Source organism: Curtobacterium sp. MCLR17_039, assembly GCF_003234745.1.
Taxonomy (GTDB): domain Bacteria; phylum Actinomycetota; class Actinomycetes; order Actinomycetales; family Microbacteriaceae; genus Curtobacterium; species Curtobacterium flaccumfaciens.
Map to the genome: position 1 here is coordinate 1 of NZ_QKTF01000001.1, position 57,060 is coordinate 57,060.

Below are 57,060 nucleotides of genomic sequence, written 5' to 3' on the forward strand. Positions count from 1 at the left end.
CAAAAGGAATTGCTTCATGACCCAGTCAGCAAGCCGACCAGGCACGAGGTCAATCAATAAATTGGCATTGACAATGTGCACGCTGTTGAGTTCTCAAGGACCAGACGCACTCCCCGCTCGACCCATCACAGGTTCCGCCAGAGAGGCATTCGTCTTGTACAACATCCTGGGCGCACAACCAGAGGTCGTGGTTCCGAGGAGTTGGTTGCCTGAGCGGGGGCCCCGTCCGGACTGCATCTCCAGGTGTTCAACCCGGTGATCGTCTCGGCCGTTCCGTTCTCCGCCTCAGCGGCAACGAGTGATTACTTTACGCAGAGGTGAACGGCAGCGCCAAGCCGGGCCACATCCCGGGCGTGTCGCCATCTACGCCGCGGCTGGGCACTGCCCCGAGAACGACGAACGGCCCGCTCCCCACCTGGGGGAACGGGCCGTTCGGCAGCGCTGTCAGTGCCGGGCGATGACGGGGTTCTTGAGCGAACCGATGCCGGAGATGGTGACCTCGACGATCTCGCCGTCGCGGATCTGTCCGACACCCGCCGGGGTCCCGGTCAGGATGACGTCACCGGGCAGCAGGGTCCAGATCGAGGACACGAACTCGACGAGCGACGGGATGTCGTGCACCATCTCGTTCGTCGAGGCAGCCTGCCGGAGGTCACCGTCGACGCGGGTCTCGATGCGGATGTCCGACGGGTCGATCTCGGTCTCGATCACGGGGCCGAGCGGGCAGAAGGTGTCGAACCCCTTCGCCCGGGTCCACTGACCGTCGCGCGCCTGCAGGTCACGGGCGGTCACGTCGTTGGCGATCGTGTAGCCGAGGATGACGCTCGCGAAGTCCTCACGCCGGACGTTCTTCGCGAGTGAACCGATCACGATGGCGAGTTCGCCCTCGTGGTCGACGCGTCCGATGTCGGCGGGGAGGCGGATGGGTTCGTCCGGACCGATCACCGAGGTGTTCGGCTTGAGGAACACCACCGGGTCGTCGCCGGCGCGCTCGTCCATCTCCGAGGCGTGCTCCGAGTAGTTGAGCCCGACGCCGATGACCTTCGAGCGCGGGATGACGGGGGCGAGGAGCTTGGCGTCGGCGAGTGCCACGCGCTCCCCCGTGGTCTCGAACCCCTGGTACATCGGGTCTCCCGCGAGCACCACCAGAGCGCGCTCGTCGAGGATGCCGTACCGGGGGTCTTCACCCTTGCTGCTGAACCGTGCGATCTTCACCGTTCGACCCTACCCACGCCCGCCGGTCGATCAGGACGCGTCGGTCAGCTTGGTCATCCACCCGTGCGGGTCGGGACGACGGCCGTACTGGATGTCGGTGAGCTCGTCGCGCAGGGACATCGTGAGCTCCCCCGCCCCGACGGTCGGCGAACCGATCGTGAAGCCGTCGCCCCGGAGCTCGGCGATCGGGGTCACCACGGCGGCGGTGCCGCACGCGAAGGCCTCGGTGATCGAGCCGTCGGAGACGCCGTCACGCCACTCGTCGAGGGTCACCCGGCGCTTCTCGACGGTCAGGCCGCGGTCCTCGGCCAGCTGCAGGATCGAGTCACGCGTGATCCCTTCGAGGATCGAGTCGGAGTCGGGCGTGACGAGGGTGCCGTCGGACTTGACCAGGACGACGTTCATGCCGCCGAGCTCTTCGAGGTACTTGCCCTCCACCGAGTCGAGGAACATCACCTGCTGGCAGCCGTGCTCGTAGGCCTCTTGCTGGGGCAGCAGCGACGAGGCGTAGTTGCCGCCGGTCTTCGCCGCACCGGTCCCGCCCTTGCCGGCACGGGCGTACTGCGTCGACAGCCAGATCGACACCGGCTTCGGGCCCGAGGTGAAGTACGCACCGGCCGGGCTCGCGATGCAGTGGTACGCGACGGCCTGTGCCGCCCGGACACCGAGGAACGACTCCGTCGCGATCATGAACGGCCGCAGGTACAGGCTGGTCTCGGGCGCCGAGGGCACCCAGTCGACGTCGGTCTGCACCAACTGCCGGATCGACTCGACGAACGCCTCGACCGGGAGCTCCGGCAGAGCGAGCCGTCGCGCGGACCGCTGGAATCGCCGGGCGTTGGCGTCCGGTCGGAACGACCACACCGAACCGTCCGCGTGCCGGTAGGCCTTGAGCCCCTCGAAGATCTCCTGGGCGTAGTGCAGGACACTCGCGCTCGGGTCGAGGGACAGCGGCCCGTAGGGGTGGATCGACGCGCTGTGCCAGCCGTCGTCGAGCGTCCACTCGACCGTCGCCATGTGGTCGGTGAAGTGCTTGCCGAAGCCCGGGTCGGCGAGGATCTGCTCGCGCTCGGCGGCCGCGCGACGATCGGCGGACGGGGTGCTGGCGAACTCGAGTCCGAAGGCGGTGTCGGTGCTCATGGGGAGGACTCCTTCTCAGGCGGTGGTGGTGCGTGCCGTGGCCGCGGCGGCGATCGCGTCGCCGATCTCGGCCGTGCGACGCGGCGCGGTGCCCCGGTCGGCGAGGTCGGACTCCACCGCAGCCGTCACCGCGGCCGCCAGGTCACCGCGACCGATGTGGTCGAGCAACAGGGCGACGGAACGGATCGCGGCGGTGGGGTCGGCCAGCTGCTGACCTGCGATGTCCGGCGCGGAACCGTGGACCGGCTCGAACATGCTGGGGAAGGTGCCGTCCGGGTTGATGTTGCCCGAGGCCGCCAGACCGATGCCGCCGCTGATCGCGCCGGCCAGGTCGGTGATGATGTCGCCGAACAGGTTGTCGGTGACGATGACGTCGAACCGTGCGGGGTCGCGCACCATGTGGATGGTGACCGCGTCCACGTGCTGGTAGTCGACCGTGACGTCCGGGTACTCGGCGCCGACGGCCGCGACGGTGCGCTGCCAGAGGGCTCCAGCGTGCACCAGGACGTTGCTCTTGTGCACGAGGGTCAGGTGGCGACGCGGGCGTCGGTCCGCCAGCGCGAAGGCGTACCGCACGACCCGCTCGACACCGAAGGCGGTGTTCAACGAGACCTCGGTCGCGATCTCGTGCGGGGTACCGGTCCGGATGGCACCGCCGTTGCCGACGTAGGGCCCTTCGGTACCTTCGCGCACGACCACGAAGTCGACCTCGCCGGGGTCGGCGAGCGGTGTCGGGACGGCCGGGTGCACCGTCGTCGGCCGGAGGTTCACGTAGTGGTCGAACGCGAAGCGGAGCTTGAGGAGCAGCCCGCGCTCGATGATGCCCCCCGCGAGCCGCGGGTCACGCGGGTCACCGCCGACCGCTCCGAGCAGGATCGCGTCGTGCTGCGCGATCGCTGCCATGTCGTCGTCGGTCAGGATGTCGCCGGTCTCCAGGTACCGTGCGGCGCCGAGGGAGAACGGGGTCTCATGCACCACGAGGTCGTCTGGCAGGACCGCGTGCAGGACCTTCAGGGCCTCGTCGACGACCTCGGGGCCGATGCCGTCACCACGGATGACCGCGAGTCGGATCGTCTGCGCGCTGCTCATGTCCGCCACTCTCCTAGAGCGTGATGTCGATCTCGCGGAGCGAGGACGCGTCGATCGCCGAGCGGACGTGCTCGAGGATCTCGGCCGGCACGGGCGAGTCGACCGTCAGGACGCTCAGCGCCTGGCCACCGGCGGCTTCGCGCGAGATCTGCATCGCGGCGATGTTGATGCCGGCCTGGCCGAACTCCTTGCCGTAGACCGCGACGATGCCCGGTCGGTCGGTGTACTCCATGACGACGTGGTGCCGGTCGAGCGGCACCTCGACGTCGTGCCCGTTGATCTCGACGAGCTTCTCGACCTGCTTCGGGCCGGTGAGCGTGCCGGACACGCTGATCGCCGGGCCGTCGGACTGGGCACCGCGGATCGTCAGCACGTTGCGGTACTCGGGGCTGTCGGTCTCGGTGATGAGGCGGACGGTGACCCCGCGCTGCTCGGCGATGAGCGGGGCGTTGACGTACGAGACCTGGTCGCTCACGACGTCGGTGAAGACGCCCTTGAGCGCCGCGAGCTTCAGCACGCTGACGTCGTACTCGGCGAGCTCGCCGTGCACCTCGACGTCGATGCTCGTGACCGGCGAGGTCGCCAGGGCGGTGAAGACCTGGCCGAGCTTCTCGACGAGCGGGATGCCGGGGCGCACGTACGGGTCGATGACCCCGCCGGCCACGTTCACCGCGTCGGGCACGAGCTCGCCGCCGAGGGCGAGACGGACCGACTTGGCGACCGAGACGCCTGCTTTCTCCTGCGCTTCGTCGGTGGAGGCACCGAGGTGCGGCGTCACGACGACGTTCGGGAGTGCCAGGAGCGGTGAGTCCTTCGGGGGCTCGGCGACGAAGACATCGAGGCCGGCGCCGGCGATGGTGTTCGCCGTGAGTGCACGGTGCAGGGCGTCCTCGTCGATCAGGCCGCCGCGGGCCACGTTCACGACGAACGCGGTCGGCTTCATCAGGGCGAACTGGGCGTCCGAGATCATGCCGAGGGTCTCCGGCGTCCTCGGCATGTGGATCGTGGTGAAGTCCGCTCGGCGCAGCAGGTCGTCGAGGGAGACGAGCTCGACCCCGAGCTGCTGCGCACGTGCCGTGGTGACGTACGGGTCGTACGCGATGACCGTCACGCCGAAGGCTTGCAGCCGCTGGGTGATGAGCGCGCCGATGCGGCCGAGGCCGATGATGCCGACGGTCTTCTCGTAGAGCTCCACACCGGTGTACGACGAGCGCTTCCACGCACCGGCGGCCAGCGAGGCGTGGGCGGCCGGGATGTGCCGCGCGAGCGACAGGATGTGCCCGACCGTGAGCTCCGCCGCCGAGATGATGTTCGAGGTCGGGGCGTTCACCACCATCACGCCGGCGGTCGTCGCGGCCTTGATGTCGACGTTGTCGAGGCCGACGCCGGCACGGGCGACGACCTTCAGGCTCGGTGCCGCGGCGATCGCCTCGGCGTCGATCTTGGTGGCGGACCGCACGAGGACGGCGTGCGCGTCGGACAGCGCCGCCAGGAGCGCCGGACGGTCGGTGCCGTCCACGTTCCGGATCTCGAAGTCGGGCCCGAGGGCGTCGACCGTTGCGGGCGAGAGTTCTTCGGCGATCAGGACGACCGGCTTCGACACAGCAGCTGTTTCCTCACTCGAGACGGTTGGTATCCCACCATGCTATCGACGCGGGCCGGTGGTTACGACCGCGGGAGCGGTCCTGTGGAGAACCACACGACGGCCGGGAGGCGCGGGGCGGGGCCGCACCGTGCCTCCTGGCCGTGGGCGGGTCACGTCAGAAGTCCAGCAGCGTCGGGACGAACAGCTGGAGGTCGAGCCAGAGGGCGCCGGCACCCGCGAACGCGACCACGAACACCGCGATCGTGACGGGCAGGCTCGCGCGCCGGGTGATGACGATCGCCGCGACGAACGCGACCGGCGCGATGAGGATGTCGAGCACGAGCCACAGCCACGGGGTGCTGGTCTGCAGCGAGTCGCCACCCGAGGTCGTCTGGAGGAACGCGTTGAAGGCGTCCACCCGCTGGTTGATCTGCGTCAGGTTGCCGACGGCCTGCACCGTCATGTAGGCGAACAGCGCCGCGAACACGACCCAGACCACGATCTTCGCGACCACGGGGGCACTGTTCCGGCGGGTCGTCGCCGGCACTGCCCCGGTCACCCGAAGCTCCGCGTCAGGAGGAACGGCCAGGGGAAGAGCACGACGGCGCCGAGGAGCATCCAGAGCAGGCGGGTCCGGGTGCGGCTGCTGCGCGCTGCCCAGAGCACCACCGTGAACCAGAGTGCCGGCGCGAGGATCGCGAGGAAGCGGAGCACCTCGACGAAGAGCGTGAGGACGGTGTCGACGCCGGAGACGTACGCGGTCGACGCGGTCAGGAGCCAGGCCACCGTGTAGAGCAGGTAGAGGCCACCGAAGACGCCGAACCCGACGAGCGCGCCGGAGGTCTCGGGTGCTTCGGGGTCACGGGCTCCGCGGTCGCGCACCGCCACCGGGTTGTGCGCCGCGTCGACGTGGGTGGCGTCGTCCGCGTCACCCCAGCTGAGGGCGGCGTCGTCGGTGTCGACGGCGTTCGGCACGTCCGGGTCGATCGACCCGTCTGGTGGGGATGCTGCCGTGGTCATGCCCCGATTCTACGAGGGACACGACCCCGGGGAGACCAGCGACGGCCGGGAGGTCGACGTCAGACGTCGGCCGGCTGCGTCGCGAGGACCTCGGCGACGACGTCGCGGACGGCAGGGAAGAGCGGGTGGCTCTCCATCAGGCCCGTGAGGATCTCGGTGAGCGCGTGCGCGGTCGCCCCGGAGCGCAGGAGCGCGTGCAGCTCGATCGACTCCGGGTCGTTCTCGTCATCGAACGCGAGCGCCGCGCGGACCGCACCGAGCAGGTGTTCGACGGGCAGGCCGCGCTCGGCGAGCTGTGACGCCGGGCCGACGAAGCGTTCACGACGGCCGAGTTTGCGGAGCGGGTTGCGGCCGACGCGTGCCGTGGAGTCCGGCAGGTGCGGGTTCGCGATGCGGGAGAGGTTCGCGGCGACGTAGCGCGCGTGGTCCTCGGGGTCGAAGCCGTGCTTCGCGATCAGCAGTGCGGTGGTCTCGGCGAGCACCCCGTCGACCTCGGCGCGAACGGCGTCGTCCTCGAGTGCTTCGCGGATGAGCCGGATGCCCCGCACGTAGCCGTGGTAGGCGGCGGTGGCGTGCGCCGTGTTGACCGTGTAGAGCTTCCGCTCGACGAAGGGCTGCAGGTCGTCGACCCAGGTGACGCCCTCGATCGTCGGCGGTTCGGCGTCGGAGCCGAGGAACGGGGTGCGCTCGATGACCCACTCGTAGAACGGTTCGAGCACGACGTCGAGGCCGCCGGACTGCCCGAGCACACCGGACTGGTCCGGGACGATGCGGTCGATCGCGCAGTTCGCGAAGACGGCGGCGATGTCGCGGTCTTCGAGGATGGGGGCGCGGCGGATGCTGGCGTGCAGGGAGTCGGTCGCGTTGAACGCGTTCTCGCAGGCCACGATCGTGACGTCACCGCGCTCGAGCGGACGTGCCGCGAGCCCTTCGGCGATGAGCGGCGCGACGAGCGGGAGCGTGCGTGCGCCCACGGCGGTGGTCACCACGTCGGCCTCGGCGATGGCCTGCACCACACGCTCGCGGTCGGTCTTGCTGCTGAGCGCACGGAACCCGTAGACGAGGTGCTCGACCGGCATCTCGCCGACCTCGTGCACCACGAACCGGCCGGCTTCGTTCAGCGCCGAGACCACGCGTTCGTCGACGTCGACGAAGGTGAGCTCGTAGCCGCTCGCCACGAGGAACTGGCCCACGAACCCACGCCCGATCTTGCCGGCGCCGATGTGGACCGCTCGCTTCGTCACCGCCATCGAACGATCATCCCATGCTGGTCGGGGCGGTCCTGACCGCGGGTGCGCAGCACGGCCGACGGGTGTCGGGAATCGTCCGCGCGCACGGCGGAGGGACGCCGGTCCGCGGCGTCGGGGCTGGAGAAGAGCTGCTGCATAACGTTCGGGTCACATCGCGAGGCGGCGGTGCAGGTGCACCGCCGCCTCGTCATCGAGTGGTTCTCGGAAGACTACCGCGCGGCCGAGCCGTCCACGTAGTCGCCGTCGTTCTGCTTCCACGCGAAGAGAGCGCGAAGCTCACGGCCGGTGGCCTCGATCGGGTGGCCCTCACCCTTGGCACGGAGCGCCTTGAACTCCGGAGCGCCGGCGTCCTGGTCCTCGATGAAGCGCTTCGCGAAGGCACCGTTCTGGATGTCCGCGAGCACCGCCTTCATGTTCTCCTTGACGTCCGGCGAGATCACGCGCGGGCCGGAGACGTAGTCACCGAACTCGGCGGTGTCGGAGATCGACCAGCGCTGCTTGGTGAGGCCGCCCTCCCAGATGAGGTCGACGATGAGCTTGAGCTCGTGCAGGACCTCGAAGTAGGCGATCTGCGGCTGGTAGCCCGCCTCGACCAGGGTCTCGAAGCCGTACTGGATGAGCTGCGAGGTGCCACCGCAGAGGACGGCCTGCTCGCCGAACAGGTCGGTCTCGGTCTCCTCGGTGAAGGTCGTCTTGATGCCGCCGGAGCGGAGGCCACCGATGGCCTTGGAGTACGACCACGCGAGGTCCCAGGCGGAACCGGACGCGTCGACCTCGACGGCGACGATCACGGGGACGCCACGGCCGGCCTCGTACTCGCGGCGGACGGTGTGCCCCGGGCCCTTCGGCGCGACGAGCGACACGTCGACGCCCTCGGGCGCCTCGATGTAGCCGAAGCGGATGTTGAAGCCGTGGCCGAAGACGAGCGTCGCGCCCGGCTTGAGGTTCGGGCGGATGTCCTCGGCGTAGACGATGCGCTGGACCTGGTCCGGCGCGAGGATGACGACGACGTCGGCCCAGGCGGTGGCGTCGCCCGGGGTGTGGACCTCGAAGCCCGCCTCTTCGGCCTTCTGCCGGCTCTTCGAGCCCTCCTGCAGGCCGATCTTCACCTCGACACCCGAGTCACGGAGGTTGAGGGCGTGGGCGTGGCCCTGCGAGCCGTAGCCGATGACGGCGACCTTCTTGCCCTGGATGAGCGTCAGGTCGGCGTCGGCGTCGTACACGATGTCAGTCACGAGGGTGTGTCTCCTTGGTTCTGTGGTCTGTGCCGGGCACCATCGGCGCCCGGGAAGGGTGTGACGGGCGCTCAGCGCACCCGGTCGGTGATGCTCTTCGGTCCGCGGCCCATGCCGAGGAGGCCCGCGCGGGCGAGCTCCTTGACGCCGTAGGGCTCGAGCACGCGGAGGATCGCCTGGATCTTGCCGGGGTCGCCGGTCACCTCGACGATCAGGGAGTCGGTCGCCACGTCGACGACCTGGGCACGGAACAGGTTCACTGCTTCGAGCACCGCCGAGCGCGTCTGGTTGTCGACGCGCACCTTCACGAGCATGTGCTCGCGCTGGACCGACTGCGAGAAGTCCAGTTCGACGATCTTGATGACGTTCACCAGCTTGTTGAGCTGCTTCGTCACCTGTTCCAGCGGGAGGTCCTCGACGTCGACGACGACCGTGATCCGGCTGAGGCCGTCCACCTCGGTGTTGCCGACGGCGAGCGACTCGATGTTGAACCCGCGCCGGGCGAAGAGTCCGGCGACACGGGTCAGCAGACCGGGCTTGTCCTCCACGAGGAGGGAGAGGACGTGGCTCATGCGGTTTCTCCCGTCATGTCGGCGTCCTCGTCGTCCCAGGTGGGCGCGAGTGCCTGGGCGTACTCGATGGAGGAGTTGCTGACGCCCTGCGGGACCATCGGCCAGACCATCGAGTCACGGCTCACGACGAAGTCGATCACCACCGGGCGGTCGTTGGTCGCCAGGGCGAGCTCGATCGCGGCGTCGACCTCGTCGGCCTTCTCGACGCGGATGCCGAGCGCACCGTAGGCGTCGGCCAGCTTCACGAAGTCCGGGACGCGGCGCGAGGCGTGCCCCGTCTCGAGGTCGGTGAAGGAGTGCCGGCCGTCGTAGAACAGCGTCTGCCACTGCCGGACCATGCCGAGCGACGAGTTGTTGATGATCGCGACCTTGATCGGGATGTCGTTGATGACGCAGGTCGCGAGCTCCTGGTTCGTCATCTGGAAGCAGCCGTCGCCGTCGATCGCCCAAACCACGCGGTCCGGCTGCGCGACCTTCGCACCCATCGCCGCGGGGACCGAGTAGCCCATGGTGCCGGCTCCACCGGAGTTGAGCCAGGCGTTGGGCCGCTCGTACTTGATGAACTGCGCGGACCACATCTGGTGCTGGCCGACACCGGAGGCGTAGACGGCCTCGGGACCGGAGAGCTCACCGATGCGTTTGATGATGCCCTGCGGCGCGAGGAGTCCGTCGGTCGGCTCGGCGTACCCGAGCGGGAAGTCGGTCTTGAGCTGGTGGAGCTTCGCCCACCACTCGTCGGTCGACGCGCGGTCCTCGACGGCGATGCCGCCCCAGGCGTCGAGCAGGTCGACCAGGACCTCGCGGGCGTCACCGACGATCGGGACGTCGGCGAAGCGGATCTTCGAGATCTCGGCCGGGTCGATGTCGACGTGGACGACCTTGGCGTCCGGCGCGAACTCGTCGGCCTTGCCGGTCACCCGGTCGTCGAAGCGGGCACCGAGGGCGACGATGAGGTCGCTGTCCTGCAGGCCGAGCACCGCGGGCACCGTGCCGTGCATGCCGGGCATGCCGAGGTGCTGCGGGTGCGAGTCCGGGAACGCGCCGCGCGCCATCAGGGTCGTGACGACCGGCGCACCGGTCGCCTCGGCGAAGCGGAGCAGCTCCGCGGTCGCGCGGGAGCGGATGACCCCGCCGCCGACGTAGAGCACCGGGCGCTTCGACTCGGACAGCAGCTGCGCGGCCGCGGTGATCTGCTTGCCGTGCGCCTTGGTCACCGGGCGGTAACCGGGCAGGTCGATCTTGGGCGGCCACACGTACGGCGCCGACTTCTGCTGGGCGTCCTTCGTGATGTCCACCAGCACGGGACCGGGCCGACCGGTCGTCGCGATGAGGTGCGCCGCGGCGAGGGTCGCCGGCACGTCGGCCGGGTCGGTCACCAGGAACGAGTGCTTCGTGATGGGCATCGTGATGCCGACGATGTCGGCTTCCTGGAACGCGTCGGTGCCCATCAGCGTCGAGAACACCTGACCGGTGATCGCGATGAACGGCACCGAGTCCATGTAGGCGTCGGCGATGGCCGTGACGAGGTTCGTCGCACCGGGGCCGGACGTCGCGATGGCGACCCCGACCTTGCCGGACGACGAGGCGTAGCCCTCGGCGGCGTGGCCGGCGCCCTGCTCGTGACGGACGAGGATGTGGCGGATCGTGGTCGACGCCATCAGCTCGTCGTAGAACGGGATGATCGCGCCGCCCGGCAGGCCGAAGACGTCGGTGATCCCGAGGTGCTCGAGCGTCCGGAGGACGGCTCCCGAGCCGGTCAGGATCTCCGGCGACCGGCGTGCACCGGCGGCCGCGGACAACGGAGTTGCTTCCGTGGGCATGAGTGGTCCTTGCCTGAGTGGTGGCGGTGGTGCGGGTGTCGGACGCTAGCCCGTGACCGCGCCCTGGGCGGCGGACTTGACGAGCTTGGCGTACTTCGCGAGGACTCCGCGGGTGTAGCGCGGGGGCAGCGGGGCCCAGCCGTCACGGCGGGCCTCCAGCTCGGCCGGGTCGACCAGTAGGTCGAGCGAGCGAGCCGCGATGTCGACACGGATGCGGTCGCCATCACGAACGAAAGCGACTGGACCTGCGTCCACTGCTTCCGGTGCGATGTGGCCGATGCACAGGCCGGTTGTGCCGCCTGAGAATCGACCGTCGGTCAAGAGTAGTACATCCTTGCCGAGGCCCGCGCCCTTGATGGCCGCGGTGATGGCGAGCATCTCGCGCATGCCCGGGCCGCCCTTGGGGCCCTCGTAGCGGATGACGACGACGTCGCCCTTCTCGATCTTGCCCTCGGTCAGGGCGTCCATCGCCGCACGTTCGCGGTCGAACACGCGGGCGGGGCCCTCGAAGACGGAGGCGTCGAAGCCCGCGGTCTTCACCACGGCGCCCTCGGGGGCGAAGGAGCCCTGCAGGACGGTCAGGCCACCGGTCTCGTGGATCGGGTTGTCGAGCGTGCGGAAGACCTCGCCGTCGAGTGCCGGCGGGTCGATCTCGGCCAGGTTCTCGGCGACGGTCTTGCCCGTCACGGTCATGCAGTCGCCGTGCAGCAGGCCCGCGTCGAGCAGCGCCTTCATGATCACCGGGATGCCGCCGTTGCGGTCGACGTCGACCATGACGTACTTGCCGAAGGGCTTCATGTCGGCCAGGTGCGGGACCTTGGAACCGATGCGGTTGAAGTCGTCCAGCGACAGCTCGACCTCGGCCTCGTAGGCGATCGCGAGCAGGTGCAGGATGACGTTGGTCGACCCTCCGAGCGCCATCGCGACGGCGATCGCGTTCTCGAAGGCTTCCTTGGTGAGGATCTGGCGGGCGGTGATGCCGTGCTCGAGCATGTTCACCACGGCCTCGCCGGAGCGGTGCGCGTAGTAGTCGCGGCGACGGTCGGCGCTCGGCGGGGCGGCGGAGCCCGGCAGCGACATGCCGAGGGCCTCGGCCACACTCGCCATCGTGTTGGCGGTGTACATGCCACCGCAGGCACCTTCACCCGGGACGATGGCGCACTCGATCTTCTTGAGCTCTTCCTCGCTCATGGTGCCGGCCTTGCAGGCACCGACGCCCTCGAAGGAGTCGATGATCGTGACTTCCTTCATCGTGCCGTCGGCCTGCTTCACGTAGCCCGGCATGACCGAACCCGCGTAGAGGAACACGCTCGCCAGGTCGAGTCGCGCGGCGGCCATCAGCATGCCGGGCAGCGACTTGTCACAGCCGGCGAGCAGGACGGTGCCGTCGAGGCGCTCGGCGTTGACGACGGTCTCGACGCTGTCCGCGATGACCTCACGCGAGACGAGGGAGAAGTGCATGCCCTCGTGGCCCATCGAGATGCCGTCCGAGACAGAGATGGTGCCGAACTGGAGCGGGTATCCACCACCGGAGTGCACGCCCTCCTTCGCACCCTGCGCGAGGCGGTCGAGCGAGAGGTTGCACGGCGTGATCTCGTTCCACGAGGACGCGATGCCGATCTGCGGCTTGCTCCAGTCCTCGTCTCCCATACCGACGGCCCGCAGCATGCCACGCGAGGTGGTTGCTTCGATCCCGTCGGTGACGACCCGGCTGCGCGGCTTGACGTCGATATCAGGCATGGGATGAGTCTAGGACGCTTTGGGATACCAGCCGTGCACCCCCGTGCATTCTCATGCTCCGGGCCCGCGATCAGCGGGTGGCGCGGAGCCTCGCCAGCTGCTTCAGGACCCCGGTCAGGGCCGCGGGGTCGGCGATGCGGTACCCGGCCCGGGTCTGGCCCGGCCCGACCTTCACCCCGACGTCGCCGTCGCCGAGCACGCGGAAGGCGTCCTCGTCGGTGACGTCGTCGCCGGCGAAGAACACCGCGTCGGCGCCGTGCAACTCGCGGAGCCGGGCGATCGCGTCGCCCTTCGTGACGTGGCGCACCGCGAACTCGACGATGTCCTTGCCACCGCGCTCGAGCACCTCGGGGTCGGCCTCGTGCGCCGCACGGCTCGCCGCCGCGTTCGCCTCGGCAGCGACCTCGGCGGAGACGCGGCGCGTGTGCACCCCGTGCCCCGCGGGCTTGTGCTCGATGACGACGCCCGGGAACCGTTCGCCGACCGCGTCGAGCGCGGCGCCGATCCGTGCCACTCGACCGACCTCGTCATCGGACAGCGCGGCCTCGTCGTGGCCGTCCACGCGCCACTCGACACCGTGCGAGCCGACGAGCGCCATGTCCTCGGGTGCGTGGGTCACCGCGGCCAGGCTGCCGAGCGGACGCCCGGACACGAGCACCACCTCGGTGTCCTTCGCACGGTGCAGGGTCAGGACCGCGGCCCACGAGCCGGGCAGCGCGCCGACCTGCGAGGGGTCGTCGGCGAAGGGGGCCAGCGTGCCGTCGAAGTCGAGGGCGACGATCAGTCGCGGCGCAGCCGCGAGCGTCTCGAGGGCCGCGTCGATGGCGGTCTGGTCGGTGGTGGTCTCAGTCATCACGTGCCTCCCGGGTGTCCTCGGCAGCCCTGGCGGACTGGGCGTCCTGGTCGAAGATCGACATGTTGTCGGTCTGCGCCTCACGGTGCTGCTCACGCGGGTCGGCGGCGGACGGGTCGATCTGGGCGTTCCGCGGCGCGTGTCGGTCGAGCGCCTCGAGGAACGAGCGCGACCAGCGCGCCACGTCGTTGTCACGGACGCGCTTGCGGAGCGCGCGCATGCGCGTCGACCGCTCGCGACGCGGCATCTGGATGGCGCGCTCGATCGAGTCCTTGAGCGCCCCGATGTCGTGCGGGTTCACGATCACGGCCTGCTTGAGCTCGTCGGCGGCACCGGCGAACTCGGACAGGATGAGCACCCCGTCGTTGTCGAAGCGGGCGGCGACGTACTCCTTCGCGACCAGGTTCATGCCGTCGCGCAGTGCGGTGACGAGCATGATGTCGGCGGCCAGGTACAGCGCCACCATCTCCTCGCGCGGGTAGCCGTGGTGCAGGTACGAGATCGGCTGGTGGCCGATGACGCCGAGGTCGCCGTTGATGCGGCCGACGCTCAGCTCGATCTCGTCGCGGAGCGCCGCGTAGGAGTCGACACGCTCGCGACTCGGGCTCGCGACCTGGATGAGGGTCGCGTCCTCGACCGCGATCCGGCCGTCCTCCACCAGCTCGCCGAAGGCCTTGATGCGGTGGCGGATGCCCTTGGTGTAGTCGAGCCGGTCGACACCGAGCAGCACCGTCTTCGGGTTGCCGAGGCTCTCGCGGATCTCGCGTGCACGCTCCTGCACCTCGGGCTTGCGGGCGATCGCCTCGAAGCTCTCGGCGTCGATGGAGATCGGGAAGTGCCTGGCCTCGACGTGCCGGACCGTGATGCCCTTGCGGCTGCGCGGGGCTGCCGGGTCGTCCACCGGGACGTCGATCGTGGTGCCCTTGGTCGTGTAGCCCTTGATGTGCCGCACCGCACGCAGGAAGTCGCTGGCGTCGTCGTGGCGCTGGAAGCCGATGACGTCGGCGCCGAGCAGCCCGTCGAGGATCTGCGCACGCCACGGCAGCTGCGCGTAGATGCCGACCGGCGGGAACGGGATGTGGTTGAAGAAGCCGATCGTCAGGTCGGGACGCTTCGCACGGAGCAGGGCCGGCACGAGCTGCAGCTGGTAGTCCTGCACCCAGACGATGCCGTCCTGCTCGACGATCTCGGCGATCTGCGTGGCGAAGCGCTCGTTCACCCGCTTGTACGCGTTCCACCAGTCGCGGTGGTAGCTCGGGTGCTCGATGACGTCGTGGTACAGCGGCCAGAGCGTGTCGTTGCTGAAGCCCTCGTAGTACTCCTCGACGTCGTCGTCGGAGAGCGGGACGGGGACGATGTGGATGCCCTCGTTGTCGAACGGTGCGACCTCGACCTCGGCCTGCCCCACCCAGCCGACCCAGGCTCCGTCGTTCGCGCGCATCACGGGTTCGAGGGCGGTGACGAGGCCGCCCGGCGAGTGCCGCCAGCCCTCGTTGCCGTCCTGGTCGACGACGCGGTCCACCGGGAGACGGTTGGAGGCGACAACGAACGAGTAGCGGGTCTGTTCGGTGCGGTCTGCAGGCATGGGGTGGTGTGATCTCCGTTCCGCCCGGCCGGGGCCGGGTGCGTCGGTGCGTCGTGCGTCGGGTGCGACGGGTGCGACGGCCGGCGTGGTGCGCCGGGCGCGCTGCCGAAGTTACCAGCGTGGGGACAGCGCATTCACGGCGGATCGGCGGTTCCGCTACGCTGCAGGCACGTGTCGGGGGGACACGGGTGCTGGAGTGCGGCGCCGGCCTCCCGGTCGGAGAGGACCCCCAGCCGTGAGCGAGAACCCGCCCAACCAGCCCGTCCCGCCGTCGCAGCCTGGTCCCGGCCAGTCCGGTTCCGGCCAGCCCGTCCCGCCGTCGCAGCCAGGCCCCGGCCAGTCCGGTTCCGGCCAGCCCGTCCCGCCGTCGCAGCCAGGCCCCGGCCAGTCCGGTTCCGGCCAGCCCGTCCCGCCGTCGCAACCCGCCTGGCAGCAGCAGCCTGGAGGCCCGCAGCAGTGGTCGGGTCAGCCCGCCCCCGCCGCGCAGCCGTCCGATGCGTTCGGTCGCTTCCTGCGCTCCGTGTCCGGTCGCGACTGGCTGGCGGCCGTGCTCGCCGCCGTCGGCGGCTGGGTCGCGGCGTACGTCGTCGCCGGACTCTCACTGCTCATCACCGTGGGCCTGCTCGCATCCGGCGGCAGCGGTTCGGCCGCTCCGTCCACCGGGTCCGGCACCGACCTCGGCGCGGGCTCGGCCCCCGACGTGGAGTCCCTGCTCTCCGGCGTGAGCGTGCTGCTCGGTGCGCCGGCGCAGCTCGTGGCCCTCGCCGACCTCGGCCGTCTGCACCTGTCCGGGTCCATCGGGTTCCTCGGGTCCGGTTCGGGCTCGCTCGCCGTGGTGCCCGCGCTGGTGCTCACCGCGCAGGTCGTCCTGGCCGTCGTGCTCACCCGCCGGATCCGCACGCGAGGCCTCGGTCGCATGCAGGTGCTCGTCACCGCGGTGGTCTCCGGCCTCGTGACCACCGTGCTCACGAACGTCGCGGCCGCCCTGTTCGCGATCCGGTTCCCGTCGGTGTCCGGCGCGGTCATCGAGCCGGTGCACGCCGTCGGTGTCGGCAGCATCCTCGGCGCGTTCGTCATCGGTGCCCTGGCCGCGCTCCTCGCCCGGCCCTCCGTCCTCGCTGGTGGCAACGTCTTCGCCGCCCGCCTGCTCGGCACACTGCGTGTCGCCGCGTCGCAGCTCACGGTCCTCGTCGTGCTGGTCGCCCTCGTCGTCCTCGTCGTCGCCGTCATCGCCCAGCCCTCCTTCGGCTCCGCGTTGCCGCTGCTGCTCGGCAACGTCGCGGTCGGGCTGACCGCGCTCGGGTTCTTCGGTGGTGTGGGGACCTCCGGCTTCGGGTCCGCCAGCGACACCGCCTCGGTGTTCGGCGGGGCCGGCGGCTGGACCTGGCTGGTCGTGCTGTTCGTCGTCGTCACCTCGGTCGCGGCCGGGCTCGCACTCGCCGTCCGCCGCAACGACCGGATCCGCACCACCCTCGACTGGGTCGTCACGCCGCTGGTGTGGTTCGCACTCGGTCTGCTGTTCTTCGTCCTCGGCACCGGCGTCGCCTCGTACCAGGTGAACAGCACGAGCTCCGTGGACGCATCGGGGTCGATCGGCGTCGCGCCGTGGACGCCGATCGTCTTCGCCCTGTGGGGCGGCGTGATCGAGGTCGTCGCCCGGTACCTCGCTCCGGTGCTCCTGCCCCGCCTCGGTGGTGCCGCGGTGCTCCGGACGTCGCGACTGGTCGGGGCGGACCCCCGCCCCGTCGTGCCGCAGGCGTTCCCGGCCGGGCCCGTCGCCGGTCCGGGTGCCCCCGTGGCACCCACCGCCCCCGTCGACCCGGCCGCTCCCGGTGCTCCCGCCGCGCCCGGCGCGCCTGTCGCCGCCGGCGCTCCGGCCGCCGCCGCGTGGAACACTCCCCCGGCCGCCGGCCAGCAGGCGCCGTACCCGCCGGCCGGGTCCGGCCAGGAGCCCGCGGACGGCCCGCAGTCGAACTCCGGCGCGCAGCCGTCGTACCGGTCGCAGCCGCCCTACGGCACGCAGCCCCCGTACGGCGCACAACCCGCCTACGGGTCGCAGCCGTTCATCGGCGGTGGTGCCCCCGCTCCGGCACCGATGTCCCCGCGGTCCAAGAAGATCCTGGTCCGTTCGCTCATCGCCGGCGGCGCCGTGATCGTCGTCGTCATCGCCGGCGCGGTCACGACGAGCGTCCTCCGCGCCAACGTGTGGGGTCCGGCCCCGACCGTCAAGTCCTACGTGCAGGCCATCGCAAGCGGTGACGCCGACACCGCCGCCGACCTGAGCGAGGTCCCCGACGACGCCGCGATGCTCGACTCGAAGGTACTCCGGAGCGCGAAGGACCGCCCGTCGGACATCCGCGTCGGCCGGGTCGCCCGGACCGGTGACACCGCGATCGCCACCCTGAGCTACACGCAGGACGGCAAGAACCGCTCCGGCCAGGTGTCGTTGCGGCGCACGGGCACCTCGTTCCTGGTGAAGGACGAGTGGCGTGTCACGCAGCCCCTCGCCCAGCAGGTCACCCTGACGGCATCCGACGTGCTCGAGGGTGCACCCGTGACCGTCGGCGGCAAGGAGATCGGGAAGATCAGCGAGGGCAAGTTCACGTCCCTCGCCTACCCCGGCACCTACCAGGTCTCGGTCGGCGGGACGAAGTACTTCACCGGCGGCACCGAGAAGGTCGCCGTGGGCGCGGCCACGTCCGGCTACGTCGACTTCGCACCGAAGGCGACCAAGGCACTCGAGCAGGACGCCGAGCGGTACGTGACCGACCTGATCGACGACTGCGCCGAGAAGACCGAGCTCCGGGCACTGAGCGGTTGCCCCTGGTACGGGCCCTACGACGCCGACGGCGGCGTGCAGTACGACGTCACGTCGAAGCCCGAGCTGCAGGTCGAGGCGTCCCGCGCCGGCACCGTGATGGTGACGAGCACGAAGGACGGGAGCGTCTCGTACAGCTACACCTCGTACCTCGGTGACGAGAAGCGCGGCGAGGATTCCTTCGATGTGAACCAGTACCTGAAGGTGGAGGACGGCAAGCTCGTCTCCGCCTACTGAGCAGGAGCCGACTGAGCAGGAGCCGACTGAGCGGCTCCGCAGCGCCGCGACGGCCGACCCGGGATCTCACGGGTCGGCCGTCTCAGTAGGCTGACGAGCATGGTCAGGACACGGGCGTGGTGCAGGGGCGACACGGTCGAGCGGGACTTCCCCGTCGACCGGATCTCCGACCTCGTCGCCGATCCGGACACGTTCGTCTGGATCGACTACACCGACCCGACGTCGGGCGACCTCGAGCAGATCGAGGAGGAGCTCGGCATCCACGCGCTCGCGGTCGAGGACGCCGTCGAGCACGGACAGCGGCCGAAGCTCGACCGGTACCGGGACAGTCTGTTCCTGGTCGTCTACGACGTGGGCGGCACGGACGACGAGGGCGACCTGATCACGCACGAGGTCAAGGCCTTCGTCACCGAACGGGCGCTCGTCACGATCCACGGGTCCGACGTCGACACCACCCCGATGGAGCACCGGCTCACCGCGAACTCCGACATCGCCGAACACGGCGTGCCCTGGCTCGTCTGGGCGCTGCTCGACGCCGTCGTCGACCGGGCCACCGACACCGTCGAGGACCTGGAGCGGCAGATCGACGCGCTCGAGGACGACCTGTTCGAGCCGGGCGACCCCCGTGAGCAGCAGATCCAGCGGCGGTCGTTCCGGCTCCGCAAGACCCTTGGGGTGCTCCGGCGGCTGGTCGTCCCGACGCGGGACAGCGTCGCCTCGTTGCTGCACGGTGACGCGGAGACGATCTCGAACGGCATCCGGCCGTACTTCCGCGACGTCGAGGACCACCTGGTCTCGATCGCCGACTCCGTCGAACAGCTCCGCGACGCGGTGTCGAGCGTGCTCGACACGACCCTGAACCTGGCGTCGAACCGGCAGAACACCGTCATGAAGAAGGTCACGAGCTGGGCGGCGATCATCGCGATCCCGACGGGGGTGACGAGCTTCTTCGGGCAGAACGTCGAGTTCCCGGGCGAGGGAGCCTGGAGCGGGCTCTGGGCGTCGCTCGCGATCATCACCGCGTCGTCGCTCGTGCTCTACCGCGTCTTCAAGACCCGCGACTGGCTCTGACCGCGCAGGGTTCCGGCACCCGAACGGTCCGAGGCCCCGCCGACGTCAGAGCGCGAGCGCCAGGACCCCGGCGACGACGGTGAGCGGCGCGACGACGCACCCGAGCGCCATGTACCGGCCCCACGACAGGTGGACGCCCTCGGCCGACAGCCGCGCATGCCACAGGAGCGTCGCGAGTGAGGCCCACGGGGTGATGAGACAGCCGGCGTTCACGCCGATGAGCAGGGCCGCGTACCGCACGGCCTCGTGCCCGGCGGCAGGTTCGAGCACCAGGTACGCCGGCAGGTTGTCGATGCCGTTCGCCGCCACCGCGCCCGCACCGCCGAGCAGCAGCAGCGGGCCGGTCCCGGTGCCGCCCTGCAGCGCGTGCACGATCGGGTCGGTGATGCCCGTCGTGTGCAGCGCCTCGACCACCACGAAGAGCCCGGCGGCGAACAACAGGGTCGACCACGGCACGCGGGACACCCGGAGTTCGGACGGGGACCGGAACGCCGCGACCACGACGAGCACCACGGCGGCCAGGACCGCAGCGATCCACACGGTCACCCCGGCCGTCAGGGCGACGACGAGCGCGACGAGCACGGCGGAGGCCGCCCAGAAGAACACGGGGTCGCTCGGCGTGCGGACGGACACCGGCGAGTAGCGGCCGAACAGCTTGCCCCGGAACACCACGAGCAGGACGACGCACGGCACGACCACCCCGGCGACCGCGGGCCAGGCCATCAGCCCGGCGAACGGCAGCGGGCCGCCGAGCCCCATCCGGTCGACGGCGAGCAGGTTCGTCAGGTTCGACACCGGCAGCAGCAGCGAGGCGGTGTTCGCGAGCCAGACCGTGGTCAGGGCGAACGGCATCGGGGGCAGTCCCACACGCCGTGCAAGCGAGATGACGATGGGGGTGAGGAGCACCGCGGTGGTGTCGATCGACAGGAAGACGGTGCAGAGCACGGCGAGCACGACGACCGCACCCCAGAGCCCGATGGTGCGTCCGCCACCGACCCGGGCGGCGACGTCGGCGAGGCGGTCGAACACTCCGGCGTCCGCGGCCAGCTCGGCGACGATGGTCAGTCCGAGCACGAACCCGAGGACCGGCAGGACCCGGTCGGCGAGCACGGCGAGGTCGTCGAGGGGCAGCAGCCCGAACACGACGCAGACCGCGCCGACCACGAGCAGGGCCGCTCCGATGACCGCTTGACGCACGAACACTCCTCCGGCAGACACCGCGGCAGGGTGACCGGCGGCGCTCCAATGTACGGGCCGGTAGCGTTGTCAGCACGACGACAGGAGGCCTCTGTGCGCAAGTTCATGTTCAACGGTGCGGTGTGGAGTTCGCTCATCAGCGGCTACAGCGTGCTGCAGACCACCCGCCAGGGACCGCGCGACTGGCGGCTCGCGCTGACCTGGGTCGCGTGGCTCGCCACGACGATCGTGGCGATCGGCACGGTCGTCGAGGACGACCGCGCGGTCAAGGCGCGCCAGTAGGACCAGACGCGGCAGGCGGTCGCAGACGCGACCGGACTGACGAACGGGAGGCACGGTGCCAGCTGGCACCGTGCCTCCCGTTCGTCGTCCTGGCCGTGCAGGGCACGCCGATCCCGTCACCGGGTCAGCGCTCGGACTCCGGGATGCCGGAGGTCTGGATCGGTCCGGTGAAGAGCGCACCGCGCTCGTCGTCGCCGAACAGCTGCGAGTCCCCCTCTGCCGGGCGTCCGCGTCGGCGCGGCGCCGTCGCGCTCGGCTCGGTGAGCTGCACCCGCTGCACCGGCAGGGCGTCCGGGTGGGTGCGCTGGATCCACTCGACCATCTCCTCGCGGACGTAGCAGCGGAGGTCGAACAGGCCACCGGCGTCGGGTGCCGTCACGAGGATGCGGACCCGGACGAGTCCCCCGACGGCGTCCGTGACCTGGAGCACCTTGACCCGGCGGTCCCAGATCGTCGAGGTGTCGAGGATCCGGTCGAGCTCCGCCCGCATGTCGGCCGGGCTCACCCGCCAGTCGAGGTCGAACTCCACGGCGCCGAGCAGTTCGCTGCCGGTCCGCGTCCAGTTCTCGAACGGCGTGCTCGTGAAGTACGTCGACGGCAGCACGAACCGACGGTCGTCCCACAGGTGCACGACGACGTAGGTCAGGGTGATCTCCTCGATCCGGCCCCACTGCTGCTCGACCACGACGACGTCGTCCACCCGGATCGACCCGGAGAACGCCAGCTGCATGCCGGCGAACACGTTGCCGAGCGTGGACTGCGCGGCGAGGCCCGCGACCACGGAGATGAGGCCGGCGCTGGCGAGCACGCTCGCACCGGCCGCCTCGACCCCGTCGAAGGTCAGCAGGATCGCGCCGACCGCGATGATGACGAGCACGGCGACGGTGAGCCGCCGGATGATGAGCACCTGGGTGCGGATGCGACGCGCCTGCCGGTTGTCGGGCACGTCGATGCGGAAGCGGTGCAGCCCGAGGTCCTCGAGGAAGATCGCGACCTGGCACGCCAGCCAACAACCGGTCGCGATCGTGACGATGAGGAAGGCGTGCGCGACCTCGTCGCGCCACGGGTAGGCGTCGGCGTTCCGCGGGATGCTCGATGTGAACGCGATCCAGAGCAGGACCACCAGCAGCACGGTGCGGAACGGGTGCTTCGTCCGTCGCGAGAGCACGCCGGCCCAGCGTTCCCGGCGCGCGATCGCCCGGAGGACCAGGTGCAGGACGAGGGCGACGACGGCGGTGACGAGCAGGGCGAACCCGATCGCGACGAGGAGTCGGAGGAGGATGTCCATCCCTCCATGCAAGCAACCGACGACGGTCGTCGTTCAGGATCGGGCCACCGTCGGCTGTGCGGACGTTCAGCAGCTGCGGTTCGACCGAACCGGGGTTTGCGTGACGGCCCGGTCCGGTGCGCATGTAGGTTCTCTCGCATGACAGCGCAGAACGACACGGGTGGCAACCGAGCGCCGGCGAACGACTTCTCGCACGAGCAGGAGGGCTACCAGCACGGTCTGAAGCCCCGGCAACTGCAGATGATCGCGATCGGCGGCGCGATCGGCACCGGCCTCTTCCTCGGTGCCGGTGGACGCCTGCACACCGCGGGCCCCGCGCTCGCGCTGACCTACCTGGTCGCCGGGATATTCGCCTTCTTCATCCTGCGGGCCCTGGGCGAGCTGGTGCTGCACCGCCCGTCCTCGGGGTCGTTCATCTCGTACGCCCGCGAGTTCTACGGCGAGAAGTTCGCGTACGCCGCGGGCTGGATGTACTTCCTGAACTGGGCGATGACCTCGATCGTCGACACCACCGCGGTCGCGATCTACCTGCAGTACTGGTCAGCCTTCACCGCCGCACCGCAGTGGCTGCTGGCGCTGATCGCCCTGGTCGTCGTCCTCGCGGCGAACATGGTCGCCGTGAAGGTGTTCGGTGAGCTCGAGTTCTGGTTCGCCCTGATCAAGGTCGCCGCACTGGTGACGTTCCTCGTCGTCGCGATCATCTGGCTCGTCTTCGCGTTCCCGGTCGAGGCCGGTGGCGAGGCCGTCCGGACCGGCTTCTCGATCTGGGGTGACAACGGCGGGCTGTTCCCGAACGGGCTGCTCCCCGCGGTCATCGTGATCCAGGGTGTCGTCTTCGCCTACGCCGCGATCGAACTCGTCGGCACCGCGTCGGGTGAGACGCAGAACGCCGAGAAGGTCATCCCGCGCGCGATCAACTCCGTGGTCTTCCGCATCGCGGTCTTCTACGTCGGGTCGATCGTCCTGCTCTCCCTGCTGCTGCCGTACACGGCCTACAAGGAGGGCGAGAGCCCCTTCGTGACGTTCTTCTCGTCGCTCGGCAACCCGCACGTCGGCGCGATCGTCGGCGGCATCATGAACTTCGTCGTGCTCACCGCGGCCCTGTCGTCCCTGAACGCCGGCCTGTACTCCACCGGACGTGCGCTCCACTCGATGGGGATGAACGGTTCGGCGCCGAAGTGGACCACGAAGATGTCGAAGGGCGGTGTCCCCTACGCCGGCATCCTGCTCACCGCGGCGTTCACCGTCGCGGGCGTCGTGCTGAACTACTTCGTGCCGAGCCAGGCGTTCGAGATCGCCCTGAACATCGCCAGCCTCGGCATCATCACCGCGTGGGGCACGATCATCCTGTGCCAGATGCGGCTGCGCCAGTGGGCCAAGCAGGGGCTCGCGAAGGAACCCTCCTTCAAGCTCCCCGGGGCACCGGTCACCGCCTGGCTGACCCTGGCGTTCCTCGCCTCGGTCATCGTCCTGATGGCGATCGACTACCCCGTCGGCACGTACACGATCGCGTCGCTCGTCATCATCATCCCGCTGCTCATCGTCGGGTGGTTCCTGCAGCGTGACCGCATCCTGCGCATCGCCGCCCTGCGCGAGGGCGTCACGGGCCCCTACCCGATCGGTGTCCGCGACCCCGCCGCCTCGGTACGGCGCGACGGCGACGGGAGCTAGCGCTCCGCTTGTCCCCGGAACGCAAGGCCCCCAGCGCCGAACACGAGCGGTCCGGCACCCGTCGCTACCATCAGCGGGTGCCGGACCGCTCTGTTTCTCCCACCCTCGACCTGCAGCTCAGCTGGCGAGGTGCCTACGGACGCCTCCGGGTGTTCGCGGATCGTCTCGAGGCCGAGACCGACTACCAGCGCGAGACGCGCACGACGGTGCCGATGGACGCGGTGCAGGGGTGGCGCCTCGGACCGTGCGACGAGGACGCCGTCTGCGTCGAGTTCCTCGCCGGGCAGGACACCTACCGGGTGCTGCTCGACACCCCGGACGAGCAGCTCGCTGCGCTGGCGATCCGGAAGGTGCTCGGCCCGCCGCTGGAGTCCTGAGGACGCCGGTGCCGAGCTCCCGGGTGCCGGGTGCCCGGGTCAGTCGTCGGTGTCGACACGGTCGGTGACGACGTCACCGGAGCCGGCGTCGATGCGCACGCTGTGCCTGGTGCCGGACGAGTCGAGCACGTCGCCCTCCCAGACCACCGTGCCGACGTGGTCGTCGAGTCCGAGTTCGGTCACGGTCCCCGCGTGCAGGTCCTGGAAGGCGTCGACGGCCTGCTTGACGCTCAGGTCGGCGGCGGCGACGAAGCGCTCGTGCTCGGCCTTGTCGTCCGCGTCGGCGGCCTCGGTCTGCGGGGTGCCGGCGACCGAGGTGCCGTCGGCGTTCGTGTGCACCTCGTGCTCGGTGCCGTCCTTCGTCACGACCAGGACCTCGTAGGCGGAGGCGCCCTGCTCCTGCTCGACCGAGATGACGGTGCCCGAGCCGACCTCGCCGCGTGCGGTGGCGACCGCTGCGAGCAGGGCCGTGTTCGAGCCGGTGGACGCGACGCCGGACGCACCGGACGACGACGAACCGGAGCCCGACGAGTCCGTCGCCGACGAGCCGACCGAGCCGGAGCCGGCCGAGCCGGTGTCGTCGTCGGAGTCGTCGCTGGCGCAACCGGTGAGTGCGAGCGCCGCGACGATCGGCAGGGTGGCGAACGCGGCGATGCGGCGGGCGGAGGGCTTCTGGTGCTGGGTGCGGAAGTTCATGTGGACGAGCATCGCGTCGGGGTGCTGAAGCAGCCCTGAAGCCACCTGTTCAGCCGCCGAGTGCGATGCGGACGACGAACCGCGCGCCACCGAGCGGGGACGTGACCACGGTCGTGTCGCCGCCGTGCGCCCGCACGGCGTCGCGGACGATGGCGAGGCCGAGCCCCGCGCCACCGGCGTCCCGGCTGCGGGCCTCGTCGAGACGGACGAACCGCTCGAAGACGCGCTCGCGCTCGTCCACGGGGACGCCGGTGCCGTCGTCGTCGACCGTGAGCACCGCGGACCCGTCGTGCTCGGTGAGCGACACGGCGACGCGTGTGCTCGCGTGCCGGACGGCGTTGTCGACGAGGTTCCGGACCACCCCTGCCAGCACGCGCTCGTCGCCGAGGACCCGCGCTGCCGAGATCGCCGAGCCGTCCACCCGGACCGCGGGGGCGTCGCCGTCCCGCGCGGGCGCGTCACCGGGCGTCGACCGTGCTCGCGCGCGGGCCACCGCGTCCAACGCCAGGTCGTCGAGGTCGACGGGGCGCCGCGTGCGGATCCCGCCCTCGTCGAGGCGGGAGAGCTCGAGCAGCCCGGTGACCAGGTCCTGCAGGCGCACCGCCTCGGACCGGACGACGTCGGCGAGGTCGGCCACCTCGGCCCGCTCCGGGTGCGCGACGGCGACCTCGGCGTGCTGCCGGATCGACGCGATCGGCGACCGGAGTTCGTGGGAGGCGTCGGACACGAAGCGCCGCTGGCTCTCGGCGGACCGCTCGAGGCGGTCGAGCATGGCGTTCATGGTGCTCGCGAGCCGGGCGACCTCGTCGCCGGTGTCCGGCACCTCGACCCGGGCGTCGGGACGGGCCGCCCGGATCGTCTCGACCTCGGTGCGCATCCGCTCCACGGGCCGCAGCGAGCGCCCGGTGACGGCCCAGGTGACCGCGACCAGCACGAGCACCAGCACGGGCACCCCGACGGCGAGGAGCACGACGGCGGTGCGGACCGCGGTGTCGGCCTGGTCGAGCGTGGTGCCGTAGACGAGCGTCGCCTCACCGCCGCCGGGCAGGTCCACGTCGTCCGCCACGAGCAGCCAGCGTTCGCCGTCGTGGGTCCACCGGGACTCGTCGGCGGTGGGCAGGGCGGCGCCGTCGGCGTCCTCGCCGTGCGCCAGGACCGCCCCGCCGTCGCCGATCACCTGCACCAGGACGTCCTCGTAGCCGGTCACCGCAGCCGCACCGTCGGTCTCGACCCGCGAAGACACCTGCTCGAGACCGGCCTCGGCCGAGGTCCGCACGCCGTCGAGCAGCACGAGCCGCAGCACGACGACGAACGCGACGGCGCCGATGACCAGGGCCGCGAGGACGACGACCCCGGCGCCGAGGGTGGTGCGGGCACGGACAGACCGGGGGCGCCGTGGCCTGCTTCGTGCCGCTCCGCTCGCACGGGGGGTGTCGAACCGCTCAGCCACCGTCCGCCGCCAAGCGGTACCCGGCGCCACGGACCGTCTCGATCGCGGCACGCCCGAACGGCCGGTCGAGCTTCCGGCGGAGGTGTCCGACGTACACCTCGACGATGTTCGGGTCGCCCTCGAAATCGACGTCCCAGACGTTCTCGATGACGTCGCGCTTCGACCGGACCTGCCCCGGGTGCCGTGCGAGGTACTCGAGCACGGCGAACTCGCGGCTGGTCAGCTCGACGGGGGTCTCGCCCCGGGCCACGGTGCGCGCCGCGGGGTCGACGACCAGGTCGCCGAGGGTCAGCACGGTGGGGCGCTCGCGGGCGCCCCGTCGGACGAGCGCCCGGAGCCGTGCGACGAGCACCGGGTGCGAGAACGGCTTGGTGACGTAGTCGTCGGCCCCCGCGTCGAGCGCCTCGACCTGGTCCCACTCGCCGTCCTTGGCGGTCAGCATGAGCACGGGGGTCCAGTCGCCGTCGGCGCGGAGCTGCGCGCACACGGCCCAGCCGCTCAGGCCGGGCATCATCAGGTCGAGCACGATCGCGTCGTAGCGGAACTCACGCGCGTGCCACAGACCGTCCACGCCGTCGTTCGCGACGTCGACCGCCCATCCCTCGGCCTCGAGGCCGCGGCGCACGCCGTCGGCGAGCCGGACCTCGTCGTCGACCACCAGCACACGCATGGGTTCGATCCTGTCGTGCCCCGCTGAAGCAGGGCTGAAGCGACCGGCTCAGACCAGCAGCAGGATCCCTGCGATGACGGACGCGACGGCGATCGCGAGCGCGATGAGCAGGAGCACGAGGTGCACCGTGTAGAAGGTCGTCGGCTTGCCGGCGGCGTCGCGGGCACGAGAGTCCTTCGCGACGCGCTGGAAGAAGCGCGGCCAGGTGACGACGTTGAAGACGGCGCCGATGAACAGGACGACTGCGGCGAAGACGAGCACGGGACGATCCTACTGAACGCCGGTCTCGACGATGCTGGTGCCGCGATGCCGGGCGGGTGGTGCTCGGCCGCCCCCAACGCGGCCGAGTCCCGACCCGGCAGGCCACAGAGTCTGTAGCACCTGCTACAGACTCTACACGGCCTGTCCGGCAGCGTCGAGGGACTACGCGGTCTCGAGCGCGGCCTCGGCGTCGGCGAGGGCAGCACGCTCGGCGTCGGACAGTGACGCCCGCGCACGCCGGACGCCGTCGTTGATCTCGACGATGCGGCGGCTGAGCCGGGTCGCGGGGTCGTCGGTCGGCGGGTAGGCGTTGTCCACCCCGATCCGTTCGTGCAGCGGCGCCAGGCGGCGCAGCGCATCGTCCACGCGGCGGGCCCGGCGCCGGCGGGAGACCCGGTGTCCGACGACGAGCAGCAGCATGCCGGACGCCACGCACAGCACAGCTCCCGGCGTGGTGACGTCGTAGGGCAGCGAGAGCGCGTGCGTGACGTCGAGGTCACCGGCGACGTGGGCGACGTCCATCACGACGACCACGACCATGCGGACGACCCCGAGCACCCCACCGAGGACCAGGACCCACAGCCCCACCAGGTCGGTGGTCGTCCGGGCTTCGCGGAGCCGGAGCACGCAGATGAACCCCGTCGCGCCGAGGGCGACTCCGAGGTAGACGGTCTGCGCGATCGAGTACACGGTGGCCGCCGGGTGGGAGCCGGCGTCGAGCATGAAGGTCGTCGTGGTCGCGGGTTTGTCGAGCACGGTGAACGCGACGACGACCACCACGACGACCACGGCGAAGGACACCACGACCGCGTTCCGGAGCCAGGGCCGCGCAGCACCGACCGCCTTCGCCACGCCCCACAGCAGCGTGCTCGTGCCGGCCACCATGAGGCAGTCGCTGATGACGGTCACGACGTTGTACCCGCCGAGCAGCGGGTCGAGCCACCGGTACAGCGGGTCGACGTTCGTCACGATGGTGGCGGCGAAGAGCAGGAACGTGAACGCCAGCGTGCGGTCCTGCCCCCGTTGCAGGACCAGCAGCACGATCGTCCCGACGATGAGCAGCACCGCCTGGACGACGGCGATGATCACCCGAAGACCCCTCGGAAGGCGCTCGGGCGGCCGCGGTGCTGGCGGATCACGGTGGCCAGGCGGTCGGCGAAGACCTCGGCCTCGTGCTCGTAGGTGTTCGAGAACATGCCCCGGGCCAGCGCACGCTCGACCTTGTACTCGGGCAGGTCGGGGATGACGTCGCGGATGTACGCGCTCTGCGGGGCGTGCTCCTGGTGCCGATGCAGGACGTGCCCGAGCTCGTGGCCGATGACGAACGACCGGAACGTCGGCGAGGCCGTCGGCGAGATCATCACGAGGTGCGCGTGCTCGAGCGTGGCCACGAAGCCGCACACGGGCTCGGCGGCCAGGAACGACTCCTCGCGCACCACGATCGGCTTGCCGACGACGTCAGCGGCGGCGGCGACGGCCTGGTCGACGTCCGACCACCCCTCGGCGGCACCACGAGCCCAGAACGCCTCGACGAGGGCGTCGGTCATGCGACACTCCCCCGCTGCGATTCCTCCTCGAGCACCTCGGCGATGCGCCGCAGCGCGTCGGGTGAGAGTTCACCGGGGAAGGTCCGGGCCGCGAAGCCGCTCACGCGGGCGGAGCGCAGGGACCGGACGAGGGCGAGCTGGGCACCGATCCGTTCCGGTACCTCGCTGTCCTCGAGCAGGAAGCGCTCGTCGACCTCGAAGTACCCGGCCAGCAGGCGCAGGAGCTCGGTGTCGCGGTTGCGGCGACCGTCGCCGGAGAGCATGTAGGTCCACTTCGCCCGCGACAGCGACCCGCCGTGGGCCGCGACGTACTCCTCGATCGAGGAGAACGGCACCGGGGCGCCACGCTGGGACTCCTCGAAGTCGAGGAGCAGGTTGAGGCGGCGCGCGAGCTCGGCGGCGTCGAGCGCCCCGCCCTTCAGATCACCCGTGTCCATGTCGGACTCCTCCCCAGCCGTGTCCGCGCGAGGTGTGGGTCCGGCGCGTGGACGCCATGCTAGCGCGGGCGCCCGGCACGCGCGCCGCTAGCCTCGTGGGCATGCCCCGCCGCTTCCCCGCCACCGTCGCGGCACCGGTCGAGCACGAGATCGTGATCACGAAGTCGCGCTTCATCACCACCGTCGCGCCGGTCTCCGGCGTCGAGGACGCCGACCGCGTGATCGCCGAGGTCCGCCGGCGGTACTGGGACGCCCGGCACAACTGCACGGCGATGGTCACCGGCGTGCTCGGGGACCAGGCCCGTTCCTCGGACGACGGGGAACCCTCCGGCACCGCGGGCGTCCCGATGCTCGAGGTCCTGCGACGCCGCGAACTGACCGACGTCGTCGCGGTCGTCACGCGGTACTTCGGCGGGGTGAAGCTCGGTGCCGGCGGACTGGTCCGGGCCTACTCGACCTCGGTGTCCGAGGCGCTCGACACGGCGGTCCTCGTCCGCCGCGAGGCCCTGACGCAGGTGCGCTTCGACGTCGACCACGCCGACGCCGGGCGGCTCGACAACGTGCTGCGCGACTGGGTCCGGCACCACCACGCGACGCTCGGCCCGACCGAGTACGGGCAGGCGGCGACCTTCGAGGTGTGGGTCCCCCACGAGTCGCTCGGCGCCCTGACGGCCGACCTCGCCGCCGCGTCGGCCGGTTCGCTCGAACCCGTCATCGGCGAGGAGCGGATCGTCGACGTCCGCGCCGGCTGACGTCCCCGCCGACTGAATCCGCGGTTCCTGCACACCTCGGGCGTGTCTCCGCTTCGGCGTGGAAACCTGCCCGGAACGCACGAACGCCCCGACTCGATGAGCCGGGGCGTTCGTCCTGCGGTGCACCCCCTCGGACTTGAACCGAGAACCCACTGATTAAGAGTCAGTTGCTCTGCCAATTGAGCTAGAGGTGCATGTTCCGGCTTCCGTGCCGCAACGGGAATCAACAATAGCATGGGTTTCGCGCGCCCACGACCACTCGTGGGCGCACGACGCGAACAGGAGCACCATGACCGACCGTCTCGTCCCCGGCGACACCGCCCCCGACTTCACGCTGCCCGACCAGGACGGTGTGGAGCACTCCCTCGCTGCCCTTCGTGGCAAGAAGGTCATCGTGTACTTCTACCCGGCGGCCTCCACCCCGGGCTGCACCACCGAGGCCTGCGACTTCCGCGACAACATGTCCTCGCTGCAGGCCGCCGGCTACGAGGTCCTCGGCGTCTCGAAGGACGAGCAGGCGAAGCTCAAGACGTTCCAGCACGAGCAGGCGCTGACCTTCCCGCTGCTGAGCGACCCCGACCTCGCCGTGCACAAGGCCTACGCGGCCTGGGGCGAGAAGAACAACTACGGCAAGATCGTCACCGGCACGATCCGGTCCACGATCGTGGTCGACGAGGACGGCACCGTGCAGCTGCCGCTCTACAACGTCAAGGCGACCGGTCACGTGGCGAGCCTGCGGAAGAAGCTCGGCCTGGTCTGAGGACCGGCCACGCACCGGAGGCCCGGTGCCGGTTCTCGGAACCGGCACCGGGCCTCCAGTGTGTGGCGGACCAGACCGTCTACTCGGCCGGACGCGCGAGCGCGGCCGTCACCGACCGCGACAGCACCAGCGTGATGCCGAGCAGGGCCGGGACGAGCAGCAGCCAGCCGACCGCGGCGACCCGGAAGACGCCCTGGAACGCCCCGATCGCGATGGCGCCCTGCAGCACCTGCCAGACGATGATGCCGGAGCGCACCCAGGCCCGGCCCTGCCACAGGCCGTTCAGCAGCGCGCCGAGCCAGAGCGCAGCGATGGCGACGAGGACCGTGAGGGCGATGCCGGAGGCGATGCTCGTGGCCGGGGCGACGAGCAGTTCGACCACCAGGACGACCGTCACCACCACCAGCGCGAGGAACTCGAGGCCGACCACGGCGAGCAACCCCAGCATCGCCGGCGACCGGCGCGCGACGGGTGCGGAGGGATCGGTGTCGTTCGGGGTGTCGTCGTGCACAGTGATCCTCCAGCATCGGAACCCTTGATTTGGCCCTACCAGTATGGAACGATATTGGAGGTCGTTTGGACGGCACGATGTGGTGTGCGTCTCCCGTGGTTCATCGCTCCTCCCCCGAGCGTCTCGCGGGCGTCAGACACGCTTCCTGCGGACTCCTCCCCACAGTTGTCCCCTCCATGCCGCATGCATGGTCAGCGTTCCGATCCCCCGAACCACGGCCCCGGCCTGCCGTTCGAGCATCGACATCAAGGAGCACCACACATGGACTGGCGTGACAAGGCTGCCTGCCTCACCGCAGACCCCGAGCTCTTCTTCCCCGTCGGGAACACCGGGCCCGCCGTCGACCAGATCGAGAAGGCCAAGTCGGTCTGTGCGCGTTGCACGGTCACCGAGATGTGCCTGCAGTACGCACTCGAGAACAACCAGGACTCGGGTGTCTGGGGTGGTCTCAGCGAGGACGAGCGTCGTGCCCTGAAGCGCCGCGCCGCCCGCGCTCGCCGCGCGTCCTGACCCCGGTCGTCTGACACCACGACGCCCGTCGTCCCCTCGGGGGCGGCGGGCGTCGTCGTGCGCGCGGGGCGGCTTCTGCAAAACACCGGTGTTCACGCATCGAACACCGGAATGCGGGTGTTCGACCGGCGAACACCGGTGTTTTGCGGACTCGAACCGCCGGGCGGCGTCAGGCGGGGGCGGTCAACCAGCGGAACGGGATGGTGATCGTCACCTCGGTGCCGCTGCCCGTCAGGGTGTGCCAGTCGATGGTGCCGCCGAGCTCGCCCTGGATGAGCGTGCGGACGATCTGCGTGCCGAGGCCCGAACCGACCTTGCCCTCGGGGAGCCCCACGCCGTTGTCGCGGACCTCGATCTCCAGGTGGTCGTCGAAGCGGCGGGCGACGATCTCGACCTCGCCGTCACGGCCGTCCAGCCCGTGCTCGACGGCGTTCGTCACGAGCTCGGTGAGGCCGAGGGCGAGGGGCGTCGCAGCCTCGGACGGCAGCACCCCGAACTCGCCGGTCTTCTTCGGGTGCACGGTCGTGTTGTGCGACGCGGCGACCTCGGTGACGAGCTTGAGCACCGAGTCGAACACCTCGTCGAAGTCCACCGTCTGACTGAGGCCGCTCGACAGGGTGTCGTGCACGACGGCGATGGCGGCGACGCGGCGCATGGCGTTCTGCAGCGAGGTCCGCGCTTCGTCCGAGTGCGTGCGACGCGCCTGGATCCGGAGCAGGGACGCCACCGTCTGCAGGTTGTTCTTCACGCGGTGGTGGATCTCGCGGATCGTGGCGTCCTTGGTGATGAGCTCGCGCTCCTGGTGCCGCAGCTCGGACACGTCGCGGCAGAGCACGATCGCACCGATGCGCTCACCGTGGTCGCGGAGCGGGATCGAGCGGAGCGACACCGTGACGCCCTTCGACTCGATGTCCGCCCGCCACGGTGCGCGGCCGGTGACGACGAGCGGCAGGGACTCGTCGACGTCGAGCTGGGCGCCGATGAGCTCGGTGGTGACCTCGGCGAGGGACTTCCGCTCGAGTTCCCCCTCGAAGCCCATGCGGTTGAACGCGCTCAGGCCGTTCGGGCTCGCGAACGTGACGATGCCGGCGGTGTCGAGGCGCAGGAGGCCGTCGCTGGCACGGGGCGCACCACGACGTGGGCCCGCCGGCGCACCGAGATCGGGGAAGTCACCGGTGGCGATCATGCCGAACAGGTCGTTCGCGCTCGCGGTGAAGTTGAGCTCCTGGCGGCTCGGGGTCCGCATCTCGTCCTGGTTGGAGTGCCGGGTGACGACGGCGATCGGCCGCTCGGTGGTCTCGGCGCTCTTCGCGCTCAGGCGGCGGAGCACCGGGATCGCGCGGACGCGGGTGGGGGTGTCCTCGTACCAGTCCGGTTCGGCGGAGTCGACGACCCGTGACCCGGCGAAGCTCTCGGTCACCTGGCCGCGCCACTCCTCGCGGATCTCCTGGCCGACGATGTCGCGGTAGAACAGCGTCGCCGCAGAGCTCGGCCGGGCGTGTGCGACGGCCACGAACGAGCCGTCCTCGGCCGTCGGCACCCAGAGCACCATGTCGGCGAACGACAGGTCGGCGAGGAGCTGCCAGTCCCCCACGAGCAGGTGGAGCCACTCCACGTCTGCTTCCGAGGAACGGCCTTGCGCGAGGACGAGGTCACTGAGGGTCGACACCCAGCCAGTCTAGGTCCGACGCCTTGTGGAGAACGTCGCCCTCTCCACAGGGTGGAACGGTTTGTATTTTGCATGTTGCACGCCCCATACGCTCGCTCCAACGACGGAAGGGGCAGGGGTGGCAGAGCAGGCACGCCGCATCGATCACGAGACGACGACGACGCACCCACCGCCGTTGCGGATCGTCGAACCGCCGCCGGAGCCCGCCCCGGCGACCGGTCCCCCGGACCCGGCGACGACGGCACGAGCGCTCGGGCTCTGCGTCGCCGAGGTGCTCACCGGCGCGCGGGAGGTCGACAGCATCGCCCGGTGGATCAGCGACGACGTGCAGCGGCACCTGCAGCAGCGGGCCGCGGTGGCAGCGCACGCCCGGGGCTCCGGGCGGCGGGCACGCGGGCGCCCGGTGCTCCGGGTCGGCAGCGTCCTGGTGTGCCGCCCCGCGGCGGGCGTCGCCGAGGCGACGGTGGTCGTGCACACGCGCAGTCACGCGCGAGCGGTCGCCATGCGGCTCGAAGAGCGACACGGACGGTGGCAGGCGACCGCGATCGGGGTCCTGTAGCCGGGTCGCGGACGGACGGGAGGCCCGTGGCGGCGCCGCCACGGGCCTCCCGTCCGTCGGCGGTCACGCTTGGTGAGCACGAATGGTCGGGTCCCGACGTGGGACCCGACCATTCCTGCTCACGATGCGCTCGCGCGCGGACGCTAGTTCTTCTTGGCCGCCTGGCGACGCTCGGCGCGGTTGCTCGCCGCGGCCTGGCCGGAGGCCGTGGCCGCGTTGCCGAACGCGGAGCCCTGCTCCGGCTCGGCGGCCGCTTCGGCCTCGGCCTGGGCGCGCTGCGCACGAGCGGTCGCGGCCTGCTCGAGGCGACCCTTCTCGTCGCGGACCTCGACCTCGCCGTCGATCGACGGCGCCGAGTACTCGAGGCCGGAGACCTCGTCCTCGCCGAGACCCTTGGCCTCGATCACCGCGTTCTCGCCGTCGGACTGCACCTGGACCTCGAGGTTGAACAGGTAGCCGACGGACTCTTCGCGGATCTGCCCCATCATCGTCTGGAACAGGGCGTAGCCCTCGCGCTGGTACTCGACCAGCGGGTCGCGCTGCGCCATCGCGCGGAGGCCGATGCCGTCCTTGAGGTAGTCCATCTCGTACAGGTGGTCGCGCCAGCGGCGGTCGATCACCGAGAGCACCACGCGACGCTCGAGCTCACGCATCGCCTCGTCGCCGAGGAGCTCCTCACGCTGCTGGTAGGCCAGCTTGGCGTCCGAGAGGATCTCGCGGGCGAGGAAGTCACGCGACGCCTTGCCCTTCGAGCCGGCCTCGGTGATGACCTCGTCGATGGAGATCGAGATCGGGTAGAGCGTGCCGAGCTCGGTCCACATGGCGTCGAGGTCCCAGTCGTCCGGGGAGCCTTCGCCGGTGTGGCTGTCGATCACGTCGTCGATGACGGCCTTGAGGAACGACTGCGCACGGTCGTGCAGGTCGTCGCCCTCGAGGATGTGGCGGCGGTCGCTGTAGATCGCCTCGCGCTGGCGGTTCAGGACGTCGTCGTACTTCAGGACGTTCTTGCGGATCTCGGCATTGCGGCCCTCGACCTGCGCCTGGGCGGACCGGATCGCACGGCCGACGAGCTTGTTCTCGATCGCCAGGTCGTCCGGCACGTTCGAGCGGCCCATGAGGCTCTCGGCGGCACCGGAGTTGAACAGGCGCATCAGGTCGTCGGTCAGCGACAGGTAGAAGCGGCTCTCGCCCGGGTCACCCTGACGGCCGGAACGACCACGCAGCTGGTTGTCGATGCGGCGCGACTCGTGGCGCTCGGTACCGAGCACGTACAGGCCGCCGACGGCGCGGACCTTGTCGCCCTCTTCCTCGACCTCGGCCTTGACGCGGGCGAACACGTCGTCCCACTCGGCCTCGTACTCGTCCGGGGTCTCGGTCGGCGACAGGCCCTTGACGTGCATCTCCTGCACGGCGAGGAACTCCGCGTTGCCACCGAGCATGATGTCGGTACCACGACCGGCCATGTTCGTCGCGACGGTCACGGCGCCGAAGCGACCGGCCTGGGCGACGATCGCGGCTTCACGGGCGTGGTTCTTGGCGTTGAGGACCTCGTGCTTGACGCCCTGCTTGGCGAGGAGCTTCGACAGGTACTCGGACTTCTCGACGCTCGTGGTGCCGACGAGGACGGGCTGGCCCTTCTCGTGGCGCTCCGCGATGTCCTCGGCGACCTGCTCGAACTTCGCCTTCTCGTTCTTGTAGACGAGGTCCGTCTGGTCGATGCGCTGCATCGGCTTGTTCGTCGGGATGGGGACGACGCCGAGCTTGTAGGTCGACATGAACTCGGCCGCCTCGGTCTCGGCGGTACCGGTCATGCCGGAGAGCTTCTGGTAGAGGCGGAAGTAGTTCTGCAGCGTGACGGTGGCGAGGGTCTGGTTCTCGGCCTTGACCTCGACGCCTTCCTTCGCCTCGATCGCCTGGTGGATGCCCTCGTTGTAGCGGCGGCCCATCAGGATGCGGCCGGTGTGCTCGTCGACGATGAGCACCTCGCCGTTCATCACGACGTAGTCCTTGTCCTTCTTGAACAGGGCGACGGCCTTGATGGAGTTGTTCAGGAACGAGATGAGCGGGGTGTTCGCCGACTCGTACAGGTTCTCGATGCCGAGGTAGTCCTCGACCTTCTCGATGCCGGGCTCGAGGACACCGACGGTGCGCTTCTTCTCGTCGACCTCGTAGTCCTCGCCCGGGGTGAGGCGCTTGGCGATCGAGGCGAACTCGGTGAACCAGCGGTTGGCCTCGCCCGAGGACGGACCGGAGATGATGAGCGGCGTGCGGGCCTCGTCGATGAGGATCGAGTCGACCTCGTCCACCACGGCGAAGAAGTGGCCGCGCTGCACCATGTCGGAGGCCTGCCACGCCATGTTGTCGCGCAGGTAGTCGAATCCGAACTCGTTGTTCGTGCCGTACGTGATGTCGGCGGCGTACTGCTCGCGGCGCTCGGCCGGGCTCTGGTTCGCGATGATGCAGCCGGTGGTCATGCCGAGCGCGCGGAAGACGCGGCCCATGATCTCGGACTGGTACGACGCCAGGTAGTCGTTGACCGTGATGACGTGCACGCCGCGCGACGGGATCGCGTTGAGGTACGCGGCGGTCGTCGCGACGAGGGTCTTGCCCTCACCGGTCTTCATCTCGGCGATGTTGCCGAGGTGCAGTGCCGCGCCACCCATGAGCTGCACGTCGAAGTGCCGCATGCCGAGGGTCCGCTTCGCGGCTTCACGCACGGCGGCGAACGCCTCGGGCAGGAGGTCGTCGAGGGTCTCGCCGTTGGCGTACCGCTCGCGCAGCTCCTTGGTCTCGTCGTGGAGTTCCTCGTCGGTGAGGCTCGAGAAGTCGTCCTCGAGGTCGTTGATGGCCGAGGCGTACGCCTTCAGCCGACGGAGGGTTCGTCCTTCGCCGATGCGGAGGACCTTCTCCAGCACGTTTGCCACGTGAACTCCTTACGAGGTCGTCGCGCGCGACCTGCACGCCCGATCGACCAGTCATGCTAGCAACCCGCGAACGCACGGCGCTGTGAGCGGCGCGGCTGCCCGCGGACACGGGTGTGCGCGGCCCGCGAACGGACCGCGCACACGGTGCGGGACCGGTGGTCCCGAGTGGGATCAGGCGATCGCGGCTGCGCGCTCCGCGTCGGCGTCCGCGTCGACCGCGGCCGGCGCCTGGCCGGCCGGCACCTCGTCGATGCCGATCACGCCGTAGTCCCAGCCCTTGCGTCGGTACACGACACTCGGACGGCGGGTCTCGGCGTCGAGGAACAGGTAGAAGTCGTGCCCGACGAGCTCCATGTAGTACAGGGCGTCGTCGACCGTCATCGGGGCGGCCTCGAAGACCTTGTGCCGGATGACGACCGGGCTGTAGACCTCGTTCTCGTCCTCGGCGGTCTCCTGGTCGACGACCGGGACGGCACCGGTCGCGACGTCCTCGATGAGCTTGCCGTCGGCCGGGACGACACCCATGCCGTCGAAGCCGCTGCCGGCGGCCTCGGCGACCGAGGTGGGGCGGTGCCGGCCGTGGTGCACCTTGCGGCGGTCACGCGCCCGACGGAGGCGTTCCACGATCCGCGCGAAGGCGAGGTCGAAGGCGGCGTACTTGTCCGACGCCGCGGACTCGGCCCGTACGAGCGGCCCCGGTCCGATCAGCGTGAGCTCCACGCGGTCCTCGCCCTGGCTGCCGCTCGACTTCTCGTGGTGGCGGCTGATGCGCACCTCGAAGGCGAGGGCGCGGTCGGCGAGCACGTCGATCTTCTCGGACTTCTGTTCGACGTAGGTGCGGAAACGGTCGGTGACCCCGACGTTCCGGCCCGTGATCGTCACGTCCATGTGGCGGCTCCCATCCAGTGTCGGCGCGTCGCCTCCGTCCGGCGACCCGAACGCCTTGTCGCGAGGCTAGACCCGGCGCACCCTCGGCGTCACGGGGAGGCGGCGAGTCCGTCGGACACTCACCGGACACACAGCGGCCACCGGGTGTTCACCGAGCGTCAGTCGTCGACGCTCGCCACGGCGACACAGCGCACCACCCGCCCGCCCGCAGCGCGCACGGCACGGACGCCCTCGGCCATCGTCACTCCCGTGGTGACGACGTCGTCGACGAGCACGACGTCGCGGCCGTCGACGCCGGACGCACGCAGGGTCCCGACGGTCGCGGCGACGCGTTCCACCGCCGACCGCTCCTTCTGCCCCGGTCCGGATCGCCGGCGTCCGGCAGGGGTGCGGACGAGGCGCCCCGTGTGCCGGACACCACCACGGGCGAGCAGCAGCACCACCGAGTCGAACCCACGCCGTCGGGCGCCCGCCCGGGACGGCGGCACCCGGAGCACCACGGTGCCGTCCGGGGCCGCGGCGAGCGCCGCACGGACGAGTGCACCGAAGCGGACGCCGAGCGGTCGGGCGACGTCGACCCGGCCCCGGAGCTTGAGTTCGAGGACCAGGGTGCGGACCAGCCCCTCGTACTCGAAGGCCGCGTCGAGCCGGACGCCGGCGACCAACCGGACCCGGCGGGGCCGTGCTGCGAGCGCCGCGCCGCACGGTGGGCAGAGCGCGCGGTCCGGGCGGCCACAGCCCAGGCAGGTGACGGGCAGGACGAGCCCGAGCACGGCGAGCAGGGCATCGCACCACGGGGTGGGGGCGTCATCAGGGGGCATGCCCACGACTGTGGTGGTGACCGGACGACGGCGGTGGGCCGGTGCGCCGGACGGTGGACGGGCCTCCAGGCCGGGTGGGGTGTGGAGGACCGCCGCGTCAGCGCTGGACGCCGAGCACGTCGGCGGTGACGCCCGTCGTGTCCCAGCCACCCCCGGTGGACTGCAGGACGTTGCCACTCGACATCCGGAGCAGCAGCGCGCCACCGCTGCCGCCGCTGATCGCGGTGGCGCGCCCGTCGGGCTTCGGCAGGGTGCTCGACTTGCCGCCGATGGTGGTGCGGACGATGTTCGGACCGGTGGGGGTCTGCCCGACCGAGGCGACGTCGGTGTCGCTCACCCACGCGGCATCGACCGCGGTGCCGCTGGCGGCCTGCACCCGGACCGGGGCGCCGAACGAGGTCGGTGACCGGTCGGAACCGCGGATGATCGCCATCACGTACAGGCCGGGGCCGTCCGAGGTCTGGATGAGCGCGAGCGCCCTGGTCGAGTCGCGGGACACCTGGAACGACACGAGGTCGCCGCGCGGCAGGGTGGTGCGCACCTGGTGAGGGTCGCCGCCGAGGCCGTACGCGGTGATGTGACGGGTGTCGGACTGCTGCCCCGCCCAGACGAAGCCGAGGTCGTCGACGGCGGGGGCGATGAGGTCGTCGCGGGCATCGACGCGCAGGCGGTCCTTGCCGCGCACGACGACGACGCCGTCCCGGTTGCCGACGGCGGCCGTGGTGCCGGACGCCGACAGGGCGATCGAGGTCGGGTCGAGGCCGGCGATCGCGGCCCCGACGCCGCTGCCGAGCTCGGAGACCTTGCCGGTGCCCGAGGCGGCGTAGCCGACGACGCCGTCCTCGTCGACCAGGGGTCGGGGGTCGACGTCGGGGTTCTGCTGGGCGTCCGCTCCCCCGGAGTCCGGCACCGACAGCGTCGCGCCCTCGATCGTCATCGAGACCGACGAGATGGTGGCGACCGAGGCGAGGGACTTGCTGAGCTGTTCCCGCATCCGGACCTTGTCGACGGTGCTCGCGCGCAGGGCGTCGCTCGACAGGTCGACCAGGGCGGTGCCGCTGTCGATCGTCACCGCGTTGAGCGACAGCTGGGTGCCCTCCGGGAACGACGAGACGACGGCGCCCTTCAGCCAGTCGGCGGGCCCCGCGAGCAGGGCGCTGGCGATGCGGGTGCTCGTGGAGGACCGGGCGAGGAACCAGCGCTGGTCGGGCACGAGGAAGCGGTAGGTCGGGTCGTAGAAGTACAGCGCGTGCGGCTGGAACACCGACTCGAAGCTGACCGGCGACAGGATGATGCCGTCCGGGGCGTAGGCGATGCGCCACTCGCCGTCCTCGCGGACGAACTGGAACGTCAGCGTCGACGAGGTCGGGCGGACGGCCTGGGTGTACTCCCCCTCGGAGTCGACCGTGGCACTGGCCGTCATCGTGTAGGTGAGTTCGCTGTCGTCGGCGCGCTCGACGGTGCCGCTGCCGTCGCGGATCGTGACGCCCTGCCGCGGGTTCCACTGCTGGGCGAAGTCGGCCGCCAGGAACTGCCGGGCGATCGCGTAGTTGTCCTGGGCACCGGTCGCGGCGGCGATGAACCCGCGGAGGATCGCCGTCTGGTCGGACCCGGTGATCGGCTTGTCCGGCCGGAAGTCGACGCCCGAGAGCGACTCGTCCTTGATCGTCTGCCCGGTGCGCACGGCGCCGTCGGTCGGGATGGCCGCGCAGGCGGTGACCGCGAGCAGGCTGACCGCGGCGAGCGCGACGGCGAGGACGTGGCGGATCCGGTGGCGCATCAGGTCTCCTCTCGCACGGCGCGGGGGCCGTCGTACGACTCGTCGAGCTCGGGCAGCGGGATCGCCGAGGTGGCGGTGGTGCCCTGCTCGTTGCGCGGCAGGGTGAGCACGAAGGTCGAGCCCTCGCCCGGTCGGGACCACACGTCGATGCGCCCGCCGTGGAGCTTCGCGTCACCGAGGCTGATCGCCAGGCCGAGCCCGGTGCCTCCGATGGTGCGCTTCCGGCTCGGGTCGGCCCGCCAGAAGCGGTCGAACACCCGAGCGGCGTCCTCCGGTGGCATGCCGACGCCCTGGTCGCGGACGGCGATGGCGACGGTGCGTGCGTCGCTGTCGACGACGACCTGCACGGGCTTCGCGTCACCGTGCTCGATGGCGTTGCCGACGAGGTTGCGCAGGATCCGGCGGACCCGCTTGGCGTCGAGCCGCATCGTGGTGTGGCCGCCGGGGGTCGCGAGCTGCAGCTCGACGCCGGCGCGTTCGGCGAGCGGACGGAACTCGTCGACGATGTCCGCGGCGAGGGACGCCGGCACGACGGGTGCGGTGTCGAGCTGCACCGCCTGGGCGTCGTACCGCGAGATCTCGAGCAGGTCGGCGAGGAGCATCTCGAAGCGCTCCACCTGGGTGTGCAGGAGCTCGGCGGACCGGCCGACCGATGGTTCGAACGCGTGCCGGGAGTCGTAGAGCATGTCGCCGGCGAGCCGGATCGTGGTGAGCGGGGTGCGGAGCTCGTGCGACACGTCGGACACGAACCGCTGCTGCACACGGGAGAGCTCGGCGAGCTGGGTGATCTGGCGGCTGACCGCCTCGGCCATCCCGTTGAAGCTCCGCGCCAGGGTCGCCAGGTCGTCCTGCCCGCGCACCGGGATGCGTTCGTCGAGGCGCCCCGCGGCGATCTTCCGGCTCGTCTCGGCGGCACCGCGGATCGGCACGACGACGAGCCGGACGACGAGCGACGTGACCAGGGCGATGAGCACCATGAGCGCCACACCGCCGATCGAGAGCGTCTGGGAGACGAAGTCCAGGGTCTGCTGCGCGTCGGAGAGGTCGTAGACCAGGTAGAGCTCGTACTGGCCGGCGCTCGGGATCTGCAGCGTGGACCCGACGGCGAGGCCCGGCACCCGGCGCCCGTCGTCGTCGAGTTCGACGGGCTGCAGGCTCAGCCGCCCGGTGTTCTGCGCGACCTCCTTGCGCAGGGCATCGGTGATCACGGCGTCCGGGAAGCCCTGGCTGGCGATGGTCTGCAGCGTCTGCGCGGTGGACTGGTCCGGGCTCCGCTCGATCGCGATGCTCGTGCCGCCCGGACTCGTCGTGTTCGACAGGATCGCCTGCCGCGCCTCGTTCTGCAGCGTCTCGAGCTCGGACTGGTTGTTGTCCTCGCCCGCGGTCGCCGCGTCGAAGATCCCCTGGGCGACGATGGTGGCCCGTGCCGACTCGGACTCGATCTGGTCGCGGCGCTGCGAGTAGACGTTCGTCGAGATGCTCACCATGACCGCGGTGCCGATGATCCCCACCGCGAGTCCCGTCGTCATCACGGTGATGGCGACCGAGCGGAACATGAGCGAGCGCCGCCACAGGTACGCGATCGGACGCCAGGCGCGTCGGAGCCAGCGCCGCATCCGGCGACGGCTGCGGTCGACGACGCCGATCGAGACGGTGGCGCCGCCGGCCCCGCCGGCGCGGCCCGAGCGGCGTGCCGAGCCCGACGGGCGCGTCGAGGGCGGCACGGTGCTCAGGCTCCTCCGGCGCGGTACCCGACGCCGCGGACCGTGGTGACGGTCTTCGGGTTGTCCGGGTCGTGCTCGATCTTCGCGCGGAGCCGCTGCACGTGCACGTTCACCAGGCGGGTGTCCGCCTTGTAGTGGTAGCCCCAGACCTGCTCGAGCAGCATCTCGCGGGTGAACACCTGGTTCGGCTTCTCGGCGAGCGCCCGGAGCAGGTCGAACTCGAGCGGCGTGAGCGCGATCACGGTGTCGCCGCGGCGCACCTCGTGCCCGGCGACGTCGACCGTGACGTCGCCGACGTGCAGCACGGTGGCGTCGGACGCGCTCGGCCGCAGGCGGGTCCGGATGCGGGCGACGAGCTCCTTCGGGTTGAAGGGCTTGACGACGTAGTCGTCGGCACCGTTCTCGAGCCCGAGGACGACGTCGGCGGTGTCGCTCTTCGCGGTGAGCATGATGATCGGCGTGCCGCTCTCGGCACGGATGCGCTTGCACACCTCGATGCCGTCGATGCCGGGCAGCATGACGTCGAGCAGGACGAGGTCCGGCTTGGTGGCGTGGAACGCGTCGACGGCGTCGTTGCCGTCGGCGCTGAACTCGGGTTCATACCCCTCGGAGCGGAGCACGATGCCGATCATCTCGGAGAGGGCCTGGTCGTCGTCGACGACGAGGATGCGCGGTGTCATGTGATCTGGACTCCGGGTGGCGTGCGGGTGCCGTGGTCGGCACGTGTCCCCACACGATAGCCGAGGCCCCGCCGCGCCGGGTTTTCCGCCAGGATGGAGGTGGACCGTGCATCGCTGGCTCGGTCCGACACGACGAGGGGGCTGGAGTCATGTCCGATTGGCACACACCGGGCGGTGGGCAGCAGGGTGCGCCGACGCCGCCGGCGTCCGGACCCGGACCCCTGTCTGGAGGCCCGCCCCGCTTCTCCGTGCCGCCGCAGCCCGCCCCGGGGCCGGGTCCGGGGCGACCGGGCGGCCCGTCCGGCGGCTCGCGTCCGGTGATCCCGCTGCGCCCGCTCGGCCTCGGTGACGTCCTGGCCGGCGCGTTCACGGTCTTCCGCCGGAACGCCCGCGTGCTGCTGCTCTGGAGCGTGCTGCTGAGCGGTGTGCTCGGCCTGCTCTCGACGCTGGCCAGCACCTTCGGGCAGCAGGCGCTGCAGTCGCGGATGTTCTCGGCCCTCGACGGCGGCAGCGGTGCCGACTCGGTGGTCGCGGGCACGCTGACGCTCACGGCACTGCTCTCGGTCGTGCTGCCGTTCCTCGCCTACCTCGGTCGCGGGTTCCTGGTGGCGCCGGTCGCCGCGGACACCGGGCAGCGGGTGCTCGGCCGTCGAGCCACGTTCCGGGGGCTGTGGGCGCTGCTCGCCGGCCGCCGGTGGTCCGTCGTCGCGTGGATGCTCGTGCAGATCGGGGCCGGCGTGGTCCTCGCGATCCTGGCCGGGCTCGTGTTCTTCGGGGTGTTCGCGGCCATGGGGGCCGCGGACTCCGGCACCGGGTGGTTCGTGCTGGCGCTCGTGCTGTTCGTGCTCGGGATCGGTGTCGTCGTCGTGTGGCTCGCCACGCGCTTCGTGCTCACCGTCCCGACCATCGCGCTCGAGGGCCGGCCGGTCTTCGCCGCTGCCGCCCAGTCGTGGCGCCTGACCCGCGGGGCCTTCTGGCGGACCTTCGGCATCCTGCTGCTCGTGCAGCTCATGTTCGGGTTCGCCGCGTCCATCGCGTCCATCCCGCTCACCATCGGCGCCGTGCTCATCGCAGGCACCTTCGACCCCCTCGGGCAGACGGGCGGTACGTCGGGTGCCGGTACCGGTGCCGTCATCGCCATCGTCGTCGGGAGCCTGCTCGCGATCGCGGTGCAGTGCGTCACCGACGTGCTGAGCGCGTCGATCACCACGTTCCTCGCCATCGACCGGCGGATCCGCACCGAGGCGCTCGACCAGCGGATTGCGTCGCACCTCGACTCGGGGCAGCCGACCGACCCGTTCGCGCCGTCCGAGCCCGTCGCACGCCCGCCGTGGCCGCCGCAGCAGCAGTGGGGTGGCCAGCAGTGGCAGGCGCAGCAGTGGCCGGGGCAGCAGCAGTCCTGGCAGCCCGCGCAGCAGCAGCCGTGGCAGCCCGGTCAGCAGCAACAGCCGTGGCAGCCGGGCCCGCAGCAACAGCAGCAGCCGTGGCAGCCGGGTCCGGGCCAGGCGCCACCGAACGGCTCCGCGTGACGGCGGTCGACCCGGACGAGGCGCGGCGCCTGCTCGAGCGTGAACTCGACCGGTCCGCCTACGACGGTGCCCGGCCGACGTGGTGGGACCGTGCCTCGCGCTCCTTCCTCGACTGGCTCGGGTCGCTCCGCGCCGACGGCATCGACTCCCCCGCTGCGGCCCGCACGGCGCTGGTGATCGCGATCGTGGTCCTCGTCGCGGTCGTCGTGCTCGTCGTCGTCGCCCGCGGACTCCCCCGCCGGCGCGCCCGGGCCGGTGACGGTGACACCGGCGGGGTGTTCGACGCCGACGACCTGCGCTCCGCCCGGGAACTCCTCGAAGCGGCACAGGCCGCGGTCCGTCGCGCCGACTGGTCAGCAGCGGTGCTCGACGGGTTCCGCGCGATCGCCAGGGGCCTCGGCGAGCGCGACCTGGTGCCCGACGTGCCCGGAGCCACCGCGCGGACGATCGCCGCACGGGGCGCCGTGCCGTTCCCCGCGTCGGCCGGTGCACTCGACGCGGCAGCGACCGCGTTCGACGCGGTCCGGTACCTCGGTGGCGAGGCCGACGAGGCCGCGGCCCTCCGCGTGCTCGACACCGAGCGCTCCGTCCGGCAGGCCCGCCCCGCCCGCGCCGAGGGACCGGCGGTACCGGCATGACGACCGACACCGCCACGCGGACGAGCACCGGGCCGACTCCTGCTCCGGCTCCGGCTCCGACCGAGGGACGCCGGTTCCGCGTCGGGTTCTGGGTCGCCATCGTCCTGGTCGGCGTCCTGCTCGCCGCCCTGACCGCCCTCGTGCAGGGCACCGACCCGGACGCACCGCGCGCGCTCGACCCGACCTCGACGACGGCGAGTGGTTCGGCCGCCCTGGTCCGGGTGCTCGAGCAGCGGGGCACCGCGGTCTCCGTCACCGACACCGTCGACGGCGTCGGTGGGATCGACGGCGGCACGGTGTTCATCGACGACGCCGACGGGGCGCTCGACCCCGACGTCGCGGAACGGATCGCCCGCACGGCGCGGCACGTCGTGGTCGTCGGCACGAGCGGCGCCGGACTCGAGGCACTGCTCGGGTTCCCGGTCGACCCGGCCGTCGAGGTCGACGGGGACGCCACCGTCTCGACGGCCTCGTGCGGGATCCCGGCGGCGGCCTCGGCTGCCCGGGTCACCACTGCCGGCTCCGGGTACACCGTGGAGGACGACGACGACGCCGCCGCCGCCGCCGAACGGTGCGCGCCGACGGGCGACGGCGGCTCGCGCGTCTGGGGACTCGTGCGCACCGCGACGCCGGGCGGCGACGTCACCCTGCTCGGCACGACCTCGGCGTTCCGGAACGACAGGATCGCCACCGCCGGGAACGCCGCGCTCGCCCTCGGGCTGCTCGGCGCCGACGAGCGACTCGTCTGGTACACCCCGGCCGTCGGCACCCCCGACGCCGCCCCGACCCTCGGCGAGCTCGCCCCGCCGTGGGTCCCGAGTGCCCTCGCACTGCTCGCCCTCGTCGCCGTCGCAGCCGGTGTCTGGCGGGGCCGACGGCTCGGCCCGCTCGTCGTCGAGCGGTTGCCCGTCGTCGTCCGTGCTGCCGAGACCACCGAGGGGCGTGCCCGGATGTACGCCCGCACCCGTGACCGCACCCACGCCCTCGACACCCTGCGCGTCGCCGCCGTCCGCCGCATCGGCCGGATGCTCGGACTCCCCCGTTCGGCCCACGTCGACGAGGTCGTCCGGGCCGCAGCCCAGGCCACCGGCATCCCGCGCACCCGTGTCGGTGCCGTGCTCGTCGGTGGGACCACCGCCGACGACCGTGCACTCGTCGACGGCACCGCGGCGCTCGACGACCTCGAACGCGCCGTGCGCCGGGCGACCTCCGGCGACCGACCGACCTCTGACCCCGACCGACCAGGAGCACGACCGTGACCGACCTGCCCCCTGCCACCACCGAGCACACCGCGCCGGAGCACGACCCCACGACCGCGGCCGTCTCCGACCTGCGCGACGCGTTCGGCCGGGTCCGCACCGAGGTCGCGAAGGCCGTCGTCGGCCAGGAGGGCGCGGTCTCCGGCATGATCGTCGGACTCCTCGCGCAGGGGCACGTGCTGCTCGAGGGCGTCCCCGGTGTCGCGAAGACCCTGCTCGTCCGCAGCCTCGCCGCCGCGATGACGCTCGACACGAAGCGCATCCAGTTCACGCCGGACCTGATGCCCGGCGACGTCACCGGGTCGCTCGTCTACGACGCCTCGACCGGCACGTTCCCGTTCCGCGAGGGCCCCGTCTTCACGAACGTCCTGCTCGCCGACGAGGTCAACCGCACCCCGCCGAAGACCCAGTCGGCGCTGCTCGAGGCGATGGAGGAACGCCAGGTGAGCGTCGACGGTGACGCCCGTGCGTTGCCGGACCCCTTCTTCGTCGCCGCGACGATGAACCCGATCGAGTTCGAGGGCACGTACACGCTGCCCGAGGCGCAGCTCGACCGGTTCCTGATGAAGCTGACGCTCGACATCCCGCCGCGCGACGTCGAGTGGCAGGTGCTCCGTCGCCACGCCGACGGGTTCGTGCCGCGCGACGTCCGGTCGGCCGGCATCACCCCGGTGGTCGGCGTCGACGAGGTGGTCCGTGCGCAGCGTGCCGTCCGCGCCGTCGGTGCCCGCGACGACGTGCTCGCGTACATCGTCGACCTCGCCCGGGCCACCCGGCAGGCACCGTCCGTCCGCGTCGGTGTCAGCCCCCGCGGTGCGACGGCACTGCTCGCGGCCGCCAAGGCCTGGGCCTGGCTCACCGGCTACGACGCGATCACCCCGGACCACGTGCAGGCCATGACCCTGCCGGTCTGGCGGCACCGCCTGCGGGTCGCCGCCGACGCCGAGCTCGAGGGCGTCGGCGCCGACGGTGTGCTCCAGCAGGTGCTCGAGCAGGTGCGGGTGCCGATCTAGTGGCGGTCTCCGGCCGGTTCGTCGCGCTCCTCGCCGTCGCCCTCGTGCCCACCGTGCTGCTCGGCAGCGGGTGGGCCGGTCTGGCGTGGGTCGGGGTGGTGCTGCTCGCCGCGGTGCTCGACGTCGTGCTCGCCGCCGACATGCGACGGGTGCGGGTGGAGCGGCGGATGCCCCGGCTCGCCCGACGCGACAGCACCGCGGACGGCACCCTCGTGCTCGCCAACGACGGTTCCCGGACGGTCCGCGGTGTGGTCCGCGACATGTGGGAGCCGTCGGCCGGCCACCGTCCCCGCCGGATCCGGATGACGGTCCCCGCCGGGGAACGACGGACGGCCCGGATGCGCTTCACACCGTTCCGTCGGGGTCGACGCCGCACCACCGGGGTCGCCGTGCGGTCCTTCGGTCCCCTGGGCCTCGCCGCACGGCAGCGGGTCGTCGCGGCACCGGGCGAACTCGTCGTGACGCCGCCGTTCCGCTCCCGGCGGCACCTGCCGTCACGGTTGGCACGGCTCCGCGAGCTCGACGGCGAGACCACGCTGCAGCTCCGCGGGCACGGCACCGAGTTCGACTCCCTGCGCGACTACGTGCGCGGCGACGACGTGCGGTCGATCGACTGGCGCGCCACCGCGCGGCGGCAGGACCTCGTCGTCCGCACCTGGCGGCCGGAACGCGACCGGCGCGTCGTCGTCGTGGTCGACGCGGGCCGGGCGGGTGCCGGCCGGGTCGCCGACGAACCCCGACTCGACACGTTCATCGAGTCGGCGCTGCTCCTCGGCGCGCTCGCGGCAGCCGCCGGTGACCGCGTCGACCTGGTGGTGCTCGACGACACAGCGCACGACCGGGTGCACGGCGCCACCCGCACCGACGTCGTGCAGCGCTTCGGCGAGGCGCTCGCGATGGCCGAACCCGGGCTCGCCGCGACCGACTGGGCATCCGTGCCCGCGCTCGTCGACTCGATCACGACCTCGCGCGCCCTGGTCGTGCTCGCCTCGAGCCTCGACTCCGTCGGTGCCTCGGGCGACCTGCTCGCCGTGCTCCCCCGGCTGTCCCGACGGCACGCGGTCGTCGTGACGAGCATCGAGGACCCGGCCGTCCAGCAGATGGCACGCGGCGGGGTGGACCGGACCACGGCGATCCGAACCGCGCGGGGCGGACGGGTGCCGGGCCTCCCGACCGGCGCGGAGCGCGACGTCTACCGACGCGCCGCCGCCGAACGCAGCCTGCTCGACGCGGACGGTGCGGCGGACGTCGCACGGCGCTCCGGCGCCGAGGTCGTGCGCGGCGCACCGGCGGACGTCCCGCCGCTCGTCGCGGACGCGTACATCCGGGCGAAGGCCACCGGCCGGCTCTGAACCGGGACGGGCGCTAGCCGGCCACCAGGGCGGTGGAGCCGCGCTCGAACTCCTCGAGGTCGCCGCGCTCCCCCGCTCGGTACGCGCGGCCGCCGAGCACCCACTGGTAGGCGAGCACCGCGACCAGGGCGAGGGTGCCGATGCCGATCTTGATCGGCCACGGCCAGTCCTGCCGCGTCACCACGCCCTCGACGATGCCGGACAGCAGCAGGGTCAGGGTCAGGCCGATCGCGATGGTGATGAGCGCACGGCCGTCCTCGGCGAGGGCCTGGGCGCGGGTGCGTCCGGACCCCGGCGCCACCCACGACCAGAAGATCATCAGCCCCGCGCCGCCGGCGAGGAACACCGAGTAGAGCTCGAGCTGCCCGTGCGGGGAGATGTAGAGGAAGAAGTCGGCCAGGCGCCCCTGGGAGTGCATGATCGCCGCGGAGACCCCGAGGCTGACGGCGTTCTGCATGATCGAGAACGGCACGAAGACACCGGTGATGCCGAACGCCACCATCGTCGCGGCGATGTAGGCGTTGTTCGTCCAGACCTGCGCGGTGAAGGCCCCGAGGCCACGGTCGGAGTAGTAGTCGACGAAGTCCTGCGTTGCGTACCGGCGCAGGGCCTCGTCGCTGCCGAACGTCGCCGTCGCACCGGGGGTGGTGGTGATCCAGACGGCGACGATCGCCGCGATCGCCACCGTCGCGAGCGCGACCCAGATGGTCACCCAGCGGATCCGGTAGAGCGCCGCAGGCAGCTGCCGCGTGAAGAACAGGGCGACGGCGGTCAGCGGGTCGACGGGGGTCCCCGTGAACCGCAGGCGGGCGCGGAACAGCGTCAGCGAGAGCCGGTCGCCGGCCACGGTGCGCGGTGCGGCGCCCCGGATGCGGGCGAGGTCGGTCGCGGCCTCCTGGTAGCCGGCGACGAGCCGGTCGACGTCCGCACCGGACCGGTGCCGGGCACGTGCCAGACGGTCGAGCTCCTGCCACCGGTCACGGTGCACCTCGGTGTAGGCATCCAGGTCCACGTGTTCCCCCTCAGGTCGCGCGATCTCCGACAGAATGATCCCATGCCGAAGCCCCGCACGCCGCGTGACCTCGCCGACGCCCGCTTCTCGCGCGACCTCGACGAGACCGCCGACGAGCTGGTGGTGGGCGAGGGCGTCGCGCTCGACGTCCAACCCGCCGGACTCGTGCTGCGGCTCGCGGCCGCGCTGCTGGACGGCCTGTGCGTCCTCGTCCTGTTCGTGCTCGCGCTGTTCGGTGTCTCGCGGCTCTGGCCCAGCGGCATCGACCCGGCCTGGGGCGCAGCGCTCGGCATCGTGCTGCTCGTCGTCGTGCTGGTGCTGGTCCCCGCGGCGGTCGAGACGGTGACGAAGGGACGGAGCGTCGGACGGTTCGCCACCGGCACCCGGGTGGTCCGGCTCGACGGTGGCGCGATCGGCTTCCGGCACGCCTTCACGCGGGCGCTCGTCGGCCTGTTCGAGCTCTGGATGACGTTCGGCTCGGTCGCCCTGCTCGTCGCGCTGTTCGGCAGTCGGCCCCGACGCCTCGGAGACCTGCTCGCGGGCACGATCGTGCAGCACGAGCGCCTGCCGAAGCAGCGGGACCCCGAGGTGCTGCTGCCCCCGGAGCTGACGGCGTGGGCCGTCGTCGCGGACGTCTCGGCGCTGCCGCAGCGGTTGGAGAACCGCCTGGGGGCGTTCTTCCGCGGGGCTGCTCTGATGCGCCCCGAACTGCGCGAGGCCGCGGCGCAGACCCTGGCGGCCGAGGTGTCCGCGTTCGCGCACCCCGTACCGCCCGTCCCGCCCGAGGTCTTCCTGGCCGGGGTCGTCGTGCTGCGGCGCCGACGGGACGTCCGGGCGCTGGGTGCCCGCGCCGAACTGCTCACCGCCGCGGGGGCGACGGCGGCGGCGCCCCCGCCCGGCTTCCCGCGCTGACGCGGCGCCGCGCGCCGCGGCGCGCTGCGGCGCGCGCTGCTCGCAAAACACCGGTGTTCGCGCGCTGAACACCCGCGCGCAGGGGTTCAACGCGCGAACACCGGTGTCTTGCGGAAGCGCAAGAACGCGGCGCTCAGTAGCGGTAGTGGTCCGGCTTGAAGGGACCCTCGACGGGGACACCGATGTACGCCGCCTGCTCCGGACGCAGCGACGTCAGCTGCACCCCGAGGGCGTCGAGGTGCAGCCGCGCGACCTTCTCGTCCAGGTGCTTCGGCAGCACGTACACGCCCGTCGGGTACTCCTCGCGCCGGGTGTGCAGCTCGATCTGCGCGAGCACCTGGTTCGTGAACGAGTTGCTCATCACGAACGACGGGTGCCCGGTCGCGTTGCCGAGGTTCATGAGCCGGCCCTCGGACAGCACCAGGATCGACCGCCCGGTCGGCAGCCGCCACTCGTGCACCTGCGGCTTGATCTCGACCTTCGAGACGCCAGGCAGCGCCTCGAGCCCGGCCATGTCGATCTCGTTGTCGAAGTGCCCCACGTTCGCCACGATCGCCAGGTGCTTCAGCCCGAGCATCTCGTCGACCCCGACGACGCCCAGGTTGCCGGTGCACGTGATGACCATGTCGACGGTGTCGACGACGTCCGCCAGACGGGCGACCTGGTAGCCGTCCATCGCCGCCTGCAGCGCGCAGATCGGGTCGACCTCGCTGACGATGACACGGGCACCCTGCCCGCGGAGCGCCTCGGCTGCCCCCTTGCCGACGTCGCCGTAGCCGACGACGAAGGCGACCTTGCCGCCGATGAGCACGTCGGTGGCACGGTTCAGGCCGTCGGGCAGCGAGTGCCGGATGCCGTACTTGTTGTCGAACTTCGACTTCGTCACGGAGTCGTTGACGTTGATCGCCGGGAACTTCAGCTCGCCGTTCCGGAACAGCTCGTACAGACGGTGCACGCCCGTGGTGGTCTCCTCGGTGACGCCCTGGATGTCGGCCGCGATGCGGGTCCAGCGGTCCGACGACGTCTCGAGCGACCGCGCGACGGTGTCGAGCACGATCTTCCACTCGGTGCTCGCGTCCGGCTCGGCGACCGGAGCGGCGCCGGCCGCCTCGGCGTCGGCACCGGTGTGCACGAGCATCGTGGCGTCGCCGCCGTCGTCCAGGATCAGGTTCGGCCCGGTCCAGTCGGCGCCGGCCGCGGTGGCCTCGTCGCTCCAGTCGAAGATGCGGCTGGTGCACCACCAGTACTCCTCGAGCGTCTCGCCCTTCCACGCGAACACCGGGACACCGGCGGGGGCGTCCGGGGTGCCGGTGGGTCCGACGGCGACGGCGGCGGCGGCCTCGTCCTGGGTGGAGAAGATGTTGCAGCTGGCCCAGCGCACCTGCGCGCCGAGGGCGACGAGCGTCTCGATGAGCACCGCGGTCTGCACCGTCATGTGCAGGGACCCCGCGATGCGCGCGCCGGCGAGCGGCTGCGACGCCGCGAACTCGTCACGCAGGGACATCAGGCCCGGCATCTCGTTCTCGGCGAGGCGGATCTGGTGCCGGCCCGCCTCGGCGAGGGACAGGTCGGCGACGCGGAACGCAGCAGCGGTGCGGGTTTCGGTGGGCATGCCCACAGTCTTCCATGCCGGGAGGCGCGGATCACCAGCCGATCCCGGTCACGTCCCACGGGCCTCCCGTCCGACCACCGCGGCACGTCGCGGACGCGAGCCGTCAGTCGGCGTCGCGCGGCAGCGGCTCGCGCCGCACCACCTGCCAGCCCCGCGGGACGCGCAGGGTGGCCGCGTGGCGGGCGCAGAGGTCGTAGCCGTGCGGTTCGACCCGGTTCGACAGCGGGCCGACGACCACCATGGAGTCGCCGTAGTCGTACGTCAGGGTCGACGAAGCGCTGTTGGCACACGCCACCTTGCTGCAGATCCGCACGTCCATCTCGTCAGGGAGCCTAGCGGAGCGTCCGGCGCGCACCGGTCCCCGCGTACGATGTGGGGATGCGTCGGAAGCCTCGCCTCGTCACCCCGGTCGACCGCGGTCGGGGGCGCTCCCGGCACGGCCGTGGCGGGCGTTCGAGCGTCACCGGACCGGAACTCGCCCCGATCATCACCCGCGCCGAGGCGTTCGACCGGATCGTCGGTGACAGCGCGCACTACCTGCTCGGTCTCTGGCCCGAGGAACTGTCCGGCGTGGTGTTCCAGGTGGCGGACATGCCGAGCGACACGACGCTGCCGGACGAGATGCCGCGCTGGCGCATCGACCGCGACACCCGCCGCGTGACCGTCTTCCGGATCCCCGTCGAACGGGTGAACCGGAGCCCCGAGAAGGACGACTCGGACCGCCGCATCATCATCGAGACCGCGGTGTTCCGCGCCGTCGGCGAGCTGATCGGCAAGGACCCCTGGGACCTGGCACCGGACCGCTACCGCCACTGGTGAGCCACGGCGGGCCGCTGACGACGTCCGTCGACGCGCGTCCGCCGGGCGTCAGGGGTAGACGCGGACCGGGGTCGACACCGCGGTGGCCGGACGGATCGGGAACCCGGCGATCCCGTCGTCCCCGAGGTAGCTGACGCCGGCGACGACGCCGTCGGCACCGGTGATCGTGAGCTGCTTCGCGGTCTGGACCGACAGGGTCTCGGTCGCTCCCGACGGCACCTCGACCCGACGCTGCTCGTCGCCCGAGCGGATCGTCACGGTGCGGTCCGATCGGGTCGGGTTGACGAGGTTCAGCCGTGCGCCGTCGCCCGGGGCGATCGAGGTGATCGCCCGCTCGCCGAGCGGCTCCGCCGACGCGAACCAGCCGAGGTCGGTGCCGTCGCCGTCGGTCGGGGTCGTCGTGCGGGCCCCGGCGACGATCGGGACGGTCGAGGTGATGGTGAACGAGTACCGGCCGTCCGGGAAGTCGTCGAGCGGGACGTCGGTGACGACGCCGGGTTCGGCGGTGGCGTTGACGGTCGTGCCGCCACCGTCCGCCGTCGTGATGCCGAGGGTGACGCGTGCGGACCGCTCGCCGGGGACGAACAGCCGGACGACCGGTGCGGCGTCCGCGGTGTCGCTGCCGCGCTGGGCCGCCTTGGCGTTCGCGAGGGCGACCGCGGGGATCACCTGCGAGCGCGTGGGCGCGGCGCCGCCGGAGACGATGTCGTAGCCGCCCGGCGTGAGCGTCCGGACGACGGTCTCCTGCATGTGTGCCACGATCTGGCCGCCGGATGAGGTGACGTGCACGACGGTCGAGGCCGCGTCGGAGACGAAGCCCGAGAGCGGGACGACCTTCTGCGTGTTCGGCGCCACGACGATCCCGGTGGTGCCCGGCGCGCTGACGGTGCCGTTGCTGTCGAAGATCGCCAGGTCGACGGTGGCGTTCACGTCGGTCGGGTTCGACAGCGTGACGAGGCTGGTGCGCCCGGTCTCCGTCGAACCGCCGACGAGCCAGGTGGACTGGCTCGGGTCGTCGCACGAGGCGGCACCGGCGCCGACGAGGTCGCCGTTCGAGACGCTCTGGAAGCTGCTGCCCGCGACCTGCGGCGTGGTCTCCCCCGCCGGGGCCGTCAGCAGCCGGGGGTCGCTGCCGCCGGTGGTCGAGGCGTCGAGCTCGGACCGGTCGACCGTCGAGCCCGTGGTCGCGGTGGCGACGGTGGCGGTGCCGACCGTGCTCGCCTGGGTCGCGTCGTTGCCGGCGTCGTCGGACAGCCGCAGGGCGCTGCCGGCGCAGACGCGCTCGGCAGCGGCCGGGATCGGTGTGACCGTGCGCCCGGCCGGACGACCGGGCTCGGAGTCGGTGCCGTAGGCGTGCGCCGCGGTGACGGCGCCGGCGGCGACGACGACGGCGACCGCCGTGGCGGTGCCGCGGACGACCCACCGGCGGACGGAGGCGGGGGTGCGGCTCATTCGTCTCGCTCCTCGTCGAAGGTGGTGGCGGGTTCCTCGGCCTCGATGACGTTCGAGGTGGCACGGCGGCGGCGCGGTGCCGTCGGGACCGCGAGCAGGGCTGCGGCGCCGAAGACCACGCCGAGCACGACGAGGTACAGCACGTGGGTGGCCTGGGTCGCGGCGGAGCCGGAGCGGGTGCGGTCGACCTCGCCGTCGTAGTGGAACAGCTGCCCGTTGGTGGTCTCGCCGATGCTCGTGAAGAGCGCGTTCTGCCCGATGGCGCCCGCGGCCCGGTCGTGCACCGTCTGCGCCTCGGGGTCGTCGTCGGCGTCGTCGATGAGCACGAAGCTCACGCCGAGCTCGCGGAGCGCCGGCCGCGGGTCGTACCCGCTGCGGCTCGCCAGGTTGCCGGCGAGCGTGGTGAGGCGTGCGCCGGACTCGCTCAGCCGGAGTGCGGTGGCGTCGAGCGTCGACTGGTCGTCGAGAGTGGAACCCTGGCCGCGCTCGAGCGTGACCGCGAGCGATCCGTCGTCCTGCGGGACGACCACGAGCGTGCCGACGTCCGGGTTCGCCTGGGCCTCGGCGTTCACGTAGGCGCTGAGCACCCGGCCCGTGGTCGGCTCGATCGTGGCCGTGCCGAGGTAGAACGCTGCGAAGGCCGGCGCCACGGCGACCCCGGCGAGCACGGTCGCGACGAGGCCGGTGACCGGGGCGGCCTTGGGCAGCACGTCGATGCCGATGCAGGCCGCGACCACGAGGGCGAGCCAGTACACGGACAGACCGCTGCCGGGCCAGACGATGGTGGTGGTCGAGCCGACACCGGTGACGGTGACGTGGGTGGCGGCGAAGGCCGTCGCGAAGCCGAGGAGCGCGATGACGAGCGCCGATCCGGCGACCGCCCAGCGGTGTCCGAGCATCGCCCCGATCGCGGCGACGGCCACGGGGAGCGCGAGGACGGCCATCACGATCGGCAGGGCCGCGGCGACCAGTCCGAGCCCGGAGGTGGCCGGGAGCCAGCCGCTCCAGTCCGGCAGGGGCTGCCCGATGGCCAGCTGGAGCGCGGACGGCGCCCGCGTCGCGGACGGCACACCGGGGTCGGCGAACACGGCGAGCAGGTTGCCCCGTGCCGCCTGCGCCAGGATCAGCGGCAGGAACAGCACCGCGGTCGGCACCGGGATGAACACACGACGGTGTGCCCGGCGCCAGCCGACCAGGAGCGCCACGAGCCAGCCGATCAGCAGGACCGGCAACAGCGACGGCGCCGAGGCGGCGACGACGGCGAACAGGAGCGACGCGCCGGAGGCCCACGCCCACGAGCGGTGCGCCTCGAGCACGGCGACGAACAGCCACGGCAGGACCAGGTGCGCGATCACGGCGCCGAGGTGCCCGGTGGTCACCGCGCCGACGAGCGACGGGGCGATCGCGTAGAGCGACGCACCGATGACCGGGACCCACGTGCGGGTCGTGACCTTGCGCACTGCGAACCAGGCACCCAGGGCGGACAGCGGGAACGCGACGAGCATGACGAGCACGACCGCGGTGGACGGCGACCAGAAGACGATCGAGCCGAGCACGGCGAGCACCGCGGCGAAGGGGTCGGACGGGCCGGTGAAGCCCGTGCCGAGCGAGTGGAAGCCGTACCCGACATTCTGCCAGAGCTGCCCCGGGGTCGCGGAGAGCGGCAGGAGTCCCCCGCCGGTCAGGGCCGGCGACCCGAGCAGCGGGTAGAGCGTCACGACGCTGAGGACCGCGGCGGCCAGGACCACCCAGATGCCGCCGTCGCTCAGGAACGACGCCCGGGCGATCGGGGCGTCCTCGACCCGGGCGAGTTCGACGTCGCGCAAGGTGGTGCGGTGTTCGTGCACCCGCCGCCAGCTCACGCGGAGCGGTTCGACGGCTGCCCACCCGAGCTTCTTGGTGCGGGCCAGGTTCTTGCGCGCGCGCCCGGTGCCACCGCCGAACGCGACGGCGAACGCGGCGGAGAGCTCGGGGACCACGGCGGCGGGGTGCTTCGCGACGAGGTGTCCGAGCGCGCGGCCGATCGCGAACGGCACGAGCGTGAGCCAGTGCAGCCAGACCAGCGCGGCCGGCGCGTAGGTCATCCGGCGGTGCAGCTGCGCCTGCCGGTGCATCCGGACGCGCCGCGCCTCGGACACACGCTTGCGACCGAACTCCTCGATCGGTCCGGCGCTGGTGACCTTGGCCTCCGGCACGAGGGCGACGCGGTGTCCGGCGAGACGGACCCGCACCGAGAAGTCGAGGGCCGCGTCGACGTCCGGCAGCGCCGGGTCGAAGCCGCCGAGTTCGTTCCAGACCGAGCGGCGCACCAGCATGCCGCCAGCGGCGACGGCGAGCACGTCGGTGTTGCGGTCGTGCTGGCCCTGGTCGAGCTCGTCCTGCACCAGCACGATCGACCGGCCGAAACGGGTCATGCTCTCGCCGAAGGCACGGATGAGCGAGGGGTCGTCGTCGGCGACGAGCTTCGGACCGGCGACGACGACGGACGGTGCGATCTCGACGGCGGACAGCAGCTCGGCGAGCGCGGTCGGTGCCGGCGCGTTGTCGTGGCCGAGGATCCACAGCCACTCGTCGACCGGCTCGTCGGTCGCTGCGGGCGGCGCGCTGCGCTCGCCCTGTCGGACGGCGTCGCCGAACGCCCTGCCCGCGGGGAGCCGGACGAGCTGCGCGGACCCACCGAAGGACAGTTCGGCGGTCGATCCGTCGGTCGTGCCGACGTCGACGACCACCAGGTTCTCGGGGTGGCGGGTCTGGGCGGCGAGCGCGTCCAGGGTCCGG

The 57,060-nt window shown here is 71.5% G+C and carries 51 protein-coding genes and 1 tRNA gene (1 of these 52 only partly in view); 16 read left to right on the forward strand and 36 right to left on the reverse strand.

Going from position 1 to position 57,060, the window contains the following annotated elements; genetic code table 11:
* Positions 1-444: 444 nt before the first annotated feature.
* The 13 genes from DEJ00_RS00005 to otsA all read right to left on the reverse strand — a co-directional run bounded on the left by DEJ00_RS00005 (position 445) and on the right by otsA (position 15,104).
* Positions 445-1,215, reverse strand: coding sequence for a fumarylacetoacetate hydrolase family protein (locus DEJ00_RS00005; protein WP_027466538.1), 771 nt, complete (start codon positions 1,213-1,215; stop codon positions 445-447).
* A 30-nt stretch (positions 1,216-1,245) separates the two neighbouring features.
* Complete coding sequence (locus DEJ00_RS00010; RefSeq protein ID WP_111056055.1) at positions 1,246-2,355, reverse strand: branched-chain amino acid aminotransferase; 1,110 nt, start codon at positions 2,353-2,355, stop codon at positions 1,246-1,248.
* A gap of 15 nt (positions 2,356-2,370) precedes the next feature.
* Positions 2,371-3,444 (reverse strand): 3-isopropylmalate dehydrogenase, encoded by a 1,074-nt coding sequence (locus DEJ00_RS00015; protein WP_111056056.1) that lies wholly within the window; start codon positions 3,442-3,444, stop codon positions 2,371-2,373.
* A 13-nt stretch (positions 3,445-3,457) separates the two neighbouring features.
* A complete protein-coding gene (gene serA, locus DEJ00_RS00020) occupies positions 3,458-5,047 on the reverse strand; it encodes a phosphoglycerate dehydrogenase (protein WP_027466535.1) in 1,590 nt (529 codons plus the stop codon).
* Between the two features lie 157 nt (positions 5,048-5,204).
* The gene (locus DEJ00_RS00025) at positions 5,205-5,543 is read right to left on the reverse strand and encodes a hypothetical protein (RefSeq protein ID WP_027466534.1); all 339 of its coding nucleotides are present in this window, start codon (positions 5,541-5,543) and stop codon (positions 5,205-5,207) included.
* Between the two features lie 41 nt (positions 5,544-5,584).
* Positions 5,585-6,049, reverse strand: a complete 465-nt coding sequence (locus tag DEJ00_RS00030; protein WP_027466533.1) for a hypothetical protein — start codon at positions 6,047-6,049, stop codon at positions 5,585-5,587.
* 59 nt (positions 6,050-6,108) lie between these two features.
* Positions 6,109-7,299 (reverse strand): mannitol-1-phosphate 5-dehydrogenase, encoded by a 1,191-nt coding sequence (locus tag DEJ00_RS00035; RefSeq protein ID WP_111056057.1) that lies wholly within the window; start codon positions 7,297-7,299, stop codon positions 6,109-6,111.
* Between the two features lie 209 nt (positions 7,300-7,508).
* The gene (gene ilvC / locus DEJ00_RS00045) at positions 7,509-8,534 is read right to left on the reverse strand and encodes a ketol-acid reductoisomerase (RefSeq protein WP_027466530.1); all 1,026 of its coding nucleotides are present in this window, start codon (positions 8,532-8,534) and stop codon (positions 7,509-7,511) included.
* A gap of 71 nt (positions 8,535-8,605) precedes the next feature.
* Positions 8,606-9,106 (reverse strand): acetolactate synthase small subunit, encoded by a 501-nt coding sequence (gene ilvN / locus DEJ00_RS00050; protein ID WP_017888842.1) that lies wholly within the window; start codon positions 9,104-9,106, stop codon positions 8,606-8,608.
* A complete protein-coding gene (locus DEJ00_RS00055; protein ID WP_027466529.1) occupies positions 9,103-10,926 on the reverse strand; it encodes an acetolactate synthase large subunit in 1,824 nt (607 codons plus the stop codon). Before DEJ00_RS00055 ends, ilvN begins: the two co-directional genes overlap by 4 nt.
* 45 nt (positions 10,927-10,971) lie before the next feature.
* Positions 10,972-12,666, reverse strand: coding sequence for a dihydroxy-acid dehydratase (ilvD, locus tag DEJ00_RS00060; protein ID WP_071405815.1), 1,695 nt, complete (start codon positions 12,664-12,666; stop codon positions 10,972-10,974).
* Positions 12,667-12,736: 70 nt separating this feature from the next.
* Entirely contained in the window at positions 12,737-13,519 is a 783-nt protein-coding gene (gene otsB / locus DEJ00_RS00065) for a trehalose-phosphatase (protein WP_027466527.1), read from the reverse strand.
* A complete protein-coding gene (otsA, locus tag DEJ00_RS00070) occupies positions 13,512-15,104 on the reverse strand; it encodes an alpha,alpha-trehalose-phosphate synthase (UDP-forming) (RefSeq protein ID WP_071246399.1) in 1,593 nt (530 codons plus the stop codon). Before otsA ends, otsB begins: the two co-directional genes overlap by 8 nt.
* Before the next feature lie 235 nt (positions 15,105-15,339).
* Here otsA and DEJ00_RS00075 point away from each other — a divergent pair, with 235 nt between their 5' ends.
* Positions 15,340-18,159, forward strand: a complete 2,820-nt coding sequence (locus tag DEJ00_RS00075; RefSeq protein WP_146247835.1) for a hypothetical protein — start codon at positions 15,340-15,342, stop codon at positions 18,157-18,159.
* Between the two features lie 99 nt (positions 18,160-18,258).
* Positions 18,259-19,230 (forward strand): magnesium transporter CorA family protein, encoded by a 972-nt coding sequence (locus DEJ00_RS00080; protein ID WP_111056059.1) that lies wholly within the window; start codon positions 18,259-18,261, stop codon positions 19,228-19,230.
* A gap of 45 nt (positions 19,231-19,275) precedes the next feature.
* Here DEJ00_RS00080 and DEJ00_RS00085 read toward each other — a convergent pair whose 3' ends face one another.
* A complete protein-coding gene (locus DEJ00_RS00085) occupies positions 19,276-20,427 on the reverse strand; it encodes an SLC13 family permease (protein ID WP_111056266.1) in 1,152 nt (383 codons plus the stop codon).
* A 93-nt stretch (positions 20,428-20,520) separates the two neighbouring features.
* On the opposite strand from DEJ00_RS00085, the gene DEJ00_RS00090 reads away from it, so the two are divergent.
* Positions 20,521-20,709, forward strand: a complete 189-nt coding sequence (locus DEJ00_RS00090; RefSeq protein ID WP_027466522.1) for a hypothetical protein — start codon at positions 20,521-20,523, stop codon at positions 20,707-20,709.
* 124 nt (positions 20,710-20,833) lie between these two features.
* Here the strand turns inward: DEJ00_RS00090 and DEJ00_RS00095 are convergent, their stop codons facing one another.
* The gene (locus DEJ00_RS00095; RefSeq protein ID WP_035808876.1) at positions 20,834-21,997 is read right to left on the reverse strand and encodes a mechanosensitive ion channel family protein; all 1,164 of its coding nucleotides are present in this window, start codon (positions 21,995-21,997) and stop codon (positions 20,834-20,836) included.
* A gap of 138 nt (positions 21,998-22,135) precedes the next feature.
* Here DEJ00_RS00095 and DEJ00_RS00100 point away from each other — a divergent pair, with 138 nt between their 5' ends.
* Together DEJ00_RS00100 and DEJ00_RS00105 are read left to right on the forward strand one after the other, a co-directional pair.
* Positions 22,136-23,668, forward strand: coding sequence for an amino acid permease (locus DEJ00_RS00100; protein ID WP_027466521.1), 1,533 nt, complete (start codon positions 22,136-22,138; stop codon positions 23,666-23,668).
* A gap of 77 nt (positions 23,669-23,745) precedes the next feature.
* Positions 23,746-24,045, forward strand: a complete 300-nt coding sequence (locus DEJ00_RS00105) for a hypothetical protein (protein ID WP_146247836.1) — start codon at positions 23,746-23,748, stop codon at positions 24,043-24,045.
* Positions 24,046-24,084: 39 nt separating this feature from the next.
* Here the strand turns inward: DEJ00_RS00105 and DEJ00_RS00110 are convergent, their stop codons facing one another.
* The 7 genes from DEJ00_RS00110 to DEJ00_RS00140 all read right to left on the reverse strand — a co-directional run bounded on the left by DEJ00_RS00110 (position 24,085) and on the right by DEJ00_RS00140 (position 29,106).
* Positions 24,085-24,741, reverse strand: coding sequence for a PepSY domain-containing protein (locus DEJ00_RS00110; protein ID WP_181440043.1), 657 nt, complete (start codon positions 24,739-24,741; stop codon positions 24,085-24,087).
* A 49-nt stretch (positions 24,742-24,790) separates the two neighbouring features.
* Entirely contained in the window at positions 24,791-26,191 is a 1,401-nt protein-coding gene (locus DEJ00_RS00115) for a cell wall metabolism sensor histidine kinase WalK (protein WP_111056062.1), read from the reverse strand.
* Complete coding sequence (locus tag DEJ00_RS00120) at positions 26,184-26,861, reverse strand: response regulator transcription factor (protein ID WP_110865386.1); 678 nt, start codon at positions 26,859-26,861, stop codon at positions 26,184-26,186. The genes DEJ00_RS00115 and DEJ00_RS00120 overlap by 8 nt, the downstream gene beginning before the upstream one ends.
* A 48-nt stretch (positions 26,862-26,909) precedes the next feature.
* A complete protein-coding gene (locus tag DEJ00_RS00125; RefSeq protein ID WP_027466517.1) occupies positions 26,910-27,122 on the reverse strand; it encodes an SCO4848 family membrane protein in 213 nt (70 codons plus the stop codon).
* 162 nt (positions 27,123-27,284) lie between these two features.
* On the reverse strand, positions 27,285-28,211 hold the full coding sequence (locus DEJ00_RS00130) for a hypothetical protein (RefSeq protein ID WP_111056063.1): 927 nt from the start codon (positions 28,209-28,211) through the stop codon (positions 27,285-27,287).
* Positions 28,208-28,669, reverse strand: a complete 462-nt coding sequence (locus tag DEJ00_RS00135) for an ImmA/IrrE family metallo-endopeptidase (RefSeq protein WP_027466515.1) — start codon at positions 28,667-28,669, stop codon at positions 28,208-28,210. Before DEJ00_RS00135 ends, DEJ00_RS00130 begins: the two co-directional genes overlap by 4 nt.
* On the reverse strand, positions 28,666-29,106 hold the full coding sequence (locus DEJ00_RS00140) for a hypothetical protein (RefSeq protein WP_051596928.1): 441 nt from the start codon (positions 29,104-29,106) through the stop codon (positions 28,666-28,668). The genes DEJ00_RS00135 and DEJ00_RS00140 overlap by 4 nt, the downstream gene beginning before the upstream one ends.
* A 101-nt stretch (positions 29,107-29,207) precedes the next feature.
* Between DEJ00_RS00140 and DEJ00_RS00145 the strand changes: the two genes are divergently transcribed.
* Entirely contained in the window at positions 29,208-29,858 is a 651-nt protein-coding gene (locus DEJ00_RS00145) for a YigZ family protein (RefSeq protein WP_375537585.1), read from the forward strand.
* Between the two features lie 121 nt (positions 29,859-29,979).
* Here the strand turns inward: DEJ00_RS00145 and DEJ00_RS00150 are convergent.
* Positions 29,980-30,052: transfer RNA gene (locus tag DEJ00_RS00150), tRNA-Lys, on the reverse strand.
* Between the two features lie 95 nt (positions 30,053-30,147).
* On the opposite strand from DEJ00_RS00150, the gene bcp reads away from it, so the two are divergent.
* Entirely contained in the window at positions 30,148-30,618 is a 471-nt protein-coding gene (bcp, locus tag DEJ00_RS00155) for a thioredoxin-dependent thiol peroxidase (protein WP_027466512.1), read from the forward strand.
* A 79-nt stretch (positions 30,619-30,697) separates the two neighbouring features.
* Here the strand turns inward: bcp and DEJ00_RS00160 are convergent, their stop codons facing one another.
* Complete coding sequence (locus DEJ00_RS00160; RefSeq protein ID WP_035808873.1) at positions 30,698-31,129, reverse strand: hypothetical protein; 432 nt, start codon at positions 31,127-31,129, stop codon at positions 30,698-30,700.
* A 261-nt stretch (positions 31,130-31,390) separates the two neighbouring features.
* On the opposite strand from DEJ00_RS00160, the gene DEJ00_RS00165 reads away from it, so the two are divergent.
* A complete protein-coding gene (locus DEJ00_RS00165) occupies positions 31,391-31,639 on the forward strand; it encodes a WhiB family transcriptional regulator (protein ID WP_017888820.1) in 249 nt (82 codons plus the stop codon).
* Between the two features lie 169 nt (positions 31,640-31,808).
* On the opposite strand, the gene DEJ00_RS00170 is transcribed toward DEJ00_RS00165, so the two are convergent.
* Positions 31,809-33,308 carry a sensor histidine kinase gene (locus DEJ00_RS00170; protein WP_027466510.1) on the reverse strand — a complete coding sequence of 500 codons (1,500 nt, stop codon included), beginning with the start codon at positions 33,306-33,308 and terminating at the stop codon, positions 31,809-31,811.
* A 118-nt stretch (positions 33,309-33,426) separates the two neighbouring features.
* On the opposite strand from DEJ00_RS00170, the gene DEJ00_RS00175 reads away from it, so the two are divergent.
* Entirely contained in the window at positions 33,427-33,867 is a 441-nt protein-coding gene (locus DEJ00_RS00175) for an Rv3235 family protein (protein WP_111056065.1), read from the forward strand.
* A gap of 143 nt (positions 33,868-34,010) precedes the next feature.
* Here DEJ00_RS00175 and secA read toward each other — a convergent pair whose 3' ends face one another.
* From secA to mtrA, 6 genes are all read right to left on the reverse strand, one after another.
* Entirely contained in the window at positions 34,011-36,791 is a 2,781-nt protein-coding gene (gene secA / locus DEJ00_RS00180; RefSeq protein WP_111056066.1) for a preprotein translocase subunit SecA, read from the reverse strand.
* A 171-nt stretch (positions 36,792-36,962) separates the two neighbouring features.
* Positions 36,963-37,679 (reverse strand): ribosome hibernation-promoting factor, HPF/YfiA family, encoded by a 717-nt coding sequence (gene hpf, locus DEJ00_RS00185; RefSeq protein ID WP_111056067.1) that lies wholly within the window; start codon positions 37,677-37,679, stop codon positions 36,963-36,965.
* A 158-nt stretch (positions 37,680-37,837) separates the two neighbouring features.
* Positions 37,838-38,500, reverse strand: coding sequence for a ComF family protein (locus tag DEJ00_RS00190; protein ID WP_146247838.1), 663 nt, complete (start codon positions 38,498-38,500; stop codon positions 37,838-37,840).
* A 97-nt stretch (positions 38,501-38,597) separates the two neighbouring features.
* Positions 38,598-40,280, reverse strand: a complete 1,683-nt coding sequence (locus DEJ00_RS00195; protein ID WP_051596926.1) for a GerMN domain-containing protein — start codon at positions 40,278-40,280, stop codon at positions 38,598-38,600.
* The gene (gene mtrB / locus DEJ00_RS00200; RefSeq protein ID WP_111056069.1) at positions 40,280-42,004 is read right to left on the reverse strand and encodes an MtrAB system histidine kinase MtrB; all 1,725 of its coding nucleotides are present in this window, start codon (positions 42,002-42,004) and stop codon (positions 40,280-40,282) included. The genes DEJ00_RS00195 and mtrB overlap by 1 nt, the downstream gene beginning before the upstream one ends.
* Positions 42,005-42,009: 5 nt before the next feature.
* A complete protein-coding gene (gene mtrA, locus DEJ00_RS00205; RefSeq protein ID WP_017888813.1) occupies positions 42,010-42,684 on the reverse strand; it encodes an MtrAB system response regulator MtrA in 675 nt (224 codons plus the stop codon).
* A gap of 149 nt (positions 42,685-42,833) precedes the next feature.
* On the opposite strand from mtrA, the gene DEJ00_RS00210 reads away from it, so the two are divergent.
* The 5 genes from DEJ00_RS00210 to DEJ00_RS00230 are packed head-to-tail and all read left to right on the forward strand — an operon-like array spanning position 42,834 to position 48,475.
* Positions 42,834-44,213: a glycerophosphoryl diester phosphodiesterase membrane domain-containing protein gene (locus DEJ00_RS00210; RefSeq protein WP_146247839.1), complete on the forward strand. Its 1,380-nt coding sequence runs from the start codon at positions 42,834-42,836 to the stop codon at positions 44,211-44,213.
* Complete coding sequence (locus DEJ00_RS00215) at positions 44,168-44,851, forward strand: DUF4129 domain-containing protein (protein ID WP_146247840.1); 684 nt, start codon at positions 44,168-44,170, stop codon at positions 44,849-44,851. Before DEJ00_RS00210 ends, DEJ00_RS00215 begins: the two co-directional genes overlap by 46 nt.
* Positions 44,848-46,110 (forward strand): DUF4350 domain-containing protein, encoded by a 1,263-nt coding sequence (locus tag DEJ00_RS00220; RefSeq protein WP_111056072.1) that lies wholly within the window; start codon positions 44,848-44,850, stop codon positions 46,108-46,110. The genes DEJ00_RS00215 and DEJ00_RS00220 overlap by 4 nt, the downstream gene beginning before the upstream one ends.
* A 5-nt stretch (positions 46,111-46,115) precedes the next feature.
* Positions 46,116-47,123: an AAA family ATPase gene (locus DEJ00_RS00225; RefSeq protein WP_371836761.1), complete on the forward strand. Its 1,008-nt coding sequence runs from the start codon at positions 46,116-46,118 to the stop codon at positions 47,121-47,123.
* On the forward strand, positions 47,123-48,475 hold the full coding sequence (locus DEJ00_RS00230) for a DUF58 domain-containing protein (RefSeq protein WP_111056073.1): 1,353 nt from the start codon (positions 47,123-47,125) through the stop codon (positions 48,473-48,475). The genes DEJ00_RS00225 and DEJ00_RS00230 overlap by 1 nt, the downstream gene beginning before the upstream one ends.
* 13 nt (positions 48,476-48,488) lie before the next feature.
* On the opposite strand, the gene DEJ00_RS00235 is transcribed toward DEJ00_RS00230, so the two are convergent.
* Positions 48,489-49,487, reverse strand: coding sequence for a stage II sporulation protein M (locus tag DEJ00_RS00235; protein ID WP_111056074.1), 999 nt, complete (start codon positions 49,485-49,487; stop codon positions 48,489-48,491).
* A 42-nt stretch (positions 49,488-49,529) separates the two neighbouring features.
* Between DEJ00_RS00235 and DEJ00_RS00240 the strand changes: the two genes are divergently transcribed.
* A complete protein-coding gene (locus tag DEJ00_RS00240) occupies positions 49,530-50,399 on the forward strand; it encodes an RDD family protein (protein ID WP_051596923.1) in 870 nt (289 codons plus the stop codon).
* A gap of 133 nt (positions 50,400-50,532) precedes the next feature.
* Here the strand turns inward: DEJ00_RS00240 and ahcY are convergent, their stop codons facing one another.
* Together ahcY and DEJ00_RS00250 are read right to left on the reverse strand one after the other, a co-directional pair.
* The gene (gene ahcY / locus DEJ00_RS00245; protein WP_111056267.1) at positions 50,533-52,011 is read right to left on the reverse strand and encodes an adenosylhomocysteinase; all 1,479 of its coding nucleotides are present in this window, start codon (positions 52,009-52,011) and stop codon (positions 50,533-50,535) included.
* A 103-nt stretch (positions 52,012-52,114) separates the two neighbouring features.
* Positions 52,115-52,330 (reverse strand): DUF3499 family protein, encoded by a 216-nt coding sequence (locus tag DEJ00_RS00250; protein ID WP_111056075.1) that lies wholly within the window; start codon positions 52,328-52,330, stop codon positions 52,115-52,117.
* A 59-nt stretch (positions 52,331-52,389) separates the two neighbouring features.
* Between DEJ00_RS00250 and DEJ00_RS00255 the strand changes: the two genes are divergently transcribed.
* Positions 52,390-52,830, forward strand: coding sequence for a metallopeptidase family protein (locus DEJ00_RS00255; protein ID WP_071405768.1), 441 nt, complete (start codon positions 52,390-52,392; stop codon positions 52,828-52,830).
* A gap of 48 nt (positions 52,831-52,878) precedes the next feature.
* Here DEJ00_RS00255 and DEJ00_RS00260 read toward each other — a convergent pair whose 3' ends face one another.
* On the reverse strand, positions 52,879-54,282 hold the full coding sequence (locus DEJ00_RS00260) for a DUF5719 family protein (RefSeq protein ID WP_027466497.1): 1,404 nt from the start codon (positions 54,280-54,282) through the stop codon (positions 52,879-52,881).
* A protein-coding gene (locus DEJ00_RS00265) for a glycosyltransferase family 2 protein (protein ID WP_146247841.1) crosses the window boundary here: on the reverse strand, positions 54,279-57,060 show its 3' portion. The gene runs 56 nt beyond the window's last position; the window shows 2,782 of its 2,838 coding nt (coding positions 57-2,838); its start codon lies off the right edge, out of view; it ends in the stop codon at positions 54,279-54,281. The genes DEJ00_RS00260 and DEJ00_RS00265 overlap by 4 nt, the downstream gene beginning before the upstream one ends.

Excerpts from the sequence above, each read along its gene's own strand:
- DEJ00_RS00010 (WP_111056055.1), bottom strand. The coding sequence starts at position 2,355 with ATGAGCACCGACACCGCCTTCGGACTCGAGTTCGCCAGCACCCCGTCC.
- DEJ00_RS00015 (WP_111056056.1), bottom strand. The coding sequence starts at position 3,444 with ATGAGCAGCGCGCAGACGATCCGACTCGCGGTCATCCGTGGTGACGGC.
- DEJ00_RS00030 (WP_027466533.1), bottom strand. The coding sequence starts at position 6,049 with ATGACCACGGCAGCATCCCCACCAGACGGGTCGATCGACCCGGACGTG.
- DEJ00_RS00035 (WP_111056057.1), bottom strand. The coding sequence starts at position 7,299 with ATGGCGGTGACGAAGCGAGCGGTCCACATCGGCGCCGGCAAGATCGGG.
- ilvN (WP_017888842.1), bottom strand. The coding sequence starts at position 9,106 with ATGAGCCACGTCCTCTCCCTCCTCGTGGAGGACAAGCCCGGTCTGCTG.
- DEJ00_RS00055 (WP_027466529.1), bottom strand. The coding sequence starts at position 10,926 with ATGCCCACGGAAGCAACTCCGTTGTCCGCGGCCGCCGGTGCACGCCGG.
- ilvD (WP_071405815.1), bottom strand. The coding sequence starts at position 12,666 with ATGCCTGATATCGACGTCAAGCCGCGCAGCCGGGTCGTCACCGACGGG.
- otsB (WP_027466527.1), bottom strand. The coding sequence starts at position 13,519 with ATGACTGAGACCACCACCGACCAGACCGCCATCGACGCGGCCCTCGAG.
- otsA (WP_071246399.1), bottom strand. The coding sequence starts at position 15,104 with ATGCCTGCAGACCGCACCGAACAGACCCGCTACTCGTTCGTTGTCGCC.
- DEJ00_RS00080 (WP_111056059.1), top strand. The coding sequence starts at position 18,259 with ATGGTCAGGACACGGGCGTGGTGCAGGGGCGACACGGTCGAGCGGGAC.
- DEJ00_RS00095 (WP_035808876.1), bottom strand. The coding sequence starts at position 21,997 with ATGGACATCCTCCTCCGACTCCTCGTCGCGATCGGGTTCGCCCTGCTC.
- DEJ00_RS00100 (WP_027466521.1), top strand. The coding sequence starts at position 22,136 with ATGACAGCGCAGAACGACACGGGTGGCAACCGAGCGCCGGCGAACGAC.
- DEJ00_RS00110 (WP_181440043.1), bottom strand. The coding sequence starts at position 24,741 with ATGAACTTCCGCACCCAGCACCAGAAGCCCTCCGCCCGCCGCATCGCC.
- DEJ00_RS00120 (WP_110865386.1), bottom strand. The coding sequence starts at position 26,861 with ATGCGTGTGCTGGTGGTCGACGACGAGGTCCGGCTCGCCGACGGCGTG.
- DEJ00_RS00135 (WP_027466515.1), bottom strand. The coding sequence starts at position 28,669 with ATGACCGACGCCCTCGTCGAGGCGTTCTGGGCTCGTGGTGCCGCCGAG.
- DEJ00_RS00140 (WP_051596928.1), bottom strand. The coding sequence starts at position 29,106 with ATGGACACGGGTGATCTGAAGGGCGGGGCGCTCGACGCCGCCGAGCTC.
- DEJ00_RS00145 (WP_375537585.1), top strand. The coding sequence starts at position 29,208 with ATGCCCCGCCGCTTCCCCGCCACCGTCGCGGCACCGGTCGAGCACGAG.
- bcp (WP_027466512.1), top strand. The coding sequence starts at position 30,148 with ATGACCGACCGTCTCGTCCCCGGCGACACCGCCCCCGACTTCACGCTG.
- DEJ00_RS00165 (WP_017888820.1), top strand. The coding sequence starts at position 31,391 with ATGGACTGGCGTGACAAGGCTGCCTGCCTCACCGCAGACCCCGAGCTC.
- hpf (WP_111056067.1), bottom strand. The coding sequence starts at position 37,679 with ATGGACGTGACGATCACGGGCCGGAACGTCGGGGTCACCGACCGTTTC.
- DEJ00_RS00190 (WP_146247838.1), bottom strand. The coding sequence starts at position 38,500 with ATGCCCCCTGATGACGCCCCCACCCCGTGGTGCGATGCCCTGCTCGCC.
- DEJ00_RS00195 (WP_051596926.1), bottom strand. The coding sequence starts at position 40,280 with ATGCGCCACCGGATCCGCCACGTCCTCGCCGTCGCGCTCGCCGCGGTC.
- mtrA (WP_017888813.1), bottom strand. The coding sequence starts at position 42,684 with ATGACACCGCGCATCCTCGTCGTCGACGACGACCAGGCCCTCTCCGAG.
- DEJ00_RS00210 (WP_146247839.1), top strand. The coding sequence starts at position 42,834 with ATGTCCGATTGGCACACACCGGGCGGTGGGCAGCAGGGTGCGCCGACG.
- DEJ00_RS00220 (WP_111056072.1), top strand. The coding sequence starts at position 44,848 with ATGACGACCGACACCGCCACGCGGACGAGCACCGGGCCGACTCCTGCT.
- DEJ00_RS00240 (WP_051596923.1), top strand. The coding sequence starts at position 49,530 with ATGCCGAAGCCCCGCACGCCGCGTGACCTCGCCGACGCCCGCTTCTCG.
- ahcY (WP_111056267.1), bottom strand. The coding sequence starts at position 52,011 with ATGCCCACCGAAACCCGCACCGCTGCTGCGTTCCGCGTCGCCGACCTG.
- DEJ00_RS00250 (WP_111056075.1), bottom strand. The coding sequence starts at position 52,330 with ATGGACGTGCGGATCTGCAGCAAGGTGGCGTGTGCCAACAGCGCTTCG.
- DEJ00_RS00255 (WP_071405768.1), top strand. The coding sequence starts at position 52,390 with ATGCGTCGGAAGCCTCGCCTCGTCACCCCGGTCGACCGCGGTCGGGGG.
- DEJ00_RS00260 (WP_027466497.1), bottom strand. The coding sequence starts at position 54,282 with ATGAGCCGCACCCCCGCCTCCGTCCGCCGGTGGGTCGTCCGCGGCACC.